Origin of the sequence: Photorhabdus bodei, from assembly GCF_003287735.1 — a bacterium.
Lineage (GTDB): Bacteria > Pseudomonadota > Gammaproteobacteria > Enterobacterales > Enterobacteriaceae > Photorhabdus > Photorhabdus kayaii.
The window spans coordinates 1-56,170 of sequence record NZ_NSCM01000029.1; the positions used below are offsets into that span (position 1 = coordinate 1).

The following is a 56,170-nucleotide window of genomic DNA, read 5'->3' on the forward strand; positions in this document are numbered from 1 at the left end:
ATCTGGTATCTTTCTGTTTCGGTCAGTTGTGTATAGGCCATAGTGCATTCTCCTGTGGCGGGAAAGATGCCTACTATAGCAACTGACCGCCCTTCTGAAAAATTGCACTTATTAGTCGAATCCGCCATGGATAATAAAAATATAGTGAGTATTAAAAATAACGATATAGATATAAAAATTATTTGCTTACATATAAGTCTTACTGGCCCTTCTGTTTACATAAGCAAATAAAAATAGATGTGTTTATAAAATTAGCATAAAAATCACCAAGCAAAGCCGGAAAGATCCTTATAATCTTCCGGCCTTCTTATGATCTATTTTGGTGCATACTCACGGTAAGCCCGCGCCGACTAGAGCTTACCGATGGCATCCTTATAAAAGAATGAATCCAATGGTTTAATTCCGTCTCAAAAAAATCCAGGTTATTGCCAGGGTTATATTTCTTAGAAAATGAAATTTTCTTTATCCATTGAGCAGGACAATATTATTGGATATGACTCTTAATGATGTTTTTCATCCACATGAAGAAAATATGATTTTAAAAACGATAAAGAGTATATTTTTTATTTCCAAATTAAGCAATAAATGAATCGGAAGATGGGTTATTCCACTTTTCAGAAAAGATCTCTCAAAAATATTAAAAACACCAGTAGTAAACTGGTTATTTATGGGTTATTTTTGAACAGTAAAATCTCTGAGTGATGTTGATAAATATTTCGATAAGCTTAGAAATGCTAATAAAAACAATCCATTCTTTAACATCTAGATTTATTAAGAGGAAAATTTTATGAAGAGAAAAGATATTTTAGAAAAATTAGATTTTATTGAAAAAGAGTTGGATATCAAATTACCTCATTCAGGAAGTTGAACCAAATTATTTCTTAATTGGTCAAGATGGTGATCTTGGTTATTTTATATATGCAAAAAAAGATAAGTAAAGCGATGTTATTTATAGTTTAGGAATATCTAAAAGTCAACCAAGATAATGAATTAGGACTATCTTGGCTGACTTTTTATATAGTTAGCTCTTCTGGCGCGGGTACTGTTGTCGGATAGTGCGGGTATCGATAATTCAGAAAATGTAATCTTCTTAAGAGAATCCGATAATGGTGTTAGTACAATAGTAAAGAATCAAGGTAATCATCACGGATATACTGATGCAATGCTCTGGATAAAATAAATCTAAATCAATCAATTAATACCATATCTAAACAAGTGACTCACATACACAATATAGCTAAAAAAGGCATGGAGAATGGTATTATTATTAGATCCAAAGAGATGTATAACACTAATATTTTTGAGAAAGACGTAAATCAAATAGGCAGACAAAGAGTTTTTGATCTCTGGGGTAAAATTTTAAGATAATTCAATATGAGTGAGATAATAAATTTTTATATGGAAACCCATTGAATTTTTTAAAATTTCGGATTTTTTATCCGGTTCTATCGAAGAGTTTAATGAATATGAAATGATTGATAATAAAGATAGGGCATTAAAGCTTCTTTTCGATCAAGACATACCAGATAATTATATGGTTTGGAGTGATTTTTTCTCTAATCTGGTATCCGAGTTTTATCTTCATAAGGATTATAAAAAAGCAGAAAAGGATATCCTTAATAGAGTTAAAAATATCTACCAAGGATCAAGTTAAAAAATATTAGAAAAAGAAAATGATATCTTATAAGAAAGAAACAAGGGTTGGTTGATAACATAGAATACGATAATTCTCTAAATGAAGTCAATGACGAATGTAATGACATGTTAAATATGATAAGCATTTATCGATATTTATTTTCTTTTAATCAAGACGCTAAATTAGAAGCAATATTTTCTCTGTTCAAAAAAGGAGTTATGCCGTGCGGTATAAAGAAAGACAAAAAGGCATGAGTTATTTTCAACCCCAAACCCACCGCCAGATCGGAGCCTTCACCACAACATTATAAGGCAGTGATATACCGGCTTTCAGAGCGCTTTCGAGTACCGTTTCAACTGTTGCCAAGGTAAACGTCTGCCCCTCTAACGTGCCGGTGAAGGTCGAGCGGCGGGAGAACTATTTTTTCAACATGCTAGTTTCCCCTACACATCAACAGCCCATTATCAAAAACACTGCCCATCACCACTTGGCCAGCCAACGGTGCCGCGACGCTGATTGCCGCCAACATCTGGCCATGGCTTTGGTGAATCACCTGAGCGCGTTCTGTTTCCCCATTTGGGGCAATCGCCAACTGCCAGACCAGAGATGGTGAACGCACTTGCGCATCCTTTTGGTACGCCGCCAGTTTCAGCAGTTGTGGGTGTGCGGCCACCAATAACCTGTCCCTTTTTTCATCAGGCATAATATTGTCTACCCCGTGCAAGCCGGTTACCCGACTCAGTAACATAGGTGCCGTCCCACCTGGTTGCCATGCCCAACTGCTTAGGGCACCGCTTGTGGTTTCCGCCACATACAGCCGTTCCCGTTGTCGGTCATAATAAATACCGTTCGCAAAGTGCAACCCATCGAGCAATGTGTGCACCCCAGAGTCATCGATCAGTAATACGCGCGCGAGTGGCAAACGCAGGTAATCTTCAATGCGGCCGAGCAGACCGGAATACGCGTGATCCCGTGTGAGCAACCAGTGGGTTTTATCAATAATACTGATATCATTGATATTTTTTCCAACACTGCGTGACAACGCAGGTTGATAAACCAGCCGCATTGCTGCACGTTCAAAACGGAAAACGTCAATACGGTCCCCTTGATGACGATGGTTCACCACGTAAACCCAGGTGTTTCCCTCCTGTTGCCATACGTCTATACCATGCGGGAAAAATTCCGCTGGATAATCTCCTGGCAGCAGCAAAGGTGCCTGTCCCGGTTGTAAGTAATAGAGGGTACCTGACACATTACCATGGCGGTTAAGACTGCTAATTAACGCACCGCCATCTTGCAACGGCACGATATCTTCAGCTCCGTTGACACCCTCTATTTTTCTACACTGCTGCATGTGAATATCTTGAACGCTGTAGAAAACGCCCGCATCAAATAGCAGATTGATCGTATACGCCAATGCAGCAATAACCAGTACAATACCTATCAGCTTTTTCATCAGGCTTCCACTTCAGCAGGTGAATAAAATTGCTGATTCACTGCGTCCACGCCCTGCTCTGCCAAGACATTGATCACAGCCAGGTAATGTTCCAGCAGCTCGGCAGCTATATGCGCAGAGAAGTAACGCTCCTGATAGTCCAGCTCGATTGACAACCCTTCAGCCATTTCCACTACGTTCACCATTAGCGGGAACTCAACCGCACTGACGGGCAGCATTGACAGGCTAGCTTGCCACTGGCGCATTTCGGTCAGCGGTGCATGAGGTTCAACATTGAACGTTGCCAGCACAGGGAATTGCACGCCTTCGCCATGGAAACAATGAGCTGGTAATGCTGGCGCATCACGCTGAGCCAACGCAGCTTGATATATCGCAGCAACAAATTCAGACAGTGACGAGCTGGCGGCGCTGTCAAAACAAAACGGCATCAAACTGACACATTGCCCCACAAGCCCTTCACTCCGTTCAAAATCCCGACCGGAATTCGGTACAGCGACAGGCAGCAAAGAGTGACCAATAAACCTCTCTAAGGTCAACACAAACAAGGCGCTCAACATCACAAAACGAGTTACCCGTAGCTTTGCGGCAGCTTTCCGTAACTGAGACGGTAATCCTGGGTAATCTACTCCCCCTTTTAAGCGCTTACCTTGATATGGTGCTACTTGCTGAATAACCAGTAACGCACGCGCAGGGTTCAAACGCTGTGCTGGTAGTTTAGACAAGTACTGGGCAATGAGGGCAGTATTTGCCGTCTTTTCCGCATGTATAAAGCGCAAATAGCTTGGTGCTGCCGCCAGTTCAAGCAACTGCCCTGCCACTATGGAATCATATATATGGAGTAGTTCGCGCAGCATCACCATAAATGACCAACCATCTGCAACTGTATGGTGCGCGGCCAAGGCCAGCGTTGAGCCGCCGACATGCCGTAACAGTAATACACGAGCCAATGGAGCAGTTAACAAGGTGAACGATTGAGCCGCAAACGCCGCCAATCGGGCATTATTTTCTGCCTGTTCACTGCATTCTTCGGTAAAATCTACGCCACCTACGCAAGATGCCATGACCTGCAACTCGCCGGTGCCGTTGAACTGCATACGCAATGCTTCATGGCGTTCACTCAATAAAGTCCAGGCTTGGCGCATCATGGAACCATCGATCTGACGAGCCGTTTCGATGACGCAACCAATGTTACCCGCACGTAGCCCCAACTCCCCCTCAGCGGCCAGCAGTGTAAAACGCTGTTGGCGGTCAGTGGCAGGGTAAGACGTATTAGGTTGCAAACCATCCTCACCGAAGAAGCCATCGGCACGCATGGCATTGAGGCTTTCTTTAACCGCAGTGATAAACAGCTTAATATCCTGTGTGGTGTGCGCGGTGGACACAAAGCAGTTACGGCCTTCCCAAATAAAGATGCCGCGCAACATGAGATGATAGAACAAGATGTCGTAGTTACCGCTAAATTTGAAACGGAACAAACTGCCAGCGGAAACAATTTCGATCGGAGTTCCCGTCGCCGCAAACCAGGTGTTGAGCGTTTGCGCGAGGTCGTTCGTTTTCTGGTTGATATCGTCATAGAGTCCAGGGTGGTTCTTGATATATTCGAGTACCGCTTTGCTCGCGGCCATGGTCAGCGGGTGTTTGGAGAACGTCCCCGCAAAGAAAATCAGCTCGGCCTGTGGCCAAGACTCATCGCCATATTGCCAGAAGCCACCATCGATACTGTCCATAAAGCGTGCAGAGCCAGCAATAACACCAATTGGCATACCGCCACCGACAATTTTCCCATAGGTAGCAATATCTGCTTTCACGCCGTAATACGCCTGTGCGCCACCGGCAGCCAAACGGAAACCGGTAATCACCTCGTCGAACATCAAGGCGATATCGTGTTCAGCCGTCAATTTACGCAGCGTATGCAAATATTCGCGCGGTTGATGGTTGGGATACCGGCTTTGCACCGGCTCAACGATGACCGCTGCTAATTGATCGGCGTATTTAGCAATCAGTACCAGGCTCTCTTCACTGCCATACTCAAGTACCAGCAGATCCTCTACCAGTGACGCGGGTGTACCGGCAGCAATAGGTATCGCGTGCTCTGGTGTCTCCCCTCCCTGTTGGCGCCCCAAAATGCCGTCAAACACACCGTGATAAGAACCGCTAAACAGCGCCACTTTATTTTTGCCTGTCACAGCGCGCGCCAAGCGTACGGCGCTCATTACCGCTTCAGAACCAGAATTACAGAAAGCCACGCGCTGCTGACCCGTCAGCTCTGCGATCAGCGTTGCCACCTCACCAGCAAGGGAGCTCTGTGGCCCAATTTGCATGCCTTGGGACAACTGCGCGGCAACGGCTTGCTGCACGCATTCCGGCGCATGCCCTAACAGGTTGGCACCAAATCCCATAGTGAAGTCAATGTATTCATTGCCATCCGCATCCCAGATACGGGCACCTTGCGAACGCACTCCGACCAAAGGATAGAGCATTTCTTTCGTGGATAAACGGAAGCCCGCGGATGCTCGGTTATCGGCCAAGACGGCGCGGAATTGTTGGGCATTATGTTTCGAACTTGCCGTTTTCCTGACAAATTGCTCAGTCAGTTGCTGAATATGTCTGTCACGTTCGGCCCCCAGCGAAGCCTTTTGGGTTTCCTTTTTAAACCAACTGTTGTGCGCACCGGCTTTAGTCGGTGTTGCATTGGTCTGTGCCTTATCCGTAACCGTAGGTTTAACCACCAGTGGCTGCGGGAGTGCCGCCACTGGTGCACTGGCCTCTACAGCCGGCAGGGCCGGAGCGGGTTGAACTATGCCGCCATTGAGTAAGCGAAGCTGTTGTGACATGATCTCTAACTGCCGTGCAATCAAGCCTTGCAGTGCTTCAGGAGCCGCAACCGATACCGTCCCCCCGAGTTCGCCCGCATGAACCGATGCAGGTACTACCGTGGGTTCCGCACATGGCATAACGGGCATAGCACCGCGATTTTCATTGACCGGAGCAACGGGTTCCGTCACCTGGGCATGCTCCACGACATAGTGGAGCACCGCATCCAACGTATTTAACTCTTCAAACAGTGAGCGCATAGGGATCGCGACCCCGTAACGATCTTTAATGGTATTGATTACATCCAACAGAACCAACGAATCCGCGCCCATTTCCAGAAAAGGCAGATCGTCATCCAAATCCTCGGGCAGTGCCCCAAGATACCCGGCTATAATCGCTTTTATTTCGCTCCGTAATTGGTGGTGGTGTGACATAACGTCCTCATGTGAAGATGATGGCTGCATTAACTTTTCATCCACCAACCAGTAGGTTTTTTTACAAAATTGGATGGCTGGCAGCGTCAACGCCTCACGGCCCATTGCGAGGTACAGCCTGTACCACTCGATGTCATGCCCGTGTTGCCACAATGAGCCAAGCAGCGTCAGCAGTGATTGATATTCATGTCGATGGTCAGCCGCGACCAATACGTGTTGCCCACGGTCTGTCACAACAACAAATTTGCCCAGCGAACTGTCTGCACTCAGATCCACAAACGTATATTTCTCTTCTTCAAACAGTGCCCAAATTCCTTGCAAAAAGTGAACCGGTTGCCGAATTTGCTGGGCCCAGTAGTCAGCCGTCGTATATTGGCGTACCTTGCCGTCAAGGTTGCTGTAGAAAGGCAGATTCCCTTTTTTAAAATCAACGTGTTGCGTTAGCCAGAGTTGATACTCTGACAAGATGGGGTCCATCAGGTGAGAATGGAATGCGTTGGCGGTTTTAATGCGCCGGGCATGACCGCCCATCCCAGAAATGTCTTTCAGACAGGCTTCAATCGCCGCAGTACTCCCTGTAATGGTTGTCAGCGTCGGCGTATTAAACGCAGCAATGGCAACCTCTCCTGCCCATGGGGCGATGTAGCGACGAACCTCATCTTCACCGCTGAACACCACGGCCATCGCGCCATGTTGGGTCAGACTGGCCATCAAGTGGGCGCGTTGGTGAACCATTGCCAGCCCGTGCTCCAACGATATTTGACCGGCAACAACCGCGGCGCAATATTCACCCAGGCTATGACCAATCACGGCCACTGGGCGTAACCCGAGCTGCATCAAACTCTCTGCTATGGCATAGCTGCACGCAAACAGGGACAACTGACAAGTTTTAGCACAGCGCTGCCAGCTGTCGTCTTGGGCATGTAGCGCCTGGCGGATATCGATTTGATAACGTTGTAAAACTGTATCAGCCAGTTGGTCAAAGCACTTGCGGTAATATGGCAGATGCTGATACAAGGCTGCCCCCATGCCAATTTGTTGCGTTCCCTGCCCAGGGAATAACCAGACCTGAGGCTGCGCTTTGCCCGCTTTGCTACCGCTGATTTGCATCAGGTTCTCGGCCAATTGCTGGCGGTTGGCCCCAAAGGCAAACCCACGGTAGCGTGGGTGGTCATAACGGGTATTGACCAGACGGCACCACGCCGAGACGTCAGCATCACGTTGCAACTGCAAGCTGCGGTATACACCGTCACGCTGGGCGTTAAAACCCTGTTCTTCATGCGAGGCCACCAGCAGTAACGTTAACGGTAACGCTTCCTCTTCACCTTTTGCCGCCTGTGGACAGTCACGCAGGATCACGTGACCATTGGTTCCCCCAAAGCCAAAACTACTGACGCCTGCATAGCGTTGGCCCTCAGCCGACTCCCATCCACAACTGCGGTTCCCCGCTACCGAAACTCGGCGGCTAATGGCGGCAATATGAGGATTGATTTGTTTGAAATTTAAATGAGGTACACGCTGTTGGTAGTGCAGCATCAAGGCCACTTTTACAACCCCAAGCACGCCTGCGGCTACTTCCAAATGACCAATGTTCGTCTTGATCGACCCCACCTGCACCGCTGCGGGTTGATGGCGTTGCGCGAACACCGCCTCCAGCGCTTGAAATTCAATCAGGTCGCCCAATGCCGTACCGGTACCATGTGCTTCCACGTAATCGATATGGTTGCTATTGATGCCCGCCTCGGCCTGCGCTCGTGCGATAACCGCCTGTTGTGATAGGCCATTCGGCGCAGTGATCCCATTGCTACGACCATCCTGATTGATGGCACTCGCTACCAGAGTGGCATAAACCCGGTCACCATCGGTCAGTGCTTGTGCCAGTGGTTTTAAAATGACGATGCCACATCCTTCACCGCGCACATATCCGTCGGCCCGTGCGTCGAAGGTTTTACACTGACCATCTGGCGCCAACATATGCGCCTGCGTAAAGACGGTCTGTAAATGCGGTGTCAGAGCCAAGTTCACGCCGCCAGCGATAGCCAGCGTACTACGCCCCGAACGTAGGCTTTGTATCGCCGCGTCAATCGCGACCAGAGAAGAGGAACAGGCCGTATCAATTGCGACACTTGGCCCTTTGAAATCATAAATATAGGAAATGCGGTTAGCCGCAATGCTGTGCGCATTACCCAACCCGCTATAGGCAGAAACCCGATCGCCCGAGAGCAAAGCATAATCACTGGCGCTGATACCAATAAACACCCCGGTATCACTTCCCCGCAAGGCGGAGGCCTTTAACCCCGCATCAGTTAATGCCTGCTGCACGGTTTCTAACAACAAGCGATGTTGCGGATCAATATACTCAGCCTCACGCGGCGAAATCCCAAAATAGCCAGCGTCAAATTCACTTACGGTGTCAAAGAAACTGCCTTTACAATTAAAACCGCTTAACGCCGAACCCGCCCAACGGTGAGCGGGAATATCTCCGGTCGTACTTTGTCCTTGTTGTAGCAACGACCATAACGCCTGAACGCCGCTGTGCCCCGGCAATTCAACCCCGATTCCTATCACCGCGATAGCATCGTCAGTGATAGCCACCGTAGCCCCGGCTTTTTGCTCCGCAGGCTGCAACAGTGCCACGGCCAGTTTATTGATGGTCGGATAATCGTAAATCAACGATGGAGAAAGCTCACGGCCCAGATGCTGTTCCAATTCACCTATCACACCAACGGCCTGCAACGAGTTCAGCCCAAATGTCGTGAACGCATCATCCCAATGCTGTTGGTTAACGGTCCTGTTAACCGCCGTACTGATAATACCTGCAATAAATGACGCTAGCGCCGGCACACTGTGAAACATACCACCATCTGTACAGGCCGGTTGTGGTTGAACCGCTCGGCTGCTCCATCGCACAACTAATGCATCCTGTTGGTACATTGCCTTGGCACAAGTTCGTTGCAGTTTGCCACTGGTCGTGCGTGGAATCGCCCGTCGACCAACCCATACCCACTCACCCAGTGTTATGCCATGCCGGTCTGCCACTGCTGCATTCAGGCGGTCGTTTAACGCTGCTGTATCAACAGACTCTTTGGCGCGTTCCGGGATTTCCAGCAAGGCAACGGCCTGCTCTGTCTGCGCAATGTCACTGGCAAAAACACAGACAGTGGCATCGGCCAGCAGAGCATCAGCGTTCCGGATCGTTTCTTCAATATCCGTTGGGTAATGGTTCTGACCATTGACAATCAGGAGTTCTTTCACACGCCCAGTAACGTACAGCGATCCTCGCTGTTGGAACCCCAAATCACCACTGCGCAACCAGTGTGCCGATTCATTCTCGATCTGAGCATGGAAAGTAGCTTCTGTCGCAGCAGCATTATTCCAGTAACCGCTCGCAATGCTGGGCCCACGCAACCAGATTTCTCCCGTTTGTCCAGCCTCAAGCGCACGCAGGCTAACAGGGTCGACAATGCGTACTTCGGTATTTGGCAACGCCTGACCACAGCTGACAACACCGGGATCTTTTTCATCTTCATTGGTCACGACCATTCCCTGGCCTTTATCCATGCCGGTAACGATCAACGTGGTTTCCGCCATGCCATAGCAGGGTAAAAATGCCTTAGCGCGAAAGCCAGTATGGGCAAAATGCTCACCAAACTGGCGCAATGTAGCAGGACGAATAGGCTCAGCCCCGCAAAACGCCACATCCCAGAAGGAGAGATCTAAACCTTCAGCCTGTTGCTGGCTAATTTTACGCACGCAAAGATCGTACGCGAAATTGGGCCCCCCCGATGTAGTCGCACGATATTCTGAGATCTGTTTTAACCAGTTAAGCGGGTTTTTCATCAGCATCATCGGTGACATCACCCGGCATGGAAACGCCCCATACACGGGCTGTAACAGTCCACCGATAAGCCCCATGTCGTGGAAATGCGGCAGCCATATCATGCCGCGGCTTTCACTGTGATGACCAAAATAGTGGTGAATAGCCTGTGAGTTTGCCCACAGATTGCCATGGGTAACCATCACTCCCTTTGGCGTACCCGTGGAGCCTGAGGTGTATTGTAAAAATGCCAGATCGGTGTCAGTCATCTGCGCAGGATTAAATACCCCAGCAAAATGGCGTTCAAGACAATGAAGGCGATATCCCGCAGGCAGTGATATCGCTTCCGGTTTATCAAAAGTAAAAATAAGTGGAGGTGACGGTAAAGTCAGTTGTATTAACGTTTCGGTTCCTTTCCCGGTTGTTACAATAAATTCTGTTTTCGCATTGCGTAAAACGCCAATAAAACGCTCCCACCCATTTCCTGAGGATTTCGCTGGCATAGGGACCGGGACAGCAATCATCCCTGCATAAAGGCAGCCAAAAAACGCCCCAATAAAATCTTCACCGTCCGGATAAAGTAAAATAACCCTATCACCGCGCTGACCATATTGCTGAAGTGCGCTTGCTAATGATGCTGCGCGCTGGTGCAATTGCCCATAGCTTTGATTTTGTATCTCCCTAGAACTTCGTAAAAACTCAAATGCCGTCTTGTCGGTATGTTGAACAGCAAGTTCTGGCAATAGTTGGTTGAAGGAGTTAAATCCCCTGTTAAACAACTGGTGGGACGGCATAATGATTAGCTCTTTATTCTTTATATATGAAAAGTTAAATTAGCCTGAAATTATTTTGCAGCACGACCCGCCAGCAGATCGTTGCAGAAGTCATTCCATACTTTCAGCCACAGGTCTACTCGCTGTTCCATTTCATCAAAGCGATCTTCGGTAATCGCCTGACAGAATAAGATCCAAGCATCCTCAGAATGACCGTCTTCAATTGATTCACCGGTTTCGGTCTCTACGTGAATACTGTGATAACCGGTAGACACATCAATATCTGTCGCTACACCCACGCTTTTCGCCCAAGGAGTAGCAAAGTCGTGGAACACTGTTTCAGCAACGGCTAATAGTGCCACCAACTGAGGGTAGTCACCGTAGGCATTTTCAAATGTCGCGCGGCATGCCACTGAACTGGACATCGGAAACCAGGCTTTCACCTCATTCTCACTCATCCCCAATTGCTCGATGGTGTTGAAGAATTGCACATAGTGAGCCAGTGCTGGTTGCCCGTTATAGCCACTGTCAGAGCCTGTTCCTGGGTGGAAACCTAACTCATCTAGCAGGTTAATTTGCAGCAAAAAACGAGCTGCCATTTTTGCCCGCGCGCCCAAACGCCCTTCCAGCTGTTTTGCTGAGCTCAACGCTTCGATCACCGCATCGGTAAATACTTGGGCGAAGGCGTGATAAAACTCCAGATGGAATATCCTCATCTGGCTGATGTCGAACTCACCTCTATTCATCTTTAACAAAATTGGGTTTCTCATCAGCGGGTGTGCCTCAATGCGATCGATTAATCGCTTTGCAAACTGATGATTACGCTGATATTGGTTATTTTCGACGGTTGCAGCAATAGCATCCCTGCCGAGTTGACGCGCACTCGGTAATTTTTCCATGATTAAAATCTCAATATAAAGACTACGATTAATAGATTACAGGGCTAACACCTTGCCCACGGCCATTACAACTAATGCAAACATCCCACAGCTAAAAGGAATAACCTGAACATACTTGAACGGTAAATAAAAACACGAGGCAATCAATAATACAGGGATCCCGATAGAAAGAATCATCATGCAGATTGTTGCGTAATACTTGTAAATATAAGGAACCTGTAAATCGTCAATGTTCATACCGTATAACATAGAAATCAACGGCAACATGATAAAAGCAATATGAGCTAGCCTGAGCATCCTACGATTTAAGTCTGTATAGCTCTCATGACCTTTAGGTGCACGGAATGGCCCTTTAAAAGCATACATTCCTATTAACCCACCCATCATAATCCCGACAACAATACCCCCCCAACCAAAGGCAATCAGTATTTCTCTGAGATTAGCCACTGTATTTCTCCTGATTATTATTAATACATAAAGAAGATACTTATGATATAATAAGCACCTTTATAAAAATCCGTCTTGAAAAAATAATTATATAATCTTGGAGATATATAATTAGAAATCTGCAAATTGTTTTAGAATAATGAATCGGTTGTTCGAATCGTGGCATAGTAATACCATTCATGTCAATCTTAACCTCATTTACATCGTGTTACCCAATAAAGATATACCCTATGGATTTCAAGATGCATCGCGACGGCAAGGGAGTGAATCCCCGGGAGCATGGATAACTATGTGACCGGGGTGAGTGAGTGCAGCCAACAAAGAGGCAGCTTGAAATCCATAAGGTATATGTTGACCGTTTTAGGCGGTTTGATTGCTTACTGCCTTAAATGGAAGAAACCATCACTGAAAGTTTTCTACTCAGAAGACGATTTTTCAGTGACGGTTTAAACAGAATTCGGGTTATTTACAATGGTACCAATAAAGATACGAAGGTAAAAATTCAGTTTTTGTTCAAATTCTCCTAATAATCCATTTGAGTAATAGAATTAATCATTGAGTTAATTTATAAGATAAAAAATATAATCATCTGATAATTGCAAATTTATATTAGTTATATATAGCCAAGCAATGCAGCTTTAGCTATTGCCTGGAATTTATTCTTACAATCCAGTTTTTTAACGATATTCATTAGGTGAAAATCAACTGTACTTTTAGTGACACAAATGGTTGATGCAATTTCAATTGATGTCATCCCATCTGCGGTATACCTTAATACTTCTAATTCTCTATGTGAAAATGAGGTATTATCGATATAGAACGATTGTAAATACTTTGTGTGTGATGTTAAGTATCTTATTATCCTAATATATACTCCTAAAATTTCTCCACTACATTTATACATTGTCTCGTTATCAATAGGCCCATCTTTTCCCGCAACAGAAAATATTCCATAACTTCCTGAAAATGCAGGAAGACCAAAGGTGATCCCAGACCGAAATCCATATTTCTGATTTACATACCAAAGCTCTTGCCCATTAGATTTGGAAAAAAAATCCAAGTCCCATATTTTTGAAAAAGAAGGTGGCACAGGTCGGAAATTTAGAACTGGATCAATCATCCAATACTTTTTTTCTATGTAAACGGCTCTCCAAGATTCATGATAATTATTAAAGAAATACACGTCTCGGTTAGAGATAGGAAAGCGCGCTTTTAATAAAAGGGAGAACAAACTAAACCCCGAAATTTTGTTAATAAGCTCACAAATTTCATCCACAAAATGTGCATCTACGTCTAATTTATGAAAATTATAGGGTAAGGTATATGGTCGATAAATATTCATTCAACGTCCTCTTAAAAATTAAGAATATTGATAGTGAACCCTAATATTTATTATAGTATCAAAATTTACACTTAATAAAGAAAATAATTATTTACTGTTATACAGAAGCAAAATTTGATAAGCCACAATGTATTTTTCGTAAACAAAAGAAATTATATCAATAAGATTGAAATTTTAATAATCAGGTAAAGTAATATATATAAAAATATATTATAACCACATTAAGAATTTTAAACTGCTCTCAATAAAATATAAATAATCATTTAATCTCTTAATATAAAGTTTTTATGTTTTGTTTTTTACAAAAATAAATTAACTAACATATTGAGCCATATAAAGCAATACCTAATAAATATATGAGTAATTTTCCCATATAAACTATGATTTATACCAGTAGCTGTTTCAACTTTAATAGTTAATCATTAACCCGAAAGATAGTTAGAGAATAACAAATTCCAAATAATTAAATTTAATATATAAAGAGGAGATATAATGAGTAATACTATTTTATCTGGCAATACTGTTACAGCTGACGTTACCTTTGTTATTGATGTTGAGAAAATTCGTCAATCCGTTATGCAAGGACATCCTGCAATATCTATGGACCCCCTGAATCCAACAACAATCAACTCTGGAGTATATATAGCCACTTACACTCCAAAGGATGGACTGAAAGTGACTTCCTCATCTGGTGCCAATATAACTGTTCCCATTAGTTCAAATATTAGATGGAGGGCTACAACTGTATCTAATAATTTCGACTATTCTATTGTATTATATAAATTCCAGAAGCTAAGCTCAGGACACGATATCATATCTATCCCATCACAAATATGGTCACAGCGCCCTGGGGGTAAAGAAGTTCCAGTAATTCCTTCAGGAGTAAATGCTAATGAGGACGCGCCTAAACTAGATTTTGTTGAACTTAACGATAGTTATTTTCAAGCGATAGCTCTGAATAGAGGCTCAGAACAATATACATGGTGGTTTGCCGCTTATGACGGTAGAAATCTCTTAGGATATTTCCGATACGATCCATATGTTGAAGTGACTAATAGCTAAGTGCTTGTATACTATCATTTTCTACTGGAAAATTATTAAAATATTTTTCCAGTATTTTTAATTTTCAATAAATATATATAACAGACATCAACTCATATAATAATAAAATTAAATGATATTATTAACTTATAAAGAAAAAATTCCAATATATAAGTAAACTTTATTACCATCCATAAATTTAATAATCTTACAATGTCCTCTTGAAATTAATAATATTGATAATTAACTCCAATATTTATTATAGTAGAAAAATTTACACTTAATAAATAAAATAATTACTTACTGTTATACAGAAGCAAGATTTGATAAGCCACAATGTATTTTTCGTAAACAAAAGAAATTATATCAATAAGATTGAAATTTTAATAATCAGGTAAAATAATATATATATAAACATATTATAGTCATATTAAGAATATTAAATCGCTTTCAATGAAATATAAATGATTGTTTAATGTCTTAATATAAAGTTTTCATGTTTTATTTTTCGAAAAAATAAATTAACTGAAATACTGAACTATATGAATTAGTACCTGATAAATATATGAGTAATTTTCCCATATAAACTATGATTTATACCAGTAGCTGTTTCAACTTTAATAGTTAATTATATAAAAAGAAAGTTATTATAATAATAATGAGCAAGCAAATAACCTTTCGATTCCCAATAAATAATTTAAATATGTAAGAGGTGTTATGATGAGTGAAGTCATTCAGGGTAAAGATGATATTGCTATAACCAAGAACTCTATTACAGCTGATGTAACCTTTGTTATTGATATTGATTCAATTATTGAATATCTTCGTACTAATAATCTTAAAAGTTCTCTGGATCCTAAAGATCCAACAATTATCCGTCAGCATGTATATATAGCTAATTATACTCCAGAGTTTGGATTGAAAGTGGCGAGTTCATCTGGTGCCCGTGTCACTGTTCCCATTAATGCAAATATTAGATGGAGGGCTACAACGGTATCTAATAATTTCGACTATACGATTATATTGTATAAATTCAAAAAGCTTAGTATAGGAGACGATGTCATCTCTGTCCCATCACAAATATGGTCACAGAACCCTATGGGCAAAAAAGTTCCAATGGTCCCTTCAGGTATTAATGCAAATGAGGATGAACCTAAGATAATTTTTGTTGAATCTCAAGATAGTTATTTCCAAGCAACAGCTCATAAACCAGGTGTAGAACAATATACATGGTTCTTTGCCGCTTATGACGGTAAAAAGCTCCTAGGTTATTATCGATATGATCCATATGTTGAAGTAACTAATAGCTAAGCATTTGTATATTGTCATTTTCTACTGGAAAATTACCAAAATAATTTTCCAGTATTTTTATTTTTCAATTTATTTAAATGTCTGTAACAAACACTAATTTATATTATAATATTATTTCCTTATAAATAAAACCTTATAATACCCAAGTAAACTCTATTCCTCTCCATAAATTCAACAATCTTCCGACAATTATTCTGTCATCAATTCAGAGGATATTCTTTCTATTATCTATTTCTTTAGCTAAAATAACTTACAGGAACTATTACATCTGACATTATCGTCTATCAAGCTAAATAACAGTGAATTAAAATTTAGCTTATTATTACTTACTTAGATTAAGCTTTCATTTCTTTAAAAATATTCCTAGCACAGCCTTATCTATTATTAAAAAAAACACCACCCGTTACTTATTCCACTTAAGTTAATTCATTAATAAGCCGTAAAATAAGTGCTCTTATTAACTAATTATTATCCTAATAACCGACTAATTAAAATTTCTGATAGAAAATCGAGATATAAAAGAAACGTCATCCACTAATCAGAGCAAGATATAACCCGGAGTGTGCTTTAATAACGAATAAATTAGCCAATATGTATGTCATTACTATCAGGCTATCACCCTATATTTATGTTTTATGGAATAAAATATCATCCTTATCGGTGAATTAATGATAAAAAGAATATCTATTCTCATATTAGGTTGTATTTCCTTTCAGATAATCGCCTCACCAGCAGAGATAAATGATGATCTGCCAATGACTGAAGCGAGAAGAACTCTGCAAGATAGTTCTAGGGAAATTAACCAACTGATAGAACAACGCCGCTATCAGCAATTAAAGCAGCAGGCTAATACCGTTCCTGAGTCAACGCCTGCGTCGGTATTGCCGGAATCTAAGCAATGTCTGCCGTTAACCGGCGTTTACCTTAAAGGGATATCTCTGCTCTCGATTCGGGATTTAAATACGCTCAGCGCTTTGTCCCCGGCGTGTATCAGCAGTCATGATATCAATCGGCTCAGCCACGAACTGACTCAGCTTTATATCAGTAAAGGCTATATCACCGCCCGTATTCAGTTTATTGCGCCTAATACCGATGGAGAGTTAGGGCTAAACGTTATCGAAGGGTTTATTGAAAAAATCGAAGGCGGTGATCGCTGGGTGAATAGTAGGATGCTATTTCCCGGTCTGGAAAAACAACCACTCAATATCACACAACTCGATCAGGGTTTAGATCAGGCTAACCGGCTACAGTCCAATAAAACCACCCTGGATATTTTACCGGGAGCGGTGAATGGCGGTTCGGTGATTAAACTGCATAATCAGCGCAGTAAGCCTTGGTTATTGAATATCAAAACTGATAATTATGGGCAAAAGAGTACTGGGAAATGGTTGGTCCGCACCAATGCCAGTTTTGACAGTCCATTTGGTTTATCCGATTTCATCAGTCTGAATGCCAGTAGTACGTTAGATAGCCCATCAAACCGATATAGCCGTGCTTATACTCTGCTTTATTCAGTGCCCTATGGCGCAGCAACATTCAGTGGGTTCGGTAGTTATTCCCAATATGCCAGCCATCCCCATTTACAAATGAGAACGATAAAGATTTATGGTGATACTCAGCAAATCGGCATGCGTTCCGATTTTGCCTTCTATCGTAATCAATCTCAGATTAATAGTGTCAGCGGGCAATTAACTTACAAGAATTACAATAATTACATCAACGATGCCAAGATTGGTGTCAGTAGCCAAACATTGAGTGTCTTTGAACTCGGTGTTAATCATTTACATATCATTCCAACCGGATTAATCACGCTCAATCTGAGTGTTGAACAGGGTTTGCCTTGGTTTGGAGCACAAACCGGAACCGCTTATCTCGATAAGCAGTTCACCAAAGGCAAGTTGATGGTCAATCTACATCAGCGTTTTATGCTGTTCAACTCGCCTTATCAGCTCAATAACCTGTTTTATGGGCAATACAACCGCCGCGGTCTGCCCGGCGTCGAATGGCTGAATATCACTGATCGGAATGCAGTCCGGGGATTTAGCAAAAATACGCTATCCGGGGATAACGGCTGGTATCTGCAAAATACACTGTCCCGGACGTTTCCCCTCGCCAACAGCACATTATCAATGCGTATCGGTATTGATATTGGCCGGATCCAAGGATATCGCAGCCCACAAGGCTGGCAAAGCAGCGCCGGCATCAGTTCTGGCGCCACACTGAGATACCAGAGCATGGTATTCGATCTAGAAACTAGCCGAGGAAAGTTACTTTCCAATCGCCAAGCATCTGATGAGCCCATTCAGGTGCTAGTCCGTTTTTCTTACACCTTTTGATGGTCTTTAAGCAGTACCTAACGTTGTACACACAATAATATAACTAAATAGATAGAGATTAATGTATGAAAAATAAAAAATTCAGGTTATCCCCTACCGGCAAGCTCGCCGCTTCTATGGCAATCATTCTTGTCTCTTGTTCTACCAGTTTTGCTAGTGAAATCGTTGGTGGTGGTGATCCAGCACACCATCCCGATATTTTCGCTGCCGAAGGTAAAGCAACGGTTGTGAATATCGTGACGCCCTCCTCTTCCGGGTTGTCACATAACCAATATCTGGATTACAACGTCGGCCAGATGGGCGTCGTTCTAAATAATGCGCTTAAGGAGGGGCAATCACAATTGGCGGGGCAGCTTGCCGCTAACCCTAATTTGAATGGTCAAGCGGCTAACCTGATTCTGAATGAAGTTATCAGCAGGAACCCTTCCCTGTTATTAGGTCAACAGGAAGTGTTTGGTATAGCAGCAGATTATGTACTGGCAAACCCGAACGGCATCACCTGTAATGGATGTGGTTTTATCAATACTAACCGCGCTTCTCTGGTTGTGGGTAATCCATTGGTAGAACAAGGTAATTTGCAAGGTTTCAGTACGTTTAATAATCAGAATAGCCTGAAAATTAAATCGGATGGTTTAATCGCCAATGCGATCCTTGATCTTATCGCCCCGAAAATTGATAACCGGGGCCCAGTCACTGCTCAAAAAGAGATTAATGCGATCAGTGGTGAAAATAAAACCTCAGCCACAGGAGAAGTCATTGATTCTCAGCAAGCGTTAACCGGTGTGCTGGACAGCTATTATCTGGGGAGTATGCAAGCCGGACGTATCCGTCTACTCAATACCGCAAAAGGCAGTGGAGTTAATTTACAAGGTACTCTTACTGCCAGTGATGAGATTATTGTTGATTCCCACGGCAATCTCAATTTAGAAGCAGCACATCTACGAGGCGGGAATGTTGATCTCTTGGGTAATGATATTGAGGTAAAAGGTAAAGTCAGCGAATCGTCATATAGCCGCGATGGTAGCAATAATTACCAAAGCTATTTCAGCGGTTCTTATACCAATGATAGTAAAAGTAGTCAGTCACTCACTCGTACTAAGCTTGAAGGCAAAAATATTTCATTAGTCGCCAATAGTAATAACCGGATTACAGCCACGGATATCGTAGGTGATGATGTGAATCTGAGTGGTGCTAATCTCACTTTAGATGGGCAGCAATTAAAGCAATCCACTAAAAATATTAATAACCAACAGGGTTATTCCTGGCGCCATGAGGTCACTCAGGAAAGTGAAAAACTGCATCAGGCAGGAAACAATATCCAAGCCAAAGGAAATGCGAGCTTAAATGCGACGGAAGGTGACGTTAAGATCCTTGGCAGCAAAATAGATGCTAAAGGTGAGCTAGCGGTTACAGCGAAAAAAGGTGTTCAAATTGCCGGTCTGACTGAGACAGAAAAAAGCTTGGAAACAGGTTACAAAAAAAATCACACGGCTAAATTGCAGACCGGAAGTTGGGAAGAGAGTAAACAGACCGAGCGTTTGATTGCCAGTGAATTACAAGCAGGAACTAATCTTAATATTAAGGCAGGAACTCAAGCTGAAATTCTTGGGGCGAAAGTCCATGCAGGTCAAAATCTGACACTGGAAGCCGGTAAACAACTGCAAATCGCTGTTCAGAAAACGGCTGATAGCCGGGCTGTACGTGATGATAAAAAATACTGGGGAGGTGTCGGCGGCGGCGGGAATAAAGACAACAGTGAGTTGAAAGAAACCAACCATGCATCTGAATTGACAGCCAATGGGCGTTTATTGCTGTCAGGCTATGAGGGTATCGCCATTACCGGCAGCAAAGTGAGGGCGGTCCAAGGTGCTTTTGTAAATGCTAATAGTGGCGAATTAACCATCGATAATGCGGTCAGTCATATCAATCACAAAGTTGATGAGCGAACAGGCACTGTACTCAACATCACTAGCGGTTCAAAAAGAACCAATAGCCAGCAACAGAAATCTCACGGCAGCGAGTTGGTTTCTGAAGCAGATCTCAAATTACTCAGTGATGAAGATATCAATATTATTGGCAGTCAGGTGCAAAGTACCGGGGCGCTTAGCCTGAACACATCCGGTAATATCAAGGTGCTCTCTTATGGCGAACAGAAACAAGTTGATAAACAAAGCACCTCTCTGGAGCCACAAAGCCACTTCCAACCAAAGGGAGACAAACAGTATCGTGCCGGAATAGGTATTGAGCATACCAGTAACAGTCAAAAAAATCAGACGGTAACACAGCAAGCTTCCACGTTGAGTGGAGGTAGCATCACTATCGATGCTGATAAAGATGTCACCCTACGTGGTTCTAATCTGGTGACGACTACAGGTGATGCTAAGATCACTGGCGCGAATGTTCATCTGTTAGCCGCGGATAATAAAAAATCCGAAGAGAAATCTCAGAGTAAAAAGTACGTTGGTGCCTATCTTACTGGAGGAATCGATAAAGTCGGCTCCGGTATTCATGGTAGTTATGAAAGTAACAACAACAATCATACCAGTACGACTGCCGTTGTTTCCGGTTCTCAAGTCGCAGGTAATTTGAACATTAAAACCAACGGTGAATTGGTTCAGGAAGGGACAAAGCATGAAGTCAATGGCACTTATACCGCAGAGGCAGGCAAAGTCAGCAATCTGGCCGTATCGAATACGACATCAAATGCCAACCACAAACTACAGGTTAGCACGGATATTGGTGTCAATGTCGATTATAGCGCTGTTACTCGCCCGATTGAGAAAGTGGTTAAAGAACCAGCTAAATCTGCGCTGGATGGCACTTTAACCAAAAAAGGCACACCTAATTTCGGAGTGGATATTGCCGCCAACGGCAGTAGCAGCCAGACCGTAGATAAAAAGTCCGAAGCGGTTGTGACCTCTGTTCAGGCCGGCAATGTTGTTATCAGAACCAATGGCGAACTGTATGATAAGGGTACTCAATATCGTGCTGATAAAGGTAACGTTACACTGACTGCCGGTAGCCATAACAGTGAAGCAGCACAGAATCACCACGAAAGCAGCCACAGTGAAACCCGCGGCAATGCTGACCTACGTGTTTATACCACCACCGGTGAAGATATCTCCGGTAATGGTAAAGGCAAAGGCGGCACACAAAGCAGCCATACTGCGACTACCACAGCAGTCACTAGCCGGATTACCGCTGCGGATGACATTAATATCCGCGTCGAAAGAGATGCTGAATATCAAGGCACATCTCTGAATGCTGGCTCTGGCAAAGCTAATATAGATGCTAAAGGTGATATCCGTTTTGATAATGCCACCAATAGCACGACGAAAACAGCAACCGGTTATAACGGAGAAGCATCTGCTAAAGGGGGAAACTCGCCAGAGGGCAAGAATGTTCATATCGGTCTTGGCGGCGGTTACAGCACAGATAGCAAAAATAGTACCACAGCTCAGGTAAGTGAAATTGGCGGTAAGCTAGGTGTCAACCTGAGTGCAGGCAATAACTTGACGTTGCAAGGTGTTCAAGTGACCGGTAAGCAAATCGACTTGAACGCTAAACAAGGCAATGTTGAGCTAGTATCTGCTCAGGATCGCACTAACAACGATAGCTGGGAATTTAACCTGAAAGGCAATGGGGGGAATACAAGCTCGATCAAGAAAGCGGAAGATGACAGTACAACCACCACCACAAAACAGAGCCTTGGCGGGGAAGTCAAAGTAGGGATTGATCGCCTGCAAGCAACAACCCAACGTAATAGCCATATTCAAGGTGAAAATGTCGTTATCAACAGCGGCGGTGATACAACAGTTGCCGGAGCGCGAATAGAGGCGGATCAGGTAAAAGGCGGTATTGGTGGTGATCTACGAGTTGAAAGCCGTAAGGATACTGAACATGGGTTAAATGTCGGTGTTGATGCTGGTATTAATTACACCAAAGAATCCAAAGTAAAAAGTGACGATATCCCTAAAGACGAGTCAACTAAGGATGATTCGCCTAAAGACGATGTGTCGAAAGATGAGGTATTGACAGATGATCCAGCTAAAAACCCAACCGAAGAGCCACAACCGAAAGGATGGCAGGAAAGATTAACCTCTGCGTTTAATAGTCTTAATAATATTAAAGGTATTAATGGGGTTACAGGTAAACTTAAAAGCAATGTCGATATTAAAGATCGAGAAAATGTCGGCGAACAATCGGTTATTTCCGGTAACCAAGGGGTTAATTTAGATGTAACAGGAAATACTCATCTGATTGGCGGGCAGATTGGTAGCGAGAAAGGCAATGTCATTCTTAATACCCAAAATGTGGAACAACAATCTGTTACTAGCTATGACAATAGTAAAGGCGGTAACGTTGCATTACCTGATTCTGTTAGCGGAATAGTTAAAGCAGTTCAGGAAGGTGTATTGTCCGGCAAAATACCTTTGGTGAAAACTTATAGTAATGAAACCGAAAGTAGTACCACTAATGGTGAAATAATTAATCGTAAATCTGATTAATTTGTTCTTTTATAAAAGATCCTTCAAATGAGGGGTCTTTTTATTACTACCTATATTGAATATTTAAATAATTCCAATTGACAATATTAATGCTTTTTCATAATATCAAAAAATTAATAAATGACTTGGAAATATAATTATGTTTAAAATTCACAAGCGAAATTTAGAACTTAAAAACTACTATAAGTCACAGGTTAGAATAAAGGGCTCTATATTTTTCTACTTTCATACTATAGTAGAGCTAACATGTCTTTTAAACCATCATAAATGCCAGCTAACTGTAAAGCAAAACTGTAACACCTTACACTTCCAACAATATTCTCTATAAAAATAAGCGACTATTTCCTATATGAGTTGTTTCTTTCAGATTGATTTTCATTTGAGGGAGATATCTCATAGAACATATTACGCTTACGTTTGCTTGATGTGCCATGATATCTTTTGATAAACAGTTGACTGTTTTCTTTTGTTAAAAAATAATATTCAGGGTAATTATTCTCTGGATATAGTAAACTGGCAAAATTAGGTACAATTTGATTTTTGTCACGATAATCAGGATAAGGGAAGTACTCTTCAGAATAAACGATTTCTTTGTTTTTGATAAAAATGAATTTTACCCCGACATCAATAAATTGATAATGCATACCAATCGCCTTTTCTATAGATTTAGGACGAGTTCCTGTAGAAAAGATATAGGCACGATCCCAATGAAATGGTGTTATTTTATTTAAATCAATTAAGCATTCCTGATTTATTTTGCAATGTTCATTGGCAAAATCGGCAATGGCCTCTCTAACATCCCATTTTTTGAAAAAAACAAAATAAACAGAGAAAAAAATAGCAAATATGATTAAAACAATAGACAAATTTTTATTCATTAATTTCATCTTCAATTTTCCCCTTATGCATAGCTAATTTTCACTCATACTTCTTTCTTATATTATAATAAAACGTCACTTATGAGTAATTATTTTCGAGGATTTTGAATGTATTTTATGCCAGGATGTATATAGTATAAGTTATACATAGTAACTATATATAATAATTTTTTCTATTTTTAACACAAACCTCAGATTTTCATCTGAGGTTTTTATTATAGATTATTTTTCAATGAGTTATACTTTTTCATTTACCGTTTTCATCAAGGCTTTCAAATACAGACTTCATATAAGCGTATTGTACATTGGAAATTTTTTCTTTAACAACTTCGTAGCCATGAGCATTCTTAACGGCAACATACAACCCTTCTTTATGAAATTTCTCTAATGCAATGAGCGCTAATGTTTTCATTGACGTTGTATTTGAATTCAACCCAATATGACGGCCTATTTGGTTATTAAGTAAATCAATAGTTTGATCAGCGTCATTGAGAACTGCAAATTGCCGGATATTCAGATCAACCCGAGGGTCAACTTCATGTGCATCACCTGCATGTTTAGCAATTTTCTCCCCATATCTGGCTGCCAGAGTCGCCTGCCAAATCGTATGTCGAAAAGCATTCACCTGCGTTCCTTCACCCTGCATTTCCTTGGGTTGAGTGAATGTCCCTTTTTTCTCATCACCTTGTGTTGCAAAACGCGCTGCATTAGTGGTGATATTTGTCGAACCCTTACTGAAAAGGCCAATTTCCAATGCTTCTTTTGGGTACAACTTGGCAAAAATTAATTGCTTCACCGAAGGCGGGATTGCCGTGTTTTGACCGTCATGAATAGCTTCATTAATTTCCATTCTTGATTTTTCAAGATCTTCTTTGATTCTTTTTAATCGAGCGACTTCTGTAGTGAGTGCTCTACTTAATTTAGCTTTCATTTCTCGATAATATAAAAACAAATTCCTAACAGCTCTTTGATATTTATTCCCAATCTCATTCCAAAAATCATCAGACTTCTTAATCTCGTTATTTAAAAAATTATTCAAATTCTTCTGGGAGTTAATCATTACCCTCGATGTCAATTCAATTATTCCCACATTTGTCGTATGTTTCTTATCGTAAGGGTACTTATTGGCATCGATTAACGTTAATCCTAGGTGTATTGTTAATAATATTAAGCGCTTTATTCATTGATTCAATTGCTTTTTCAGATTTGGATTTTTGAAATTCTGAGATGTAACGTTGATATAAAACCAGTTCCCCAAGCGTCATACCCGCCAAATTTTTTGTCGCTTCCTGAGGGGTTTTATTAGTTAATTCTTTCTGTTCAGTAATAATGCTTTCTAATTTGGCTTTTTGTTCATGTGTAAAACCAGGAATAGCATTGATAATATTGTCAGAGTTTATCGAATCGACTTTAATATTAAAATCGCCAAAATTGATGAAAGGAATATCAAAATTTCTTTCAGCACCAGAAATGGAACCTGCCCCCCAATTAATCGGCACATCTATAAAATCTGCCAATCCTGAGGCAATTACGTGGCCCTGAGTAATTGAAGTTACACGACCTTCAAAGTGAAATTTATAACCATCATTGCCAGGGATAGTAACGTTAATAGGCGGGAAGTTCAGAGGGGAAATTTTCATAACATGTTCCTTATAGAATATAATTGCAAAAATAATTATCTAGATTACATCTAGCGTTTCACGTAATCGTGTCGAGTGAGTTATTATATTATTTTTGCAAAAATGGTTATTCCGACACAGTGCTATTATATACCCTATGGATTTCAAGATGCATCGCGACGGCAAGGGAGTGAATCCCCGGGAGCATAGATAACTATGTGACCGGGGTGAGCGAGTGCAGCCAACAAAGAGGCAACTTGAAAGATGACGGGTATAGATTTTATTATCTATTTTAATAGCAAGTTTTTTTGTATTACTACTGTTACAAAACTAGGGGAATCGTATGAATAATTAAATATTATCCACACGCAAAAACCCCGCTTATAATACTTGCTCCAAAAGTTGAGTTTCCATCCAGATTCGTTTATGTTTCATCCTCATATTTAATTTTTTTTGGTTTATTTTTTCAGCTTATTTAGATGTGATTGTACTTTATTATCCCATATATATTAGTAATTTTTGTCTTGAGTTGTCTGAATAATTTTTTATATTAAGCTTCGCTCATTTTGGGATATGGGTACTATAATTGGCGTAACTCAGTCCTTTTAGTGATTTTTGGCGATTGATCAGAACGCCAAAATTGGACTAAGCTCCCTTCAAGGAATCTATTATTTTGAAAAATTATTTAAATTTCTTGATATAATGTTACATAATACATTTGCCTATAAATCGGCTGAGATAAATAAACATCATCAAACTCATGTTTATCATGCAGTACTTTGTCCCTTTCAGCCTTAGCTATTTCATGTTGTAGAATAATAGCTACTTCACTTTTATTTAATTTCTCAGAAAGAATTAATGGAAGATTAAATTTCACCCAAGACTATCGCCTGGAAAATCTTTCCTCGTTGGGCTGGTGGCATATCACTTTGACAAGTGACCTGGATTTGACAACGGAATCATCTCGTAGAAATATTGCATGATGAGATTACTCATATTCAAGCAAGGTAACTATTTGAGGCTATACATGCCAAAGTATGCAGAAAAACAGGAAACAACCCAACATCAGCCGAAAAGGTTATCCAAAACGCCTTTGGAAAAGGGAATTCATCACGGTAAAAAAGCGATTTCCCTGACGGTCAGAGTAGGAAATTATATCCGCAATATTCCCATTATTGCCCACTTTATCCGTGCAACGCTGCGTTTTAATGATCGGATGGGTAATCAGTTTGGCGCCGCAATAACGTATTTCTCCTTCTTATCACTTATCCCAATCCTGATGCTCTCTTTTGCCATTGCCGGTTTTATTCTGGCCTCTAATCCTGATTTGCTGGCAAAACTGATTAATGGTATCGCCAACAGTATTAGTGATCCGACTCTTGCCAACACGCTGAAAAATAGTGTCGATACGGCAATTAAACAACGTACTACCGTGGGATTAACCGGTTTAGCAATTGCACTGTATTCCGGTGTGAATTGGGTCAGTAATTTACGTCAGGCCATTCTTGCCCAATTCCATCCTGTCTGGGTGCGAAATCAAGAAGATAATGAGAAAATCTATTTTAAATATTTTCGTGATTCTATTTCTCTGATTGGGCTATTATTAGCGCTGGTGATCACGCTATCACTGACCTCTATCGCAGGCTCCGCCCAAGCAACCATTGTTAAGATGTTAGGGTTAGATGGCATTGAATGGCTACGTCCATCCTGGTTCCTGATTGGATTAGCCATCTCTATTTCAGCCAACTATCTGCTTTTCCTATGGCTATTCTGGGTGTTACCACGCCACCAGCCAGAACGTAAAGCGCTATTGAAAGGAACATTGATGGCAGCGATAGGCTTTGAAGTGATCAAATATATTATGACCATGACGTTACCACGCCTCGCCAATTCTCCCTCTGGCGCCGCATTTGGTTCTGTTATCGGCCTGATGGCATTTTTCTACCTCTTTGCCCGCTTAACGCTATTCTGCGCTGCCTGGATAGCCACTGCGGATAATAATCATAAAAATACCGAATAAATGTGCCCAGGCAGAGCGATCTGCTAATTATAACCCAATGAATAAGGAGCTGTTTATGCCGTTTGTTAATATCAGAATTACCCGTGAAGGTGCTACAGCAGAACAAAAGAAGCAATTAATTGAAGGTGCTACTCAGTTACTGGTCGATGTATTGGGAAAAAATCCGGCGACAACTTTTGTCATTATTGATGAAGTCGATACTGATAATTGGGGAATCGGCGGTAAGAATGTGACTGAACTTAGAGCCGAGGCTAAAAAGTAGCCTCCAATGATGAAGGGCGGTATTGTCCGCCCTTTTTGTTGCCTTAAGAGGCTTTTGCCTCAGGCTTAGATATCGGTGGTTGTGCCGGAATATCAACCTTATCCTTATGTGGTGTCAGCGGCATAATCTGATTAAAGCTGTTTCTTAACTGGTCGACATCTATCTCCGCTTCCCCTTCCGGTTGAATCAGAATAAATGCAACCTCTTGTGAAAGGATCTGCTTCAACTCACGATTAAGCATTTCAGGGGTCAAGGAAGCTAAAAATGCTTGCCTCAAACGCTGATACTGCTCAGGGGCAATATCCACCACATTGCTCTGTTGGGACAAAAGACGTTGATTAATCAGAATATCCGTACTGGTATGACCATACATGGCAAACAACTGGCTGAGTTGTGCTTGTTTTTGCGCATATAGCTCATCAAATTGTCCCTTCGGCAATCCGTTATCGCGTAGTGTGACCAATTCAGCCGCCAGATACTCCATTGAGGGTTTTAAATTACCGGCTGCCGTGTTGAGATTCAGGGCACAACTCGCACGATGATACTGGACTTTACAATCTAGCCCCAATTTCAACGCCTTATCATTTTTTCTTTCCAACCCAAGTTGCAGATAGCGATAAAGTGCCTCGCGGGCAATATCACTAATCCAATAGTGATTAAGCACATGCGAATCATTAATCGGCTGCCAATTGAGATCCCAAATCAAGGATAAAGTATCTTCTTTCTTTTTATCGCTGATAATCCCTATGGTCTCCGGTTTCATTGGCGACAACGCGGCAATGGTGGCCGGAGTATGGCGTTTACCTTTCAATGATGAAAACGCTAGATTGATATTTTCCGGCAGAGTACGGCTATCTACATGTCCCGCAACGTATAACGTCATCATGTCAGGGGTATACCACTGCCGGTAAAACTGCTTAAGCTTCTCCAAATCAATAGGTTGAGGCGCGTTTTGTGCCGGATCGTGCCCTAACAGCGTTGAACCTTTCAAACGTCTACGCCACACGGGATCTTGTATATCTGGTGGATAGGTTGCAACGGATGTATCAGCCATTTTCATGGCATGTTGTAGAGTCTCAGGTGTAAATACCGCTTTACCCGCTGCATCAGCCAACCAGTTCAACGCGTCTTTTAGTAGTTCAGGCCGATTATGTGGCAAGCTCAAGCTATAGAGTGTGAAATCATATGAAACAATAGCTGGAGGCAGTGGGTATTTTGGATCAATAGCACTGTTCCATAACTGCTCTAATTTGGTAGAAGACAAGCTTTTGCTACTAAAGAGCACGACTTTCGGAATCAACCAGGTATAACCCGTTTGTTGGGTTTTCTCCGCCAGTGACCCTGTTTTCACGACCAGGCGCAACTGTATTCTGTCGTTAGGACGTTGTGGCGTCTGCAAAATTTGCCAGTTAAAACCGTTTTCCAATTTACCTTGTTTCCAGGCAGGGTCAGGCTGCAAGGCTTCTGCCTGCGTCTGGCCCGCAACTGCCAGCATTATCCCACCAATAAAATAACGAATTTTCGTACCCTGCATGTGAACCCCTATAAATGTCTATCCTTGGTTTTAGCCTTCGAAGGTTTAACCATTGATGACAGAATATGTTCCCTTCGACCAATAATAACGGTAGAAAAAGCAAAAACCTGAATTTTAGCAGGCGAAATCCTGTCAGGATTATAACCGAGGATTAGACCTCAAACCGCCATGAATGGTTTCATGATGACGGAGGTTTATGCTTATTAAATTGACGATTATATCCCCTGATCAGCATACCCAGTTCATCATCCTGATGGTATTTAGGGCAAGCCATTGGCTCTGATGGTTGATCGTTATTAAGATCCCGCGCAATGTCTCGTAATGGGTGCACAACAATCCGATTGATACACCAGCTTATCGACACCGTAAGGATAAGGGCCAGTAATAAATAAGTTGTCAGCATCAGTGCCAACGTATTAATGACAAAACGATATACTCGGTTGGAATCCACTTGCAAAATCAGATGCCCTAGCGGTTTAGTATCTGTTGATACTGAACCATAAACATGAAGAGGAATACTCACTTCCACAGGGATCCCAAAAACACGTTTAGCCAGTTCGGGGATTGAGCGATGGGTAGCAAAGCTCAATCGTATCACCCGGATATCCTCCGGTAACACCACATCCGCACGTCCTAAAATACCTACAGTGCGCAGCCCTATCAGCAACTCTTTTGCTTTACTGAGATCGGAATTAAGTAGCGCTTCCGTTAAAGGTGCCTGTACCTGAACTGCCGCATTATTAAGCTGGCTGACATAATCATCTTTACGTTGCTGTATAAAATGACACAATTGGATCGTAATAAAAATAGCAATGGTCACCAGCGTGACGCCGGTCACTGCGGCCATCTGTTTAATGGTTAACGAACGTTTGACGCGCAATTTCATTTTTACTTAAACCAATGCCTGTGGATATCGCAGTTATAACACGTGATCAATGGAATTGAGTATACTTGATTTTATCGCTAGCTATCCTGTTTCACTTATCCAAGTCGTTATTTTTCTGAAATAATTGCCTTTGGCAGCAATCAATGGCTATCAGAAATATAAGTATACCCTATGGATTTCAAGATGCATCGCGACGGCAAGGGAGTGAATCCCCGGGAGCATAGGTAACGATGTGACCGGGGTGAGCGAGTGCAGCCAACAAAGAGGCAACTTGAAAGATGACGGGTATATACCCTATGAATTTCAAGATGCATCGCGACGGCAAGGGAGCGAATCCCCGGGAGCATAGATAACTATGAGACCGGGGTGAGTGAGTGCGGCCAACAAAGAGGCAACTTGAAAGATGACGGGTATAGATATTTAAATGGTGATAATGACTAACCCATTATCACCAAAGATGTTTTATTGAATAATTGCTAACTAATTATTCCACCATAACATTTTCATCCTGATCAACTGCAAAACAAGCAATCAATTGATCACCATATTGATTCAATTGTGGCTGAAACTGAGTACAAATGCTAAGTGCCCGGCGACAACGAGCGGCAAATGCACAACCGGGCGGTGGATTCATTGGGCTTGGTAATTCGCCGGTCAATTTTATCCGTTCACGGCGTAATTCAGGATTCAGCCTTGGCGTTGCTGATAATAACGCCTGTGTATAGGGGTGACGTGGATGACTGAAAATCATCTCCTTACGGCCTTTTTCCACACAACGACCGAGGTACATCACCATCACTTCATCAGCGATATGTTCAACCACGGACAAGTCATGGGAAATAAAGACATAAGAGAGTCCCAACTCTTGTTGTAAATCCATCATCAGATTCAACACCTGTGCCCGCACCGAGACATCCAACGCAGAAACCGGTTCATCCGCAATCACCACATCCGGGTCCAACATTAGGCCACGAGCAATCGCAATCCGTTGGCGTTGACCACCGGAGAACATGTGCGGATAACGGCTGTAGTGTTCGGTTTTTAGCCCCACTTTTTCCATCATCTGCAACACTTTCTCTTTACGTTCCTGTGCGTTCAACTTGGTATTGATCCGCAGAGGTTCCTCCAGGATCTGCCCAACTTTCTTACGCGGATTAAGTGAACCATAAGGATTCTGAAACACAATCTGGATTTTCTGACGACGTAGCTTTTCAGAATCTTTATTGGGTACCAGCAGATCTTGCCCCTGATAATAAAGCTCCCCGTCGGTTGGCTTTTCAATCATCGTCAGCAATCGCCCCAGCGTGGATTTACCACACCCCGATTCACCAACAACTGCCAGCGTTTTTCCCTTTTCCAATTCGAAAGAGACCCCATCCAACGCTTTTACCGTTCTAGCAGGTGAAAAGAGTCCCCCTTTAATCGGATAATATTTTTTCAGATCTATCGCTTTTAATAACGGCACAGTGGATATTTGCCGCGCCGGATAAAGGTACTCACTCATACTGTCGGCCTCCCCGCATCATCCAACGGTATATGGCATTTCACCTGACGTCCTCCCACCGTTCTTAATTCCGGTTCCACCTGACGACAATGGTCATTTGCATATGGACAACGTGGATTCAGTAAACACCCGATAGGCCGGTCATATTTCCCCGGCACAACACCCGGTAAAGAAGCAAGACGGGATTTATCCGTAGCAAATTCAGGTAATGCCCGGAGCAACGCCTGAGTATACGGATGACGTGGTGCCCGGAAGATTTCCGATGCCTTGGCGGATTCCACCACCTGCCCGGCATACATCACGATAATATGATGAGCGGCTTCTGCAACCAATGCCAGGTCATGGGTAATTAATATTAGCGCCATATTTTCCCGTTGTTGCAACTCCAACAACAGTTCAATAACCTGCGCCTGAATGGTGACATCTAAAGCGGTCGTCGGTTCATCAGCAATCAGTAATTTTGGCCGGCAAGCAATCGCCATTGCGATCATGACCCGTTGACTCATACCACCCGATAATTGGTGCGGATACACATCCAGACGCGATGCAGGATCAGGGATACCGACCAAAGTCAATAGATCAATCGCCCGCTGGCGGCGAGTACGACGATTGCCACCTTGATGCACTTTCAGCGCTTCCATAATCTGAAACCCAACGGTATAACAGGGATTCAAGCTGGTCATCGGATCTTGGAAGATCATTGCCACTTCCGCACCAACCAGTTGGCGACGTTCTTGTTCGGAAATTTTGGTCAGATCACGCTGGTTAAATTCCAGTTTGTCAGCCATCACTCTACCCGGATAATCAATCAATCCCATTACAGCCAATGAACTGACCGATTTACCTGAACCAGATTCTCCAACAATCCCGACAACCTGCCCTTGCTCCACCCGGTAACTGATGCGATCAACAGCGCGGAATGGTGCCTCTTCGTCTCCGAAGTGAACCGATAATTTTTCTACATTTAACAGTGCCATTTCGCCACCTCACTACTGCTTGAGTTTAGGATCAAGTGCATCACGCAAACCGTCACCCATCAGGTTAAACGCCAACACTGTCAGCAGAATCGCCACCCCCGGGAACGTCACTACCCACCAGGCACTTTGTGCAAACTGCAATACATCAGACAGCATTGTTCCCCATTCCGGCGTGGGTGGCTGCGCCCCCATCCCCAGAAAACCCAAAGCAGCCATATCAAGAATGGCATTAGAAAAACCCAGAGAAGCCTGCACAATCAGTGGTGCCAGACAGTTAGGCAGGATATTGATAAACATCTGGCGCATGGAACCCGCTCCCGCCACCTGTGAAGCCGTCACATAGTCACGGTTAACTTCTACCAACACCGCAGCGCGAGTTAAACGGATGTAATGTGGCAGAGACACAAAGGTCAACGCCAGTGAAGCATTGACAATGGATGGCCCAAATATCGCCACCAGCACCAAAGCCAGCAACAGGCTTGGCAATGCCAGCATAATATCAACGATACGCATGATGATAATATCCACCACACCACCGAAATAACCCGCCAGCACTCCCAGAACAACCCCCATCAATAGGGATAGCACCACCACCAAACAACCTACCAGCAATGAAAGCCGAGCGCCGTACATCAGACGTGAAAGTAAATCACGCCCAACATCATCAGTACCCAGAATAAACCGCCAACTTCCCCCTTCCTGCCATGCCGGTGGCGTCAGCAAAGAATCGCGGAACTGTTCAGCCGCACCGTGTGGGGCAAGCACCCCAGCCAACAGAGCAACCAACAACATCAGCACAATATAAACCAAGCCAGCAACGGCCCCCTTATTGCGCTTAAAGTAATACCAGAACTCCTGCATCGGCGTCATAATCTTAGGCGCACTGTTTGCAGGCTCAATCACTTGAGACATAATGTGCTCCCTATTTCTTATGCCGGATACGCGGGTTAACGATGCCGTATAACAAGTCAACTATCAGGTTAACCAAGATGATCATGATCGCCACCAGTAATACGCCTCCCTGAACCACCGGATAATCCCGGCGTTGAAGGGCATCGATCAGCCAGCGTCCAAGCCCCGGCCAAGAGAAAATAGTTTCAGTCAGGATCGCCCCCGCCAGCATAATGCCCACCTGCAAGCCGATAACGGTTACAACCGGCAGCAACGCATTGCGAAGCGCATGGACCACAATCACACGAATACGACTCAAACCTTTAGCGCGTGCAGTACGGATATAATCTTCACCTAGTACTTCCAACATAGAAGATCGGGTCATACGGACAATCACCGCCAGTGGAATCGTCCCTAAGACAACGGCAGGCAAAATGATATGCATCACCGCATCTTTAAAATCACCGGTTTCACCCCAGAATAGTGTGTCGATTAGCATAAAACCTGTTAGTGGAGAACTGTCATCAAGGAAAACACTGTCGCTTATCCGACCAGATACTGGTGTCAGATCCAACTGAACAGAAACCAGCATGATCAACATGATCCCCCACCAGAAGATCGGCATAGAGTATCCGGTTAGAGAAAGGCCTACCGAAGTATGATCAAAAACAGAACCCCTCTTTACTGCCGCCAGGACACCAACGGGAATACCGACAGCAATAGCGAACAACATAGCGCATATCCCCAGTTCAAGAGTTGCCTTGAAACGGGGAACAAACTCTTCCCACACAGAGATACGACTTTTCATGGAGATACCAAGATCACCATGTAACACATTACTTACATAATGAAAGTATTGCTGCCAAAGTGGTTTATCCAACCCCATTTCGGCCATTAGCTGGGCATAGCGCTCAGCCGATATTCCACGTTCCCCGGCCATAATGGTCACCGGATCGCCGGGGATCATATGGACAAAAGCAAAAGTCAGTAAAGTAATGCCAATAAACGTTGGGATTACCAACCCCAGACGTCGGAGTATGAACTGCAACATATCCCGAACTCTCTTTTTTAAATGCCGGTTACAGCTCTCAGGCCGTTTGGCTTGATAAGGGGGAGGACTTTCCCCCTTTGGCTCACAATTTAATAAACGCCTTAAGTAAAAACAGGATTATTCGAGAGACACGGTATCGAAACGGTGTTTATTACCCAATGGCTCAACAACATAGCCTTTAACTTCCTTACGGATGGGCTCATAAACAACTGAATGAGCGATAATCAGCGCTGGAACCTGTTCGTGCATCACAACCTGTGCCTGTTTATAAAGCTCGACACGTTTGGCGTGATCAGAAGCAACACGCGCGGGCTGAATGATGTCCTCAAATGGTTTGTAGCACCATTTAGAGTAGTTAGAACCCCGCTCTTTGGCCGCACAGCTAAATAGGGTTGCGAAGAAGTTATCTGGATCACCATTGTCCCCGGTCCAACCCATCATCACAATTTGATGCTCGCCGTCTTTAGCTCGTTTAAGATATTCACCCCATTCATAGCTGACAATTTTAGCCTTAACACCAATTTTCGCCCAGTCAGCCTGGATCATTTCAGCCATACGACGAGCATTTGGGTTATACGGACGCTGTACCGGCATTGCCCACAGATCGATAGTAAAACCATCTCCTAAACCCGCTTCTTTTAGTAACTGTTTCGCCTTTTCCGGATCATATGGATAATCTTTAATGTTATCGTTGTAACCCCATATTGTCGGTGGAATCAGGTTTTTCGCTTTTTGACCAGCACCCTGATAAACCGCCTCAACGATAGCGTCTTTATTGACCGCCATCGTCAATGCCTGACGAACTTTAAGATTATCCAATGGTTTCTTGGTGACATTGAACGAAACATAACCCACGTTCAAGCCCGGTTGTTCTAACAGGACAATATCTTTATCCTTCTTCATGCGGGCAATATCCGCTGGATTTGGATATGGCATGATCTGACATTCATTTTTCTGTAGTTTTGCATAACGAACAGATGCATCAGGAGTAATAGAGAAGACCAGCCGATCCACTTTCGCTTTATCACCCCAGTAGGATTTGAACGCTTTATACAGGATACGAGAATCTTTCTGATATTGAAGCAACTGGAATGGACCAGTACCGATTGGATTCAGATCGACATTTTCCGGCGTACCGGCTTTCATCATTTTATCTGCATATTCCGCGGACAGAATAGAGGCGAAATCCATCCCTATGTCAGCCAAGAACGGAGCTTCTGGACGGGTCAGTTCAAACCGGACAGTATAATCGTCAACTTTTACCACCTTATCAATCATCTCACTCATGCCCATGCCAATGAAATACTCATAGCTACCACCAGAGACTTTATGGTATGAGTGATTTTTATCTTTTTGACGCATGAAAGAGTAGAGCACATCGTCAGCATTAAAATCACGAGTGGGTTTAAACTCTTTATTCTCATGCCATTTAACGCCTTTGCGCAGATGGAAAGTATATGTCTTGCCATCATCACTGATATCCCATCTCTCCGCCAGTCCAGGTATGATTTCGGTCGTACCGGCTTTGAACTCAACCAAACGGTTATACAACGGTACAGAGCTGGCGTCATAGCTTGTGCCGGCAGTGAATAATTGTGGATTAAAGCCTTCCGGTGAGCCTTCGGAACAATAAACCAATGTTTTTGCCTGAACGCTGGCGGTTACTGCCAATGCAACTAAGCTGACCCCTAGCTTCAATAACTTCGCCCCTTTAGAGAAAGTTGTCATTTTCTTGCACTCCATTTGTGGTGGTGTTGTGTACAGTCAGAATCTGCACTTTCTGTCAGAAACTGCGCTGTTTAGGTTTTGTTTATTATTTTCAGCTTATCAATTAAACAACTGTTGTCTCTTGCGTCAATAAGATCTCAACAGATGTCATAAACAACAGGAAAACACAAAGGAAACTAATAATTAACATAGCTAGCACAAAAACATGACAACTCGCACGTTTTATAGACAAAAAAACCATAAAAAGCTCATGGATGCAGGATTAATCACTATTAACCTGTGCGCAAAAATTGTGGTTGTTTGATTAATTAGTAAACGATTATTTCACTAGAAAAGATGATAACTGGCATAAAATGCTGTGCGCCGAATAAAGTCGGTACCTGAAAAATAAGTCAAATAAGTATAACATTAATAATATAAATAAATACAAAAACCTGTTACTAGTTTATCTACTTTTCATCGCTTCTGGTTTCCTTAATGATTAACTAGGGTAGGTTCATATAATAAGTGCAACATGTTTACTCTAGAAGTAAACATGTCCATATTTTTTAAATAATTACTTATTTTCATCATCATAAAAAGCAGTTTCATAGAAAAATTGGCATCTCTTTAATTCCACTATAAAATCATTAGCCATAAACTTACCAGAAGAAAAACCATCTACAATAGCAACCTTTTTCATTTTATACCTCGTTATACCCTATTTGTCTTTTTTATCTTGCTCACCCCAAGAATAATTAATAAAGAAACTATAACCGAAGCTGCAATCAAACTTTCAACAGAAAAAGCTATACGTGAATCAAGATATTGGAAAAGAATCGTAAATACAGGTATCAGTAAAAACAATAAAGAGACATGAAGGGGAGTAATGGCATTAATCGCCTTCAGTACGAGATAGATTGGAAGTAAGTGCCCGATAGCAACAAGAATCAACATCGGAAGAATCATCTCGATATTCAAACTAAGAGAAACATCGGATAGTGAAATATAACAAAATGAAAGTATCACCATTAAGATACTTCTAACAGACAATATCTCATATGTTTGCCATTTTTCCTTGAATAATTTCTTAGAAAAAATAGTGTATAATACCGTTCCTACAGCACCAATTATCACACTAACAATGCCAATAATCCTATCCTGAGTTGAGGTTGATGATAATCCACTATTTCCTAAAAATGTATTCACTAGCATCACACCTACCCCAATGAGAACTAACCAAGATATGACGACTTCTAATTTTTCTGTTTTTGCCTCGTCTTTATCGATAAAAGATGAAAGGAGGATTGTTATCGCAGGGCCACAAGCCACTGAAGCGACACCCACTATTGCAGGCTCAAGAAAACGTAGCGAAATGATTAACCCCCCCCAATTTAATAGAATTGAGATATTAACAATTAACACCAATAAGGTGTTCTTGCGGATCTTTACAATTAATTGATCAATCCCTTTGAAAATACTTACCATCATAAATAATAAAGTAGATGATATAAAGCAATAAAAGATAACAATAGCTGAATTTATCGATTGCGTTAAATACGCAACAAACACATCAAATGCTGCACTGATGAGGCAAAAAATAACCCCATATATTACGCCATTATATGAAGACATATATCACCTATTATTCTATTGGAAATTAATCTTTAATCGTTATTACCTTCCATTTTTAACATGCTTTTTTGCTGCCTAAACTGCCTCATTCAGAAATAATTTCCTTGGTGTTTCATAATTTTCTGCACAATAATATCCTATCTTTATAGCTACTAATAGGATTTTGATATTCACACTTCGAAAATACTCGATTATCGTTTATTCTAAATTTATCAGTTTTGAGTAAAATTGTGTTACCTATATCACTTGATTTCACAGTTATCTTCCATTTAATACTTATGGAAGATAATATTCATACACTATTCTTGTGTTTTTTCAAATAAGTTATTTAATGAATGAGATATATTTCTCAGATAGATAAATTAAATATCATGGATAGTAATTAAATGTTATTTTTTACTATGATATTATTAGTATATACGTAATTTTCCTACAGGATTTCTGATACAAGAGATTAAATAAACCTCAAGTAAAATAGCGTGATTTATATACGGATTTTTTAATTTATCAATAAAAATCCAATAAGTTTACCAGCGAATAATAGTTACATGCTATTGCCATTGTTCTAGTCATATAAACAGAATATTTGTTAATATACTCAAATGAATTCGCCACATGACTAATATGGCGAAGCATATTGACGTAAAGTTAAAAATACAGTATTAGGTGTTGTTATCTGAACAACCTTCTTATTAGAAATCTCCAAGGATGACGATACATTTTCATACCCAATTTTCTTCTCATTTTTTCAACAGTAGCCAGAATTTGTCAAGACTCATTTAACATCAATTCGTTTATCGGCTCGAAATGTAGTTTATCTAACTCTGATTTTCGATAATCTTTGACATTTTTACGAGATTAAATTATATCAAATTTATGTATAAATATTTTAATGGAGATGTAATAAATCTATATAAAAATTAAACAATTTATACCAGGATTATGTGCGATTACATTAAAAAATGGAAAGTCAATGGAAATGTTATCTACTGAAAAAAAATGCTTAAAAGAAACGAACAATCAAATATTATCAGTCTATTCAACATTGCTGCACGAGAATTCACTATCATTTACTGTCCAAGGTGAAACCTCTCGTTGTGACCAAATTATTCAAAAAGGTGATCACGCGCTAATAGGGATAAGCCCCTTTAACTCCCGTTTTTCAAAGGACTATGTAGTGGACCTTATTCAGTGGTCAAGTCATTATTTCCGACAAGTTGACATATTGTTACCTTGTGAACGTGAAGCTTCACGCCTTTTAGTTGCTGGTGGAACCGAGGATGCTAAGGCTATCAAGAAAACACAGCGCGAAATTAGACGTCATTTATGTAACCTCGATTATGCTATTTCCATAGCAATGTTAAAAAGTAAGCAAATCAGAGTTATTCAATTTAATGACTTTGCACTAAACCATGACTACCAATCTCTTAAAAAACACGTTGAAAACGCGTTTAATGAATCAGAATCTTTTAAAAAAATCTGCCTTGATATGTCCTTTCAAGCTATAAAAGGGCGACTAAAAGGTACCGGGCAATACGTTGGTCCAATTGACCTACAATTAGTATATAAAGCGTTACCATATATTTTCGCTGAAATTCCCTTTTACCTCGATACCCCTCGATTACTTGGGGTAAAGTATTCTACGTTACTTTATCACCGTCCTTGGCCAATCGGAAAAGGGTTGTTTAACGGTAGTTATCCTATACAAGTAGGAGGTAGACAAAGTTACGGAATCGTCACTCAACCATAAAATACAAACAATCTGATGAAATAGTAATTGTATTTAAAGTTAATAAGCTCTTAGTACCAAATATCTTTAGAAAGGAAGCAAAATAATGGCTAAATTAAGTTCTTTTAGTATTCACGATCCCAAGTTCATAAAAAATCCTTATGATTTTTACGACATCTTGCATAAACAAGATTTAGTTTATTTTGAACAATACCAAAACAGCTATTTTATTGGCAAATATGAGGATGTTGACGCTATTTTAAAATCCTCAATTTTCAATACTAAGCCATTAACTGCACTTGCCGAACCGGTTATGGGGGATCGCGTTCTTGCTCAAATGGAAGGTGAAGAGCATGCGTGTAAACGCAAACTCATAATGCAAGGACTTTCAAGAGATTATTTGAATCGCTACTACGAACCCATGATTCGAAAGATTACTGAAGATCTCTTACAACCTTATATGGAAAAAGGAAATATAGATATTGTTAATGACTTTGGCCGCGATTATGCCGTATTAGTAACATTAGGTATTCTCGGACTGCCAAGTGATAACTATCGTGATATAGCTGAATGGCACAAGGGTATCGCTAGTTTTATTACCCAGTTTGACCAAACAGAACCAGAAAAAATGCACAGTCTTGAATGTAGTCAGAAATTAATTCGCTTACTAAAGCCTATAATAGATCAGAGACGGTGTAATCCCAGTGAGGACATTATATCTATACCCGTCATCTTTCAAGTTGCCTCTTTGTTGGCTGCACTCGCTCACCCCGGTCACATAGTTATCTATGCTCCCGGGGATTCACTCCCTTGCCGTCGCGATGCATCTTGAAATCCATAGGGTATATATTTTGTCAAGATACAGCGATGTCCATGAGTGAAATTACAGCACTGTGTTTAAACATTCTATTAGCTGCTATAGAACCTGCTGACAAGATATTAGCAATGATGCTTAATCACTTAATATCTAATCCAAGTATGCTTGATGCTGTGCTCAAAGATCGCAGTCTGGTTCGAGATGCATTTGAAGAAACTTTACGCCTGACATCACCGGTACAGCTAATTCCAAGAGAAACGGGTGAAGACGTCACTATTTCTGGTATCGATATACCTAAAGGCGCTGTAATATTTTGTATGATTGGCACAGCTAATCGCGATCCATCGGTTTTTCACAAACCAAATGAATTTGATCTATATCGAAGAAAAAATACAACTTCTCAACAGAAAGCAAATCGAAAAAGACATTTAGCTTTTGGTACAGGTACTCATGCCTGTGCTGCGGCTGCATTTTCACTCAATCAGTTGGAAGTTTCATCCAATATTATTTTGGATCGCCTGCACAATTTACGTTTTGCTAGTAATGATCATTATCAAGAAACAGGAGTGTATACACGAGGACCTTCTAAACTCCTTTTGAGTTTTGATCCAATAGCATCGTCTGCTGTCAAGGAATAGTCGCCCTTATTTGAAAATCACTATGGAAGCGATGGAATAGGAACATAAAGTTCATATTGTGGTGTAACGACGCCTATCAGCGGCATAATAGTGAATATGTGGAACTTCTGGAAAAACATCAGGCTTGTGTGAAATCGCTCAGAAGATCCATCTGAAATACTGTTAAGGGATGCCAGAAGTGAGTATCCCTTGAAACAATCAGGAGATACCTACATTTTATTATCGAAAAGAGGTGACTCATGATGATGAGTAAAGTCAATAATAAAGTAAATTAAACGGGCTACCTGATACATTGACACCTTGATGATCAAGGTATATGATGCCGTTATGAACAAGCCAAAGAAAACACTTAACACTGTTGGACGAACGACAGTGGACTACACTGATCGAATGTATTGGAATGGCATCATTAAGATGAGCTTATCCAAATTTTTCATTCTCAGTGTTCTACAACAACGGCCTATGCACGGTTACGAAATTGCCCGTGAGGTTGAACGTTCTACCCAAGGGTGTTGTTCACCTACCGAAGGTACAATTTATCCGGTGCTGCGTGAATTTGAGCAGGGGGAGTATGTAACGGTACACAATGAAACCGTTGCAGGTCGTGGACGTAAAGTATACACATTAACAGATAAAGGGCGGACAGCTTTTACTGTCGCGGTAGAAGCTTGGATGGAAGTCGCCGCACATATCAATCGTCAGCAATGACGATTTTTTTTGACTTAATACATTGTACATCTATGCATTGATCAGAAATATGAGGAATCTATTGTAAATCTGGCGCCAAATTACCGAAACGTAATATCAGCCTATTAATGATTTAATTTGGAGGAAATAAATATGAACGAACAATCGATTAAACAGCGAATCGAAGACATACAACACTATTATGGCAAAACCCTGTCTAGTAGAGAGGATCTTGCTATAAATGTATGCACTGTGGACAACACCACTTCAGACAGAATCAAAGAAATTCTTAAGCTTATTCATCCTGATGTACAGAAGCGTTTTTATGGTTGTGGTACGCCTTTTCCTCCCTTGCTAGAAGGAACGACAGTATTAGACTTGGGATGTGGGAGTGGGCGTGATTGTTTTATTCTGTCTCACCTTGTAGGTACCGAGGGTAAAGTTATTGGTATTGACGCAACAGCAGAACAAATCGAATTTGCCCAGCGTTTTGTGGATTACCATCGTCAAATCTTTGACTATTCATCCACCAATGTGCATTTTCAGCAAGGCTATATCGAGTCACTAGAACAACTTAATTTACCACCTGAAAGTATAGACGTTATCGTCTCAAACTGTGTCATCAATCTATCTGTATCTAAAGCAAATGTGTTGGCTGGTATGGCCCGTTTACTCAAACCGGGTGGTGAAATCTATTTTTCTGACATTTTTTTAGATAGAAGACTGGACCAATCACTGAAAAATGACCAACAAATTGTTTGTGAGTGTATCGGTGACGCATTGTACTTTGAAGATTTCATACGGCTAGCAAGAACAGCCGGTTTTAATGATGTTCGTGTCATTAATAGCAGTTTGAAATCCATAAACAATAAGGAGATTGAGGAAAAACTAGGCGGTGCAAAACTGTATTCAATGACGCTGAGGCTGTTCAAATTAGATTTAGAAGACCGTTGTGAGGATTATGGTCAAGTTGCCATTTACAAAGGCAATTTACCAGATGCACCGGATCAGTTTGTGCTTGATCGAGAACATATTTTTGAGACAGGCAGAGCAGTCCCTGTATGCCGCAATACCGCCGATATGATCACCAAAAGTCGTTACCATACACTTTTTGATTTAATGGGTGACGGGAAGAAACATTATGGTCTTTTCAACGGTGGAAGGCCGCAGCATTTTGATGCTGATGGCAAAGTTATGCAAGTTTATGCACCAAGTGGCTGTGGTTGTTAGAGTAAATGCTTCCAAATAGCAAAAAGCCTTACAGCAAGGACTGTAAGGCTTCTCTATTTCTTTAAGTCTGCGGCTTATTTGACAGCCCCAAACTCTAAATTGGTCGGCGAGAGAGGATTCGAACCTCCGACCCACTGGTCCCAAACCAGTTGCGCTACCAAGCTGCGCTACTCGCCGAAAACGAGGCGAATCTTACTGCGCTCGCTATAGGCCGTCAATACCTTTTTGATAATCATAGGTTAGTTGCTGATAAAAACAACTGAACCTCAGTTATGTCGCACTTTCACACAGTTTTTATAAAAGATTTTATCTGTAGAGGAAAAACTACGGCTCCGGCGACTGTATTTCACAACCGCCGGAACCGATCATTTCAAATCACTATTGCAGTAACGAAATATCCGCAACTCTCAGGAACAGGTCCCGCAATTCACTTAACAAAGTTAAGCGATTCACGCGCACCTGCTGGTCTTCATCCATTACCATTACATTGTCGAAGAAAGCATCGACAACTTCACGCAGAGAAGCCAATTCAATCAGTGCTTCCTGATAGCGCCCTTCGGCAAACAAAGGCGTCAGCTTATCCTGTAAAACTATCAGATGCGTTGCCAGTTTCACCTCTTCTGGCGCTTTCAACGTAGAAACATCTACTTTCTCGTTCAATGTCTCTTCAGACTTAGCCAGAATGTTAGAAACGCGCTTATTCGCCGCAGCCAACGCTGCGGCTTCATCCAATGTACGGAAATGAGTGACCGCTTTAACACGGGCATCGAAATCAGCGGGTTGCGTTGGACGACGCGCCAATACAGCCTGAATGGTATCAATGCTGTAACCCTGCTCCTGATACCATGCACGGAAACGGCCAAGCATAAACTCAACCACGTCATCAGTGACTTTGGCATTCGTCAGCTTGTCGCCATACAGACGAACCGCTTCTTCTGTCAATGCCTGTAAATCCAATGGCAATTTTTTCTCAACGATAATACGCAAAGCCCCCAGCGCAGCACGACGCAGTGCAAACGGATCTTTATCGCCTTTCGGATGCTGACCAATGCCAAAAATACCCGCCAGAGTATCCATTTTGTCTGCAAGGGCTAATGCACAGGAAACACTCGTAGAAGGCAGCTCATCACCGGCAAAACGCGGCTGATACTGCTCATTCAGCGCCAGAGCGATATCTTCCGCTTCACCGTCATGACGAGCGTAATGCATTCCCATCACACCCTGAGTATCAGTGAACTCGAACACCATATTGGTCATCAGGTCACATTTGGACAACAGACCCGCACGGGTGGCGTGATTAACATCAGCGCCAATCTTCTCTGCAACCCAACCAGCCAAAGCCTGAATACGATCCGTCTTATCGCGCAAAGTACCAAGCTGTTTCTGGAACAGAACGGTTTCCAAACGTGGCAAGTTGTCTTCCAAACGCTGTTTACGATCCGTCTTAAAAAAGAATTCCGCATCAGCCAGACGAGGACGAACCACTTTTTCGTTACCAGAAATGATTTGTCGTGGATCAGAAGATTCAATGTTGGCAACAAAGATAAAGTTCGCCATCAACTTGCCCGCATTGTCGTAAACCGGGAAGTATTTCTGGTCACCTTTCATGGTGTAAACCAATGCTTCGGCTGGTACTTCGAGGAATTTCTCTTCAAATTTCGCCGTCAGCACAACCGGCCATTCAACCAATGAAGCGACTTCTTCCAACAAGCTGTCACTGATATCCGCAATGCCACCCAGTTTAACCGCGGCTTGTTCCACATCCTGTTTAATGAGCGCCTTACGGGTTTCATAATCCGCGATCACTTTACCGCGTTGCTGCAAAATTGCCGGATACTGTTCCGCATTGTCAATCGTGAATTCAGGCTCACCCATAAAACGATGACCACGAATGACAGGCGCGGATTTAATACCCAGAATGTCACCTTCAATCAGTTCATCACCAAACAACATGGTAACGGTATGCACCGGGCGAACAAACTGAGTCTCTTTATCGCTCCAACGCATCAGTTTAGGAATTGGCAACTTATTTAGTGCACTATTGACCATAGCTGCCAGCAACTCTTTGACACTACGGCCTTTAACCAGTGCGCGATACAGTAACCATTCGCCTTTATCTGTCACCAAACGTTCAGCCTGAGAAGCCGTAATACCACAGCCACGAGCCCAACCTTCAGCCGCTTTTGTCGGTTTACCCTCCGCATCAAATGCCTGAGCAATCGCCGGGCCACGTTTTTCTACTTCACGGTCAGCCTGCGCTTCATCCAGATTGGCGATTTTCAGTGCCAGACGGCGCGGCGTTGCAAACCAGCTCACTTCACCATACGCTAAATTCGCGTTATCCAACTCCACCGCAAAATTAGCAGCAAATGCTTCAGCCAGTGAACGAAGAGCCTTCGGCGGCAACTCTTCCGTGCCGATTTCCACCAGGAAAGTCTGTTGAGTCATGACAGCCTCTTAGTTCTGATTCTTTTTACACATAGGGAAGCCCAGTGCCTCGCGGGAGGCATAATAAGCTTCAGCAACAGCTTTGGTCAGGGTGCGGATACGCAGGATATAGCGCTGACGTTCAGTCACCGAGATAGCTTTACGGGCATCCAATAAGTTGAATGCATGGCCCGCTTTGAGGATACGTTCATAAGCTGGCAATGGTAGCGGCGTTTCCAGCGCCAGCAGCTCCTGAGCTTCTTTTTCATATTGCTCAAAGCAGCTAAACAGGAAATCAACATCCGCATACTCAAAGTTATAAGTAGATTGTTCTACTTCATTCTGATGATAAATATCACCATAAGTGGTTTTACCCAACGGGCCATCGCACCAAACTAGGTCGTAAACACTGTCCACGCCCTGGATATACATCGCCAGACGCTCAAGACCGTAAGTAATCTCGCCGGTTACCGGCTTACACTCAAGGCCACCTACCTGTTGGAAGTAAGTAAACTGAGTCACTTCCATCCCGTTAAGCCACACTTCCCAGCCCAATCCCCAAGCACCTAACGTTGGGTTTTCCCAGTTATCTTCAACAAAACGGATATCGTGAACTGTCGGGTCCAACCCCAATTCTTTCAGCGAACCCAGATATAATTCCTGAATATTGTCTGGTGACGGCTTAATAATGACCTGAAACTGATAGTAATGTTGTAAGCGATTCGGGTTTTCACCATAACGGCCATCTGTCGGACGACGGGAAGGTTGCACATAAGCCGCCGCAATTGGCTCCGGGCCAAGTGCACGCAGGCAAGTGATTGGATGAGAAGTGCCCGCGCCGACTTCCATGTCCAGTGGTTGGACAATGGTGCAGCCCTGGCGCGCCCAATAATCCTGTAAGGTCAGGATCAGCCCCTGAAAGGTCTTGGTATCAAACTTTTGCATGTTGGATCCGCACGCGATACATATGAATTTGAAAGGAAGTCGGTCAGTATACCCTTTGACCTTAAGATATACAGCCCTGAATTCGCTCTCAATTCCGCCCTGAAATAAAAAAATCTTAATCTGGCTATTTTGCTTGTATATATATACAGTTAAAGTACAGTCAATTATTAACCATCAACATCGGGAATAATCATCATGGAACTAACACGCTGTAATTGGGTGACCTCTGATCCTGAATATCTGGCTTACCATGACAATGAATGGGGAAAACCACAAGAAAATAGCCAAAAGCTGTTTGAAATGATTTGTCTGGAAGGCCAGCAATCCGGGCTATCATGGCTGACTATCCTGAAAAAACGTGAGGGCTATCGCCAATGTTTTCATCAGTTTGATCCGGTAAAAATTGCCGTCATGGATGAAAATGATGTGGCTCGGCTGATGCTTGATCCTGCTATTGTCCGCAATCGCGCCAAAATTAACGCTATTATCAACAATGCGCGGGCATATCTTAAAATGCAACAACAGGGTGAAGAATTCAGCACCTTTATCTGGCGTTTTGTTGATAACAAACCGATTATTAATCAGTGGAAAACCATCACAGAGGTGCCGGTAAAAACAGATCTTTCAGATGAGTTATCACAAGCACTGAAAAAAAGGGGGTTCAAATTTATCGGCAGTACCACTTGCTATGCATTTATGCAGGCAACAGGCTTGGTCAATGACCATATAACTGACTGTTTATGTAGAAAATAAATTCAGTGAATTACAATAGCCCCAAGATTAACACCAATAATAAAGCTGGATATTAACCAAACATTTAGCTCTTTATTTTAAATGTTAAATTAAATGCCATATTAAATAATTAATAGTCATAATTTTCCAGATTGCACCTCGATAATGCGAAGGGTATGGTGTTATTCCTTCTAATTTAAATAACACACCGACAACGAACACGGCTATGATTTTTTCTCAATTCGGTAACAAGTTTACACAAGACGCAGGTATAACCCGCCTGATGAATGACCTTAATCAAGGGTTGCGGACACCTGGTGCAATTATGCTGGGCGGTGGTAATCCTGCACATATCCCGGAAATGGATGACTATTTTCAGCAATTACTGACTGAAATGGTCGCAAGCGGCCAACTCACGGAAACACTATGCAACTATGATGGCCCTCAGGGTAAAGATACGCTAATTCGAGCATTGGCAGAGATGCTACGCGAAAAACTTGGCTGGGAAATTGGTACACAAAATATTGCCCTGACCAATGGCAGCCAGAGCGCATTTTTCTATTTGTTTAACCTGCTGGCCGGGCGCAGTGAAGATGGCTCTACCCGTAAGGTACTATTTCCACTGGCACCGGAATATATTGGTTATTCTGACTCAGGGCTGGATGAAGGCTTATTTGTTGCCAATAAACCCAATATTGAATTATTGCCAGAAGGCCAATTCAAATACCGTGTTGATTTTGACCATCTCAATATTACCGAAGATATTGGCCTGATCTGTGTTTCTCGCCCAACCAACCCAACGGGTAACGTCATCACTGACGAAGAATTGCAACGGCTGGATTATCTGGCTCAACAACACCAGATTCCATTACTCATTGATAATGCTTATGGCGTGCCATTCCCAGGTATTATTTTTAGCGAAGCTACACCATTGTGGAACCCTAATACTATTCTGTGCATGAGTCTATCCAAATTAGGGCTGCCCGGTTCACGCTGCGGAATCATTATCGCTAACGATAAAATCATCAATGCCGTCAGTAATATGAATGGTATCATCAGCCTTGCGCCGGGCGGTGTCGGCCCCGCAATGGCATTGGAAATGATCCGTCGCAATGACCTGCTTCGTTTGTCACAGGACATTATCCGCCCGTTCTATCAACAACGGGTTCAGGACGTGATTCAGATTATCCGTCGTTATCTGCCGGTAGAACTTTGCCTTATCCATAAACCAGAAGGTGCCATTTTTTTGTGGCTGTGGTTTAAAAATCTGCCGATAACCACAGAAACACTTTATCAAAGACTGAAAAAACGTGGTGTGTTAATGGTTCCAGGTCACTATTTCTTCCCCGGACTGGAACAAGACTGGCCGCATGCTCATGAATGCATGCGTATGAATTATGTTCCTGATCCGGAAAGTATTGCAAAAGGGATTGCGATTCTGGCAGAAGAAATTGAGCAGGCACATCAGCAAGCAGCCTGAAGTCAATGTAATTAAATCAATAATGTAATTAAATCAATATAGTAAAAAAGCTCCTGCCCGGAAATGCAGGAGCAAAATGATAACGAGGACTTTACATAATTATTTTCAGAATTTGTAGAATGCTTTGTGCATAAAGAAGAGAAAGAAACACTCCTTGTTTGCCCACTCTCCTTAAGCAGCCTCTATTCAATCAGAAATTTCTAAATCCAATGCCTCGAATAGGCGTGTTTTTGTGCGTTTACTGATGGCTAATGCAAGAGTACATTACGCATTAATGAGACTTTCAGCCGATATGCCAAACTGCTTATTCAGTTTCCAAATTATTTATGTCTTTTACTATAAAGCCCAAAAAAGCACCGCCAATAATTGTGGCGACATAATCCTCAAAAACATTGCCAGCGGATAAACCGTCGCATAAGAAAGCGCCGCAGCCCCATTAGTACTGTGAATAGCATTAGCAAAAGCCAACGCGGGGGGATCAGTCATTGACCCGGCAAGTACCCCACATAAGCTAAGATAATTCATTTTAGCGACTATACGGGCCAGAATACCGACTGTGAGTAACGGAATAATCGTAATTAAAACGCCATAACCTACCCAAATCAGACCATCCCCATATATAAGAGTGTTAATAAAATCACCACCAGATTTCAGCCCAACAACAGCAAGAAACATCACAATACCCAATTCACGCAATGCAAGATTAGCGCTGGGAGGCATGAACCAATATAGCTTACCAATGGTCCCTATTCGCCCCAAAATCAAAGCGATCACCAATGGTCCACCTGCTAGTCCAAGGCGCAAAGCAACGGGGAAACCCGGAATAAACAACGGAATTGATCCCAGTAATACCCCAAGACCAATCCCGATAAATACAGGCAACATCTGTACTTGCTGGAGTTTATGTTTTGCATTGCCTAACAGAGAAGCTACCGCTTCAATAGATTCAGGGCGACCAACAATATTTAAAATATCACCAAACTGTAAGCTAGCATTATTACTGGCAACCAATTCAACCCCCGCACGGTTTAATCGGGTAACAACCACATCATATTTTTGCTTAAGATTCAGTTCACGTATCCGTTTACTCAACACTGCGTCATTAGTCACAACCACTTTGGCGGATTGCAACGTATTACTTGATGTAGACAGAGAAATATCCACTTCCTCACCCAACACCAATCTAACTTTATCCAAATCTTCCCGATGACCCACCAAATATAGGAGATCCCCACTCTGAATCACTGTGGTGGATGAAGGCACCATAAGCAAATCGTCACGTTTCAAGCGAGAACAAACCACATTATCACAGTTAAGTAGGGGAATATCCTGCATACATAACCCATTCAAGTTTGGGTTACGAACTGCAATATTCATGGTTTGCAAAATTTCGCGACTACAACCATTTTGGCTATCAAATTCTTTAGCTTCACGTTCAATATTCACTTTGAAAAATAGCCGTACCAACCACATCACCAGTAAAATACCGCAAATCCCCATTGGGTACGCCATTGCGTATCCCATGCCCATTTGGCTGACAAGGGCAGAATCTGAACCAAGATCCGTCAGAATTTGTTGACCGGTGCCGAGAGAGGGAGTATTCGTCACCGCGCCAGAGAAAATACCCAGAATAATTGGCAAAGGAACATGAAACAGTTTATGAATAATCGCCGTTACCAACCCACCGATAATCACAATGAATACCGCCAGGCCATTCAGTTTCAGTCCCGATCGTCGTAATGAAGAGAAAAAACCCGGCCCTACTTGGATACCAATGGTGTAAACAAACAGAATCAAACCGAATTCCTGAATAAAATGCAGCATATCGCTGCTCAATGTCAGTTCATAAGTTTGAGCGAAATGACCGACGATAATGCCACCAAACAGCACACCACCAATACCTAATCCAACTTCATATATTTTCCAGTTTCCAATCCACAATCCAAATGCAGCAGCTAATGCCAACATACTCACTGTAAGAGCAATATCACTCATAACCCGTTTCCTTTACCAAAAGTTAAAAAACCGGGAGATTAGTTCTGTTTACTCTCTGATTCTGTCAGAAATTAAATAGCCGTTATGTGGTTAATCACACAAATCATAAGGATTTATCACCCCCCAAAGGAGCACAACACTCATTAGAACGTTATTATTAACAGACAAAAGCCAAATCGTTTTAGCCTTAAAATTATTTAAGTTATATACCTTATGGATTTCAATCCGGTTTCCACCAGGAAAATTTGCATATAACCATCGATTTCACGCATAAATGCAACATAATGGCTATCCGGTGAAATCACCACCGCTTCCACAGCAGGCGCTTTTTCTGTACGCTTCGTCAAACGCTGCATCTGACCATTTTGTACATTGCATAGCATCACGCTGTTATCACAAATAAAAGCAACAAACTGACCACTAGCTTCCCAACTAAAAGCAGATTGAATACCACAATAACCCTGCGTTATCTGACGCGGTTCTCCACCATTTGGCGATATTGTCCACAATTGCACAATACCATTATCATCTTTCATTAGAAAACCAATCTGTTCACCATTCGGTGAAGCACGCAACCAGTGACGCGGGTTATTCACGACTCCCGGCCAACGTTTGTGGCTGGTCAATGTCAAACGACGCTGCATTACACTGGCAGGCGGCGCGGGTAACGTTGTTTCCGTACCTTCCAGCGGTTTTTCCCCTGCTACCGCATAATCAGCATCCTGTTCAGGTAGATCAACGATATAAACTTCCGGTACTTTTTGCCCTGTTGCAGAAATGGTATTGCCAATAAATGCCAACGCCCAACGCTGCCAACTGCCATCCGCTTTACGATATCCAGCTTGACCGACCCAACACTCTTCATAGGCACGGTTAATCTCATCACTACCCGGCTCTGGCTGAGGTGTTGTACTACTGACTACAACGGAGAAATAGCTACCATCATGTTCACGGGGATGGTGTTTAGGTGATTCAACCGACTTGAGAGGCACCGCCACGGCGATATTGCGCAAATCCAATGCTGGATCAAGCTCATGCATAACATGGTCATTATAAGTGAAACTCAAACGACTACCATCCGGGCTGAATACATGAACGTGGCTGCCTCCGCGCAACGCTCCCGGGGTATAAGGGGCAGTAATATCCATTGCATCCAGCGTAACTGCTTTTCCCGGAGAATCCTCACTAACAATTACGCCCCGACGGTGATGAAAGTCATAGTGCCATTGCTCATCTGGGAATTCTGGCCCATGAATAAACGCATATCGAACAGGTTCTGTTGGGCTGACTGTCACTACGCCAACATGAGCGCCCTCCTTTGCCTGATAGATAATGTCTGTTTTTTCACTCTGTACATGAATTTTTTCTATCGTTAAACCAGTAAAAGAAGCACCATGAGGACGCACATCATAAACTAACCACTGGCTGTCTGGTGTCCAGACATTAATATTAGTAAGCTGGTGGCTACGGTTATCTAACGTGATTTGCCGTTCCTGAAAGGCCATTTTATTATCCTTGCATCAGGTTTTTTCGGATAAATAATATTAATCCGAAATGGATGGAACTAAAAAATTTCAGTCGAGACTTTACCACTTCGACATTACTCTTACTTTTTTATGCTACGTACATTTCATTTCTATGTTACTAAGTGTTCTTTATATCATCGGTATTACTGCTGAAGCGATGACCGGGGCTTTAGCTGCAGGCCGCCGTAAAATGGATATGTTCGGCGTGATTATTATTGCTTCCGTAACGGCGATTGGCGGTGGCTCCGTTCGAGATATACTACTAGGGCATTATCCCCTCGGTTGGGTTAAGCACCCTGAATATATCGTCACCGTCGCCTGCGCCGCTGTGATAACCACCTGGGTTGCACCGATGATGAAACATTTACGCCGTCTGTTCCTAATCCTTGATGCCATTGGTTTGATTGTTTTCTCCATTCTTGGCGCCCAGATTGCACTGGATATGAACTATGGCCCAATCATTGCCGCCATTGCTGCGGTTATCACCGGCGTTTTCGGTGGCGTGTTACGCGATATGTTGTGTAACACCATTCCGTTGGTTTTCCAGAAAGAGATCTATGCGGGTGTCTCCTTTACCGCCGCCTGGTTATATATTGGCTTACAGCACACGCCGTTACCGCAAAACGGCATTGTTCTGATTACCCTGATCGCCGGTCTGACAGCAAGATTGGTTGCTATTCGCTACCGTCTTGGATTACCGGTCTTTAATTACGAACACTCCGATCACTGAGCCATATCAGCGGGGTTAACCACCACCCCGTTTTCCCGGTCAAAACCCGTTATCCTTGCCACTGACAGTTTTTCCGCGATTGCTTTAATCTGCGTGTCATTGACAAAATCAGACAACTTTTTAAATTGCCCGGTAGTAAGTTGCTGTTTTAACTGTGTTCCGGCTAATTTCTGCTCCAGTTGCAGCCAGTGAACAACATCGTCAGGCAACTTATCCATATAAGGCACTCCAATCCCTTTCATCCAATAGGAAAAAGGCTGATTTTTTGCCTTGCTGAATTGTGAATAAATAGCCTGTGCTCGTTTATCTCCAATTCCCGGTAAGGCCGCAATTTGTTGAACTGAAAGCGCTAACCAACCGGTTAAATCAGTGACTAACTTCTGTTCGGTCAACATTGCCCAACTACCGCTACTGACGCCTGTCATTTGCAGATTTCCACCAAGCCATTTCAATCGTGCATTAAATTGTTGTTCACAACCCACCGTTAACGTCAAACAACTCAGCGCATGATAACGCTGCTTATCCGGTGGCTGAATATCCTGACGCTCTTTAATCCGCCACACCACTTGATCTAATTTCGGGATACCATGACCTGCCAGCGTGAGAGTCACCCGATCCCCCGGTAACACATCCAACTGCTGCCAACGACGGACCGAACCCATATTGACTCGACTGATTTGTCGGTCATCCAGTTTTACCTTATCCAGCCTAAGCACAACAGAGATTTTGCCTGTTCTGCCAATAGTAAAACTCACTTCCCTGACGTGTGTGACTTGATGGCGCAAAGGGTGTTTCCATGCCACAGCCCAACTGTTAGATCCAGACCGCCACTGACTTCCTTTAGGTTCAATTTCCTGTTTCAGCACGATACCGTCTGTGGCAAAAGGCATAGGTTGTTCAAAATAATGCATCCGCAGTTTCTGTACCTGTTCTGGCCTCTCTATTTGATGGCTGTAGCGAAGCGCTAATGGAAACCCCATATCCGCTAGTTTTCGCAATTTATTTTCCATCTCGACAGGACCATCCGGCCAGCTCCAGATAAACAAACCGACTTGCTTTAATTCTGGCGAATGCTCCTTGCGCATCATCAAACCCGCAACACGATTACGAGCGCCATCACTGCCAGAAGATTGCTGTATATGCCCATCCTTATGCAGAAAAAGCTCCCCTTGCAGTACCATATAAGGCGGTACATTTTCTATCTCTTGAGGAATCTCAGAGATATATTGGCTTTTCGCTGTCCAATCTACGCCTTCAGAGCCATTACCCCGGCTGATTAATGAAACTAATTTTCCTTTCTGGTAAATCAATGTTACCGCCACGCCATCAATCTTTGGCTGTAACCAGACAGGTAATCTGCCGTGCAACCATCGGTTAATTTCCCGTTCGTCTTTTAGTTTATTTAATCCAGTATGAGCAACCGGATGAACAAGCTTATTATCTGTAATAACTGCCACAGGAAAATCCGAATGAGGTGCTTGTTTCAAACAGAGTTGCCAATGAATTAGCTCCGTCATTAATTGATCATAAACTTCATCATCGATCTCGCTGATCCCTTTCTGACGATAAAGTTGATCCCATAGAGCCATCTGTTGCATCAGGCTTTTTGTTTCACGTTGTAATTTGTCTTGCGACCATGCTGGGCAATTTTTCTCTGTATCTGATATTTCAGCCGCAACTATCGGTGTACTGAAAATAATGAACAGAATTAATATCAATAAATTAAGCATCCGTTGCTCTCTGGCTATCCATGCATAACGGCAAAATAGAGGATAAAGAGAGGCTGTCCAAGGCTGAGATAATAACTTTGCGAAGCGGTTCGAAGGAATAACTTCCTGAAATCCCAAGATAACGAGCTTTTTCATATACTGCATAGAGCGGATATCATGGTGAAAACCTGATGTATTTAATACTTGGTTCAGGGCTGCTATCAACAATCTCCGCCACCAGTGGTTTTCATCGAAAACAGAGTCTTGACAACTTACAATCTTATCACATAAGATAAGATTAAGGGCAATATTGAATATGAACTGGAACATTGAACTCTATGATGGTGTCGAGGATGCGATCCTCAATATGCCACACAGAATTCAGGCTCGCATGCTAAAACTGCTTGAGCTCATTGAAGAACATGGCGCTAATCTTGGAGAACCACACACTAAGTCAATGGGAAAAGGTCTATTCGAGATTCGCGCCAAAGCGCAAGAAGGTCTAGGACGCGGATTGTTTTGCTATCTACAAGGTTCAAATATCATTGTCCTTCATGCGTTTATTAAGAAAAACCAGAAGATATCTAAAAAGGATCTTGATCTCGCTTATGAACGAATGAAAGAGGTTACAAAATGAGTAGTTTAAAGTCTCTAAAATCCAAAGCATTAGCTAACCCAGATGTAAAAGCTGAATATGATGCGCTAGAACCAGAATTCGAGCTAATTAATACTCTATTACACATGCGGCGTGCTGCTGGTTTAACGCAAAACCAAGTTGCACAGCGTATGGGAACAAAAGAGGCGAATATTTCCAGGCTTGAAAAAGGAAACGGAAACCCAACACTTAAGACACTATTGAACTACGCCAGAGCTTGCAATTGTGAATTACATTTTGGCTTCAAAACAACTTAATCCAAACGATATAGAAAAGTACCTTCGGGTGTTTTTCTGTATTTGTTTTCCCTTGTAACAGCCAGCTTCATCAGCTTACTTTCGCCTTTACCGATGAGGATCGTCTCAACAGCACAAATGAGCATCAATTTGCCCGCTCCATTCGGTCCCGCAATAACCCATAACTGAGGCCGATGCGTCACTCTTCCAAAACCTCAACTACCTGCTCGGTACCACTCATAAAACTAACCAGTTCCCTACGGCCACCTGGATATTCCTTAATAACCATCCCTGCTGGAGTGTCAAACTCCGCATAATAAATTGGTTCACCAGCATTGAGGTGAGCACGCGCCTCTGAACCATCGTCATTTGCCAGTTGAGCATCAAAGATAGCCATAAAAGCGCACTCTTGCGCCAGTGACATTTTTGCTAAATTTTGCAGTTCAAGCCTCATCGCTGTAACCCCTGTAATTTGCACCACAAACTTATGACAGATAAAACTAACTAATGAATATTAAGGTAACAACTGTCGATAAATCACACACCATAGTATGCAGTGTAAATTCCATTCATACTCCGAACAACCCTTATCAATAAATTAAGCATCCGTTGCTCCTTGGCTATCCATGCATAACAACAAAATAGAGGATAAAGAGATGCTGTCCAAGGCAGAAATAATAACTTTGCGAAGCGGTTCGAAGAATAACTGCCTGAAATCCCAAGGTAGCGCTGAGGAATCCCCAGAAAATAGACAGGCATAGCGTTGTGTGATCTACTGATTGTTCCACCAAGTCAATAAGGTCACTGCTATGCCTGTACGTGAAGTATGTCATAACTTCTTTAAAGATGCTTTATC

Annotated in this window: 43 protein-coding genes, 1 tRNA gene and 1 pseudogene; 19 read left to right on the forward strand and 26 right to left on the reverse strand. The window is 42.5% G+C overall.

What is annotated here, in order from left to right; all coding sequences use genetic code 11:
• The first annotated feature begins 66 nt into the window (after positions 1-66).
• The gene (locus tag CKY02_RS24745; RefSeq protein WP_167405315.1) at positions 67-231 is read left to right on the forward strand and encodes a hypothetical protein; all 165 of its coding nucleotides are present in this window, start codon (positions 67-69) and stop codon (positions 229-231) included.
• 1,240 nt (positions 232-1,471) lie between these two features.
• Positions 1,472-1,654 (forward strand): hypothetical protein, encoded by a 183-nt coding sequence (locus tag CKY02_RS25800; protein ID WP_238399099.1) that lies wholly within the window; start codon positions 1,472-1,474, stop codon positions 1,652-1,654.
• 415 nt (positions 1,655-2,069) lie between these two features.
• Here CKY02_RS25800 and CKY02_RS15260 read toward each other — a convergent pair whose 3' ends face one another.
• The 4 genes from CKY02_RS15260 to CKY02_RS15275 are packed head-to-tail and all read right to left on the reverse strand — an operon-like array spanning position 2,070 to position 12,276.
• Entirely contained in the window at positions 2,070-3,092 is a 1,023-nt protein-coding gene (locus CKY02_RS15260; protein WP_112895947.1) for an arylesterase, read from the reverse strand.
• A complete protein-coding gene (locus CKY02_RS15265) occupies positions 3,092-10,951 on the reverse strand; it encodes a type I polyketide synthase (protein WP_112895948.1) in 7,860 nt (2,619 codons plus the stop codon). The genes CKY02_RS15260 and CKY02_RS15265 overlap by 1 nt, the downstream gene beginning before the upstream one ends.
• A gap of 50 nt (positions 10,952-11,001) precedes the next feature.
• Complete coding sequence (locus CKY02_RS15270; protein ID WP_112895949.1) at positions 11,002-11,829, reverse strand: hypothetical protein; 828 nt, start codon at positions 11,827-11,829, stop codon at positions 11,002-11,004.
• 36 nt (positions 11,830-11,865) lie between these two features.
• A complete protein-coding gene (locus tag CKY02_RS15275) occupies positions 11,866-12,276 on the reverse strand; it encodes a CorA family divalent cation transporter (RefSeq protein ID WP_112895950.1) in 411 nt (136 codons plus the stop codon).
• Positions 12,277-12,621: 345 nt separating this feature from the next.
• Between CKY02_RS15275 and CKY02_RS24750 the strand changes: the two are divergent.
• Positions 12,622-12,726 (forward strand): annotated as a pseudogene (locus tag CKY02_RS24750) (IS982 family transposase); the annotation flags it as partial.
• Between the two features lie 163 nt (positions 12,727-12,889).
• Here CKY02_RS24750 and CKY02_RS15280 read toward each other — a convergent pair.
• Positions 12,890-13,618 carry a LuxR family transcriptional regulator gene (locus tag CKY02_RS15280; protein ID WP_112895951.1) on the reverse strand — a complete coding sequence of 243 codons (729 nt, stop codon included), beginning with the start codon at positions 13,616-13,618 and terminating at the stop codon, positions 12,890-12,892.
• Between the two features lie 492 nt (positions 13,619-14,110).
• On the opposite strand from CKY02_RS15280, the gene CKY02_RS15285 reads away from it, so the two are divergent.
• The 4 genes from CKY02_RS15285 (at position 14,111) to CKY02_RS15300 (ending at position 22,814) form a co-directional block, all read left to right on the forward strand.
• Positions 14,111-14,680, forward strand: coding sequence for an AidA/PixA family protein (locus tag CKY02_RS15285; RefSeq protein ID WP_112895952.1), 570 nt, complete (start codon positions 14,111-14,113; stop codon positions 14,678-14,680).
• Between the two features lie 696 nt (positions 14,681-15,376).
• Positions 15,377-15,970, forward strand: coding sequence for an inclusion body family protein (locus tag CKY02_RS15290; RefSeq protein WP_240002061.1), 594 nt, complete (start codon positions 15,377-15,379; stop codon positions 15,968-15,970).
• A 668-nt stretch (positions 15,971-16,638) separates the two neighbouring features.
• Entirely contained in the window at positions 16,639-18,306 is a 1,668-nt protein-coding gene (locus CKY02_RS15295; RefSeq protein ID WP_112895953.1) for a ShlB/FhaC/HecB family hemolysin secretion/activation protein, read from the forward strand.
• Positions 18,307-18,371: 65 nt separating this feature from the next.
• On the forward strand, positions 18,372-22,814 hold the full coding sequence (locus CKY02_RS15300) for a hemagglutinin repeat-containing protein (protein ID WP_112895954.1): 4,443 nt from the start codon (positions 18,372-18,374) through the stop codon (positions 22,812-22,814).
• Between the two features lie 338 nt (positions 22,815-23,152).
• Here the strand turns inward: CKY02_RS15300 and CKY02_RS15305 are convergent, their stop codons facing one another.
• The 4 genes from CKY02_RS15305 to CKY02_RS23980 all read right to left on the reverse strand — a co-directional run bounded on the left by CKY02_RS15305 (position 23,153) and on the right by CKY02_RS23980 (position 26,188).
• Positions 23,153-23,701, reverse strand: a complete 549-nt coding sequence (locus CKY02_RS15305) for a hypothetical protein (RefSeq protein ID WP_112895955.1) — start codon at positions 23,699-23,701, stop codon at positions 23,153-23,155.
• Positions 23,702-23,939: 238 nt separating this feature from the next.
• A complete protein-coding gene (locus tag CKY02_RS15310; RefSeq protein ID WP_112895956.1) occupies positions 23,940-24,752 on the reverse strand; it encodes a DUF6973 domain-containing protein in 813 nt (270 codons plus the stop codon).
• Between the two features lie 61 nt (positions 24,753-24,813).
• On the reverse strand, positions 24,814-25,332 hold the full coding sequence (locus CKY02_RS15315) for a hypothetical protein (protein ID WP_112895957.1): 519 nt from the start codon (positions 25,330-25,332) through the stop codon (positions 24,814-24,816).
• Between the two features lie 664 nt (positions 25,333-25,996).
• A complete protein-coding gene (locus tag CKY02_RS23980) occupies positions 25,997-26,188 on the reverse strand; it encodes a hypothetical protein (RefSeq protein WP_011144706.1) in 192 nt (63 codons plus the stop codon).
• Positions 26,189-26,338: 150 nt separating this feature from the next.
• On the opposite strand from CKY02_RS23980, the gene yhjD reads away from it, so the two are divergent.
• Positions 26,339-27,331: an inner membrane protein YhjD gene (yhjD, locus tag CKY02_RS15325; RefSeq protein WP_112895958.1), complete on the forward strand. Its 993-nt coding sequence runs from the start codon at positions 26,339-26,341 to the stop codon at positions 27,329-27,331.
• 55 nt (positions 27,332-27,386) lie between these two features.
• Positions 27,387-27,593 (forward strand): 2-hydroxymuconate tautomerase family protein, encoded by a 207-nt coding sequence (locus tag CKY02_RS15330; RefSeq protein WP_046395265.1) that lies wholly within the window; start codon positions 27,387-27,389, stop codon positions 27,591-27,593.
• 43 nt (positions 27,594-27,636) lie between these two features.
• On the opposite strand, the gene CKY02_RS15335 is transcribed toward CKY02_RS15330, so the two are convergent.
• The 9 genes from CKY02_RS15335 to CKY02_RS15370 form a co-directional block, all read right to left on the reverse strand.
• Entirely contained in the window at positions 27,637-29,127 is a 1,491-nt protein-coding gene (locus CKY02_RS15335) for an insulinase family protein (protein ID WP_112895959.1), read from the reverse strand.
• 178 nt (positions 29,128-29,305) lie between these two features.
• Positions 29,306-30,013 carry a HAMP domain-containing protein gene (locus CKY02_RS15340; protein WP_112895960.1) on the reverse strand — a complete coding sequence of 236 codons (708 nt, stop codon included), beginning with the start codon at positions 30,011-30,013 and terminating at the stop codon, positions 29,306-29,308.
• A gap of 484 nt (positions 30,014-30,497) precedes the next feature.
• Positions 30,498-31,517: a dipeptide ABC transporter ATP-binding subunit DppF gene (gene dppF / locus CKY02_RS15345; RefSeq protein ID WP_112895961.1), complete on the reverse strand. Its 1,020-nt coding sequence runs from the start codon at positions 31,515-31,517 to the stop codon at positions 30,498-30,500.
• A complete protein-coding gene (gene dppD / locus CKY02_RS15350; RefSeq protein ID WP_112895962.1) occupies positions 31,514-32,494 on the reverse strand; it encodes a dipeptide ABC transporter ATP-binding protein in 981 nt (326 codons plus the stop codon). Before dppD ends, dppF begins: the two co-directional genes overlap by 4 nt.
• A gap of 12 nt (positions 32,495-32,506) precedes the next feature.
• Positions 32,507-33,406, reverse strand: coding sequence for a dipeptide ABC transporter permease DppC (gene dppC, locus CKY02_RS15355; RefSeq protein ID WP_112895963.1), 900 nt, complete (start codon positions 33,404-33,406; stop codon positions 32,507-32,509).
• Between the two features lie 10 nt (positions 33,407-33,416).
• A complete protein-coding gene (dppB, locus tag CKY02_RS15360) occupies positions 33,417-34,436 on the reverse strand; it encodes a dipeptide ABC transporter permease DppB (protein ID WP_112895964.1) in 1,020 nt (339 codons plus the stop codon).
• A 117-nt stretch (positions 34,437-34,553) separates the two neighbouring features.
• Positions 34,554-36,164 carry a dipeptide ABC transporter periplasmic-binding protein DppA gene (gene dppA, locus CKY02_RS15365; protein WP_112895965.1) on the reverse strand — a complete coding sequence of 537 codons (1,611 nt, stop codon included), beginning with the start codon at positions 36,162-36,164 and terminating at the stop codon, positions 34,554-34,556.
• 556 nt (positions 36,165-36,720) lie between these two features.
• Positions 36,721-36,846 carry a hypothetical protein gene (locus tag CKY02_RS26345; protein WP_274382169.1) on the reverse strand — a complete coding sequence of 42 codons (126 nt, stop codon included), beginning with the start codon at positions 36,844-36,846 and terminating at the stop codon, positions 36,721-36,723.
• Positions 36,847-36,857: 11 nt separating this feature from the next.
• Positions 36,858-37,778 carry an EamA family transporter gene (locus CKY02_RS15370; RefSeq protein WP_112895966.1) on the reverse strand — a complete coding sequence of 307 codons (921 nt, stop codon included), beginning with the start codon at positions 37,776-37,778 and terminating at the stop codon, positions 36,858-36,860.
• Positions 37,779-38,751: 973 nt separating this feature from the next.
• On the opposite strand from CKY02_RS15370, the gene CKY02_RS15375 reads away from it, so the two are divergent.
• The 5 genes from CKY02_RS15375 (at position 38,752) to CKY02_RS15400 (ending at position 42,879) form a co-directional block, all read left to right on the forward strand.
• Complete coding sequence (locus tag CKY02_RS15375; RefSeq protein ID WP_238399098.1) at positions 38,752-39,528, forward strand: tRNA-dependent cyclodipeptide synthase; 777 nt, start codon at positions 38,752-38,754, stop codon at positions 39,526-39,528.
• Between the two features lie 85 nt (positions 39,529-39,613).
• On the forward strand, positions 39,614-40,339 hold the full coding sequence (locus tag CKY02_RS15380; RefSeq protein WP_193493142.1) for a cytochrome P450 family protein: 726 nt from the start codon (positions 39,614-39,616) through the stop codon (positions 40,337-40,339).
• A 41-nt stretch (positions 40,340-40,380) separates the two neighbouring features.
• Positions 40,381-40,962 carry a cytochrome P450 gene (locus CKY02_RS15390; protein WP_240002062.1) on the forward strand — a complete coding sequence of 194 codons (582 nt, stop codon included), beginning with the start codon at positions 40,381-40,383 and terminating at the stop codon, positions 40,960-40,962.
• Between the two features lie 327 nt (positions 40,963-41,289).
• Complete coding sequence (locus tag CKY02_RS15395; protein WP_205068469.1) at positions 41,290-41,670, forward strand: PadR family transcriptional regulator; 381 nt, start codon at positions 41,290-41,292, stop codon at positions 41,668-41,670.
• 132 nt (positions 41,671-41,802) lie between these two features.
• Positions 41,803-42,879, forward strand: coding sequence for a methyltransferase domain-containing protein (locus tag CKY02_RS15400; protein ID WP_240002063.1), 1,077 nt, complete (start codon positions 41,803-41,805; stop codon positions 42,877-42,879).
• Between the two features lie 100 nt (positions 42,880-42,979).
• On the opposite strand, the gene CKY02_RS15405 is transcribed toward CKY02_RS15400, so the two are convergent.
• The 3 genes from CKY02_RS15405 to glyQ all read right to left on the reverse strand — a co-directional run bounded on the left by CKY02_RS15405 (position 42,980) and on the right by glyQ (position 46,251).
• A tRNA-Pro gene (locus CKY02_RS15405) sits at positions 42,980-43,056 on the reverse strand.
• 201 nt (positions 43,057-43,257) lie between these two features.
• Entirely contained in the window at positions 43,258-45,327 is a 2,070-nt protein-coding gene (gene glyS, locus CKY02_RS15410) for a glycine--tRNA ligase subunit beta (RefSeq protein WP_112895968.1), read from the reverse strand.
• 9 nt (positions 45,328-45,336) lie between these two features.
• Positions 45,337-46,251, reverse strand: coding sequence for a glycine--tRNA ligase subunit alpha (glyQ, locus tag CKY02_RS15415; RefSeq protein WP_112895969.1), 915 nt, complete (start codon positions 46,249-46,251; stop codon positions 45,337-45,339).
• A 195-nt stretch (positions 46,252-46,446) separates the two neighbouring features.
• Between glyQ and CKY02_RS15420 the strand changes: the two genes are divergently transcribed.
• Together CKY02_RS15420 and CKY02_RS15425 are read left to right on the forward strand one after the other, a co-directional pair.
• On the forward strand, positions 46,447-47,004 hold the full coding sequence (locus CKY02_RS15420) for a DNA-3-methyladenine glycosylase I (protein ID WP_112895970.1): 558 nt from the start codon (positions 46,447-46,449) through the stop codon (positions 47,002-47,004).
• A gap of 205 nt (positions 47,005-47,209) precedes the next feature.
• The gene (locus CKY02_RS15425) at positions 47,210-48,463 is read left to right on the forward strand and encodes a valine--pyruvate transaminase (RefSeq protein WP_112895971.1); all 1,254 of its coding nucleotides are present in this window, start codon (positions 47,210-47,212) and stop codon (positions 48,461-48,463) included.
• A gap of 336 nt (positions 48,464-48,799) precedes the next feature.
• Here CKY02_RS15425 and CKY02_RS15430 read toward each other — a convergent pair whose 3' ends face one another.
• Both CKY02_RS15430 and CKY02_RS15435 read right to left on the reverse strand, forming a co-directional pair.
• Positions 48,800-50,458 carry a putative transporter gene (locus CKY02_RS15430; RefSeq protein ID WP_112895972.1) on the reverse strand — a complete coding sequence of 553 codons (1,659 nt, stop codon included), beginning with the start codon at positions 50,456-50,458 and terminating at the stop codon, positions 48,800-48,802.
• A gap of 197 nt (positions 50,459-50,655) precedes the next feature.
• Complete coding sequence (locus tag CKY02_RS15435; protein ID WP_112895973.1) at positions 50,656-51,963, reverse strand: YidR family protein; 1,308 nt, start codon at positions 51,961-51,963, stop codon at positions 50,656-50,658.
• A 133-nt stretch (positions 51,964-52,096) separates the two neighbouring features.
• On the opposite strand from CKY02_RS15435, the gene CKY02_RS15440 reads away from it, so the two are divergent.
• Positions 52,097-52,714 (forward strand): trimeric intracellular cation channel family protein, encoded by a 618-nt coding sequence (locus tag CKY02_RS15440; RefSeq protein WP_112895974.1) that lies wholly within the window; start codon positions 52,097-52,099, stop codon positions 52,712-52,714.
• Here the strand turns inward: CKY02_RS15440 and ligB are convergent.
• Positions 52,708-54,651: an NAD-dependent DNA ligase LigB gene (gene ligB, locus CKY02_RS15445; RefSeq protein ID WP_240002064.1), complete on the reverse strand. Its 1,944-nt coding sequence runs from the start codon at positions 54,649-54,651 to the stop codon at positions 52,708-52,710. The genes CKY02_RS15440 and ligB overlap by 7 nt on opposite strands.
• Before the next feature lie 88 nt (positions 54,652-54,739).
• Between ligB and CKY02_RS15450 the strand changes: the two genes are divergently transcribed.
• On the forward strand, positions 54,740-55,060 hold the full coding sequence (locus tag CKY02_RS15450; protein ID WP_112895975.1) for a type II toxin-antitoxin system RelE/ParE family toxin: 321 nt from the start codon (positions 54,740-54,742) through the stop codon (positions 55,058-55,060).
• Entirely contained in the window at positions 55,057-55,335 is a 279-nt protein-coding gene (locus CKY02_RS15455) for a helix-turn-helix domain-containing protein (RefSeq protein ID WP_112895976.1), read from the forward strand. Before CKY02_RS15450 ends, CKY02_RS15455 begins: the two co-directional genes overlap by 4 nt.
• Here CKY02_RS15455 and CKY02_RS15460 read toward each other — a convergent pair.
• Both CKY02_RS15460 and CKY02_RS15465 read right to left on the reverse strand, forming a co-directional pair.
• The gene (locus CKY02_RS15460; RefSeq protein WP_112895977.1) at positions 55,332-55,517 is read right to left on the reverse strand and encodes a hypothetical protein; all 186 of its coding nucleotides are present in this window, start codon (positions 55,515-55,517) and stop codon (positions 55,332-55,334) included. The genes CKY02_RS15455 and CKY02_RS15460 overlap by 4 nt on opposite strands.
• Positions 55,514-55,768, reverse strand: coding sequence for a hypothetical protein (locus CKY02_RS15465; RefSeq protein WP_112895978.1), 255 nt, complete (start codon positions 55,766-55,768; stop codon positions 55,514-55,516). The genes CKY02_RS15460 and CKY02_RS15465 overlap by 4 nt, the downstream gene beginning before the upstream one ends.
• Between the last annotated feature and the right edge of the window lie 402 nt (positions 55,769-56,170).

Bases quoted from the DNA above. Each gene is read 5' to 3' on its own strand.
- CKY02_RS15420 (WP_112895970.1), top strand. From the start codon at position 46,447: ATGGAACTAACACGCTGTAATTGGGTGACCTCTGATCCTGAATATCTG.
- CKY02_RS15395 (WP_205068469.1), top strand. From the start codon at position 41,290: ATGAACAAGCCAAAGAAAACACTTAACACTGTTGGACGAACGACAGTG.
- glyQ (WP_112895969.1), bottom strand. From the start codon at position 46,251: ATGCAAAAGTTTGATACCAAGACCTTTCAGGGGCTGATCCTGACCTTA.
- CKY02_RS15340 (WP_112895960.1), bottom strand. From the start codon at position 30,013: ATGAAATTGCGCGTCAAACGTTCGTTAACCATTAAACAGATGGCCGCA.
- CKY02_RS25800 (WP_238399099.1), top strand. From the start codon at position 1,472: ATGATTGATAATAAAGATAGGGCATTAAAGCTTCTTTTCGATCAAGAC.
- CKY02_RS26345 (WP_274382169.1), bottom strand. From the start codon at position 36,846: ATGAAAAAGGTTGCTATTGTAGATGGTTTTTCTTCTGGTAAGTTTATG.
- CKY02_RS15310 (WP_112895956.1), bottom strand. From the start codon at position 24,752: ATGATTAACTCCCAGAAGAATTTGAATAATTTTTTAAATAACGAGATT.
- CKY02_RS15260 (WP_112895947.1), bottom strand. From the start codon at position 3,092: ATGAAAAAGCTGATAGGTATTGTACTGGTTATTGCTGCATTGGCGTAT.
- CKY02_RS15465 (WP_112895978.1), bottom strand. From the start codon at position 55,768: ATGAGGCTTGAACTGCAAAATTTAGCAAAAATGTCACTGGCGCAAGAG.
- CKY02_RS15335 (WP_112895959.1), bottom strand. From the start codon at position 29,127: ATGCAGGGTACGAAAATTCGTTATTTTATTGGTGGGATAATGCTGGCA.
- CKY02_RS15425 (WP_112895971.1), top strand. From the start codon at position 47,210: ATGATTTTTTCTCAATTCGGTAACAAGTTTACACAAGACGCAGGTATA.
- dppC (WP_112895963.1), bottom strand. From the start codon at position 33,406: ATGTCTCAAGTGATTGAGCCTGCAAACAGTGCGCCTAAGATTATGACG.
- dppA (WP_112895965.1), bottom strand. From the start codon at position 36,164: ATGACAACTTTCTCTAAAGGGGCGAAGTTATTGAAGCTAGGGGTCAGC.
- CKY02_RS15430 (WP_112895972.1), bottom strand. From the start codon at position 50,458: ATGAGTGATATTGCTCTTACAGTGAGTATGTTGGCATTAGCTGCTGCA.
- dppB (WP_112895964.1), bottom strand. From the start codon at position 34,436: ATGTTGCAGTTCATACTCCGACGTCTGGGGTTGGTAATCCCAACGTTT.
- CKY02_RS15280 (WP_112895951.1), bottom strand. From the start codon at position 13,618: ATGAATATTTATCGACCATATACCTTACCCTATAATTTTCATAAATTA.
- CKY02_RS15270 (WP_112895949.1), bottom strand. From the start codon at position 11,829: ATGGAAAAATTACCGAGTGCGCGTCAACTCGGCAGGGATGCTATTGCT.
- CKY02_RS15290 (WP_240002061.1), top strand. From the start codon at position 15,377: ATGATGAGTGAAGTCATTCAGGGTAAAGATGATATTGCTATAACCAAG.
- CKY02_RS15295 (WP_112895953.1), top strand. From the start codon at position 16,639: ATGATAAAAAGAATATCTATTCTCATATTAGGTTGTATTTCCTTTCAG.
- dppD (WP_112895962.1), bottom strand. From the start codon at position 32,494: ATGGCACTGTTAAATGTAGAAAAATTATCGGTTCACTTCGGAGACGAA.
- CKY02_RS15315 (WP_112895957.1), bottom strand. From the start codon at position 25,332: ATGAAAATTTCCCCTCTGAACTTCCCGCCTATTAACGTTACTATCCCT.
- CKY02_RS15380 (WP_193493142.1), top strand. From the start codon at position 39,614: ATGGCTAAATTAAGTTCTTTTAGTATTCACGATCCCAAGTTCATAAAA.
- CKY02_RS15435 (WP_112895973.1), bottom strand. From the start codon at position 51,963: ATGGCCTTTCAGGAACGGCAAATCACGTTAGATAACCGTAGCCACCAG.
- dppF (WP_112895961.1), bottom strand. From the start codon at position 31,517: ATGAGTGAGTACCTTTATCCGGCGCGGCAAATATCCACTGTGCCGTTA.
- CKY02_RS15285 (WP_112895952.1), top strand. From the start codon at position 14,111: ATGAGTAATACTATTTTATCTGGCAATACTGTTACAGCTGACGTTACC.
- CKY02_RS15265 (WP_112895948.1), bottom strand. From the start codon at position 10,951: ATGCCGTCCCACCAGTTGTTTAACAGGGGATTTAACTCCTTCAACCAA.
- CKY02_RS15305 (WP_112895955.1), bottom strand. From the start codon at position 23,701: ATGAAATTAATGAATAAAAATTTGTCTATTGTTTTAATCATATTTGCT.
- CKY02_RS24745 (WP_167405315.1), top strand. From the start codon at position 67: ATGCCTACTATAGCAACTGACCGCCCTTCTGAAAAATTGCACTTATTA.
- CKY02_RS15370 (WP_112895966.1), bottom strand. From the start codon at position 37,778: ATGTCTTCATATAATGGCGTAATATATGGGGTTATTTTTTGCCTCATC.
- CKY02_RS15375 (WP_238399098.1), top strand. From the start codon at position 38,752: ATGGAAATGTTATCTACTGAAAAAAAATGCTTAAAAGAAACGAACAAT.
- CKY02_RS15455 (WP_112895976.1), top strand. From the start codon at position 55,057: ATGAGTAGTTTAAAGTCTCTAAAATCCAAAGCATTAGCTAACCCAGAT.
- CKY02_RS15330 (WP_046395265.1), top strand. From the start codon at position 27,387: ATGCCGTTTGTTAATATCAGAATTACCCGTGAAGGTGCTACAGCAGAA.
- CKY02_RS15400 (WP_240002063.1), top strand. From the start codon at position 41,803: ATGAACGAACAATCGATTAAACAGCGAATCGAAGACATACAACACTAT.
- CKY02_RS15300 (WP_112895954.1), top strand. From the start codon at position 18,372: ATGAAAAATAAAAAATTCAGGTTATCCCCTACCGGCAAGCTCGCCGCT.
- yhjD (WP_112895958.1), top strand. From the start codon at position 26,339: ATGCCAAAGTATGCAGAAAAACAGGAAACAACCCAACATCAGCCGAAA.
- CKY02_RS15390 (WP_240002062.1), top strand. From the start codon at position 40,381: ATGAGTGAAATTACAGCACTGTGTTTAAACATTCTATTAGCTGCTATA.
- CKY02_RS15450 (WP_112895975.1), top strand. From the start codon at position 54,740: ATGAACTGGAACATTGAACTCTATGATGGTGTCGAGGATGCGATCCTC.
- glyS (WP_112895968.1), bottom strand. From the start codon at position 45,327: ATGACTCAACAGACTTTCCTGGTGGAAATCGGCACGGAAGAGTTGCCG.
- CKY02_RS15440 (WP_112895974.1), top strand. From the start codon at position 52,097: ATGTTACTAAGTGTTCTTTATATCATCGGTATTACTGCTGAAGCGATG.